This is a genomic window from Stenotrophomonas sp. STEN240 (genome assembly GCF_056756175.1).
In genome coordinates this window covers 57126-114796 of the sequence record NZ_JBRRBO010000011.1, presented here as the reverse complement: position 1 = coordinate 114796, position 57671 = coordinate 57126, and the positions used below count along the sequence as shown (strand labels likewise).

48 protein-coding genes and 1 riboswitch (2 of these 49 cut by a window edge) are annotated in these 57671 nt (G+C 62.9%); of the genes, 31 read left to right on the top strand and 17 right to left on the bottom strand.

Annotated elements, in window-relative coordinates:
* Together ACVOKO_RS07425 and ACVOKO_RS07420 are read right to left on the bottom strand one after the other, a co-directional pair.
* Positions 1-1525, bottom strand: partial view of a TonB-dependent receptor domain-containing protein gene (locus ACVOKO_RS07425; protein ID WP_346498294.1) — the 5' portion only. 1490 nt of this gene lie to the left of the window's left edge; 1525 of the gene's 3015 nt are visible here — the first part of the coding sequence; it begins with the start codon at positions 1523-1525; its stop codon lies beyond the left edge, outside the window.
* 667 nt (positions 1526-2192) lie between these two features.
* Positions 2193-3338, bottom strand: coding sequence for a hypothetical protein (locus ACVOKO_RS07420; RefSeq protein WP_346498293.1), 1146 nt, complete (start codon positions 3336-3338; stop codon positions 2193-2195).
* Between the two features lie 142 nt (positions 3339-3480).
* Between ACVOKO_RS07420 and ACVOKO_RS07415 the strand changes: the two genes are divergently transcribed.
* Positions 3481-4086 (top strand): hypothetical protein, encoded by a 606-nt coding sequence (locus tag ACVOKO_RS07415; protein ID WP_346498292.1) that lies wholly within the window; start codon positions 3481-3483, stop codon positions 4084-4086.
* A 27-nt stretch (positions 4087-4113) separates the two neighbouring features.
* Here the strand turns inward: ACVOKO_RS07415 and ACVOKO_RS07410 are convergent, their stop codons facing one another.
* Positions 4114-4401, bottom strand: coding sequence for a hypothetical protein (locus tag ACVOKO_RS07410; RefSeq protein ID WP_057630609.1), 288 nt, complete (start codon positions 4399-4401; stop codon positions 4114-4116).
* A gap of 118 nt (positions 4402-4519) precedes the next feature.
* Between ACVOKO_RS07410 and ACVOKO_RS07405 the strand changes: the two genes are divergently transcribed.
* The 3 genes from ACVOKO_RS07405 (at position 4520) to ACVOKO_RS07395 (ending at position 6248) form a co-directional block, all read left to right on the top strand.
* Entirely contained in the window at positions 4520-4846 is a 327-nt protein-coding gene (locus ACVOKO_RS07405; protein ID WP_346498291.1) for a hypothetical protein, read from the top strand.
* A gap of 68 nt (positions 4847-4914) precedes the next feature.
* Complete coding sequence (locus ACVOKO_RS07400; protein ID WP_346498290.1) at positions 4915-5847, top strand: CorA family divalent cation transporter; 933 nt, start codon at positions 4915-4917, stop codon at positions 5845-5847.
* A gap of 92 nt (positions 5848-5939) precedes the next feature.
* Positions 5940-6248 carry a DUF3817 domain-containing protein gene (locus ACVOKO_RS07395; protein WP_346498301.1) on the top strand — a complete coding sequence of 103 codons (309 nt, stop codon included), beginning with the start codon at positions 5940-5942 and terminating at the stop codon, positions 6246-6248.
* 130 nt (positions 6249-6378) lie between these two features.
* Here ACVOKO_RS07395 and ACVOKO_RS07390 read toward each other — a convergent pair whose 3' ends face one another.
* The gene (locus ACVOKO_RS07390) at positions 6379-6558 is read right to left on the bottom strand and encodes a CsbD family protein (RefSeq protein WP_282272641.1); all 180 of its coding nucleotides are present in this window, start codon (positions 6556-6558) and stop codon (positions 6379-6381) included.
* Between the two features lie 779 nt (positions 6559-7337).
* Between ACVOKO_RS07390 and mdoH the strand changes: the two genes are divergently transcribed.
* From mdoH to hemC, 4 genes are all read left to right on the top strand, one after another.
* Entirely contained in the window at positions 7338-9251 is a 1914-nt protein-coding gene (gene mdoH / locus ACVOKO_RS07385; RefSeq protein ID WP_346498289.1) for a glucans biosynthesis glucosyltransferase MdoH, read from the top strand.
* Positions 9252-9669: 418 nt separating this feature from the next.
* Complete coding sequence (locus ACVOKO_RS07380; protein ID WP_346498288.1) at positions 9670-10335, top strand: alpha/beta hydrolase; 666 nt, start codon at positions 9670-9672, stop codon at positions 10333-10335.
* A 105-nt stretch (positions 10336-10440) separates the two neighbouring features.
* Positions 10441-11169 carry a LytR/AlgR family response regulator transcription factor gene (locus ACVOKO_RS07375; RefSeq protein ID WP_346498287.1) on the top strand — a complete coding sequence of 243 codons (729 nt, stop codon included), beginning with the start codon at positions 10441-10443 and terminating at the stop codon, positions 11167-11169.
* 31 nt (positions 11170-11200) lie between these two features.
* Positions 11201-12109, top strand: coding sequence for a hydroxymethylbilane synthase (hemC, locus tag ACVOKO_RS07370; RefSeq protein WP_346498286.1), 909 nt, complete (start codon positions 11201-11203; stop codon positions 12107-12109).
* 398 nt (positions 12110-12507) lie between these two features.
* On the opposite strand, the gene ACVOKO_RS07365 is transcribed toward hemC, so the two are convergent.
* Positions 12508-13284, bottom strand: coding sequence for a DUF481 domain-containing protein (locus ACVOKO_RS07365; RefSeq protein ID WP_346498285.1), 777 nt, complete (start codon positions 13282-13284; stop codon positions 12508-12510).
* A 155-nt stretch (positions 13285-13439) separates the two neighbouring features.
* Here ACVOKO_RS07365 and ACVOKO_RS07360 point away from each other — a divergent pair, with 155 nt between their 5' ends.
* Positions 13440-14405 (top strand): helix-turn-helix transcriptional regulator, encoded by a 966-nt coding sequence (locus tag ACVOKO_RS07360; protein WP_062169540.1) that lies wholly within the window; start codon positions 13440-13442, stop codon positions 14403-14405.
* Positions 14406-14503: 98 nt separating this feature from the next.
* Here the strand turns inward: ACVOKO_RS07360 and ACVOKO_RS07355 are convergent, their stop codons facing one another.
* The 3 genes from ACVOKO_RS07355 to fabA form a co-directional block, all read right to left on the bottom strand.
* A complete protein-coding gene (locus ACVOKO_RS07355) occupies positions 14504-15331 on the bottom strand; it encodes a class I SAM-dependent methyltransferase (RefSeq protein WP_346498284.1) in 828 nt (275 codons plus the stop codon).
* 541 nt (positions 15332-15872) lie between these two features.
* Positions 15873-17081 carry a beta-ketoacyl-ACP synthase I gene (fabB, locus tag ACVOKO_RS07350; protein WP_346498283.1) on the bottom strand — a complete coding sequence of 403 codons (1209 nt, stop codon included), beginning with the start codon at positions 17079-17081 and terminating at the stop codon, positions 15873-15875.
* On the bottom strand, positions 17081-17596 hold the full coding sequence (gene fabA, locus ACVOKO_RS07345) for a 3-hydroxyacyl-[acyl-carrier-protein] dehydratase FabA (RefSeq protein WP_346498282.1): 516 nt from the start codon (positions 17594-17596) through the stop codon (positions 17081-17083). The genes fabB and fabA overlap by 1 nt, the downstream gene beginning before the upstream one ends.
* Before the next feature lie 209 nt (positions 17597-17805).
* Here fabA and dinB point away from each other — a divergent pair, with 209 nt between their 5' ends.
* The 4 genes from dinB (at position 17806) to ACVOKO_RS07325 (ending at position 23055) form a co-directional block, all read left to right on the top strand.
* A complete protein-coding gene (gene dinB, locus ACVOKO_RS07340) occupies positions 17806-18891 on the top strand; it encodes a DNA polymerase IV (RefSeq protein WP_346498281.1) in 1086 nt (361 codons plus the stop codon).
* Between the two features lie 64 nt (positions 18892-18955).
* On the top strand, positions 18956-19606 hold the full coding sequence (gene gph / locus ACVOKO_RS07335) for a phosphoglycolate phosphatase (RefSeq protein ID WP_346498280.1): 651 nt from the start codon (positions 18956-18958) through the stop codon (positions 19604-19606).
* Positions 19607-19888: 282 nt separating this feature from the next.
* Positions 19889-22129: a FepA family TonB-dependent siderophore receptor gene (locus tag ACVOKO_RS07330; RefSeq protein WP_346498279.1), complete on the top strand. Its 2241-nt coding sequence runs from the start codon at positions 19889-19891 to the stop codon at positions 22127-22129.
* Entirely contained in the window at positions 22129-23055 is a 927-nt protein-coding gene (locus ACVOKO_RS07325) for an alpha/beta hydrolase (RefSeq protein ID WP_346498278.1), read from the top strand. Before ACVOKO_RS07330 ends, ACVOKO_RS07325 begins: the two co-directional genes overlap by 1 nt.
* Before the next feature lie 58 nt (positions 23056-23113).
* Here the strand turns inward: ACVOKO_RS07325 and ACVOKO_RS07320 are convergent, their stop codons facing one another.
* Complete coding sequence (locus tag ACVOKO_RS07320; RefSeq protein WP_346498277.1) at positions 23114-23824, bottom strand: AraC family transcriptional regulator; 711 nt, start codon at positions 23822-23824, stop codon at positions 23114-23116.
* Between the two features lie 674 nt (positions 23825-24498).
* On the opposite strand from ACVOKO_RS07320, the gene ACVOKO_RS07315 reads away from it, so the two are divergent.
* Positions 24499-27492, top strand: a complete 2994-nt coding sequence (locus tag ACVOKO_RS07315) for a TonB-dependent receptor domain-containing protein (protein WP_346498276.1) — start codon at positions 24499-24501, stop codon at positions 27490-27492.
* Positions 27493-27594: 102 nt separating this feature from the next.
* Here the strand turns inward: ACVOKO_RS07315 and btuB are convergent, their stop codons facing one another.
* Positions 27595-29466 (bottom strand): TonB-dependent vitamin B12 receptor, encoded by a 1872-nt coding sequence (gene btuB / locus ACVOKO_RS07310; protein WP_346498275.1) that lies wholly within the window; start codon positions 29464-29466, stop codon positions 27595-27597.
* Between the two features lie 115 nt (positions 29467-29581).
* Positions 29582-29817: riboswitch (cobalamin riboswitch) on the bottom strand.
* A 271-nt stretch (positions 29818-30088) separates the two neighbouring features.
* On the opposite strand from btuB, the gene cobT reads away from it, so the two are divergent.
* The 3 genes from cobT to cobS are packed head-to-tail and all read left to right on the top strand — an operon-like array spanning position 30089 to position 32480.
* Positions 30089-31159 carry a nicotinate-nucleotide--dimethylbenzimidazole phosphoribosyltransferase gene (gene cobT / locus ACVOKO_RS07305; protein ID WP_346498274.1) on the top strand — a complete coding sequence of 357 codons (1071 nt, stop codon included), beginning with the start codon at positions 30089-30091 and terminating at the stop codon, positions 31157-31159.
* Positions 31156-31743: a histidine phosphatase family protein gene (locus ACVOKO_RS07300; RefSeq protein WP_346498273.1), complete on the top strand. Its 588-nt coding sequence runs from the start codon at positions 31156-31158 to the stop codon at positions 31741-31743. Before cobT ends, ACVOKO_RS07300 begins: the two co-directional genes overlap by 4 nt.
* Complete coding sequence (gene cobS, locus ACVOKO_RS07295) at positions 31740-32480, top strand: adenosylcobinamide-GDP ribazoletransferase (RefSeq protein WP_346498272.1); 741 nt, start codon at positions 31740-31742, stop codon at positions 32478-32480. Before ACVOKO_RS07300 ends, cobS begins: the two co-directional genes overlap by 4 nt.
* A gap of 399 nt (positions 32481-32879) precedes the next feature.
* Here the strand turns inward: cobS and ACVOKO_RS07290 are convergent, their stop codons facing one another.
* From ACVOKO_RS07290 to queD, 4 genes are all read right to left on the bottom strand, one after another.
* A complete protein-coding gene (locus ACVOKO_RS07290) occupies positions 32880-33239 on the bottom strand; it encodes a TfoX/Sxy family protein (protein ID WP_346498271.1) in 360 nt (119 codons plus the stop codon).
* Positions 33236-33718, bottom strand: a complete 483-nt coding sequence (locus ACVOKO_RS07285) for a GAF domain-containing protein (RefSeq protein WP_346498270.1) — start codon at positions 33716-33718, stop codon at positions 33236-33238. The genes ACVOKO_RS07290 and ACVOKO_RS07285 overlap by 4 nt, the downstream gene beginning before the upstream one ends.
* A gap of 172 nt (positions 33719-33890) precedes the next feature.
* A complete protein-coding gene (locus ACVOKO_RS07280; protein ID WP_346498269.1) occupies positions 33891-34253 on the bottom strand; it encodes a phasin family protein in 363 nt (120 codons plus the stop codon).
* 421 nt (positions 34254-34674) lie between these two features.
* Complete coding sequence (queD, locus tag ACVOKO_RS07275) at positions 34675-35040, bottom strand: 6-carboxytetrahydropterin synthase QueD (protein WP_057627955.1); 366 nt, start codon at positions 35038-35040, stop codon at positions 34675-34677.
* 183 nt (positions 35041-35223) lie between these two features.
* On the opposite strand from queD, the gene ACVOKO_RS07270 reads away from it, so the two are divergent.
* Together ACVOKO_RS07270 and ACVOKO_RS07265 are read left to right on the top strand one after the other, a co-directional pair.
* Positions 35224-37854, top strand: coding sequence for a TonB-dependent receptor plug domain-containing protein (locus ACVOKO_RS07270; protein WP_346498268.1), 2631 nt, complete (start codon positions 35224-35226; stop codon positions 37852-37854).
* Positions 37855-38021: 167 nt separating this feature from the next.
* Complete coding sequence (locus ACVOKO_RS07265) at positions 38022-40598, top strand: M14 family zinc carboxypeptidase (protein WP_346498267.1); 2577 nt, start codon at positions 38022-38024, stop codon at positions 40596-40598.
* Between the two features lie 274 nt (positions 40599-40872).
* Here the strand turns inward: ACVOKO_RS07265 and ACVOKO_RS07260 are convergent, their stop codons facing one another.
* Both ACVOKO_RS07260 and ACVOKO_RS07255 read right to left on the bottom strand, forming a co-directional pair.
* The gene (locus ACVOKO_RS07260) at positions 40873-41265 is read right to left on the bottom strand and encodes a hypothetical protein (RefSeq protein ID WP_346498266.1); all 393 of its coding nucleotides are present in this window, start codon (positions 41263-41265) and stop codon (positions 40873-40875) included.
* 91 nt (positions 41266-41356) lie between these two features.
* Positions 41357-42751 carry a DEAD/DEAH box helicase gene (locus ACVOKO_RS07255; protein ID WP_346498265.1) on the bottom strand — a complete coding sequence of 465 codons (1395 nt, stop codon included), beginning with the start codon at positions 42749-42751 and terminating at the stop codon, positions 41357-41359.
* A 15-nt stretch (positions 42752-42766) separates the two neighbouring features.
* Here ACVOKO_RS07255 and ACVOKO_RS07250 point away from each other — a divergent pair, with 15 nt between their 5' ends.
* The 3 genes from ACVOKO_RS07250 (at position 42767) to maiA (ending at position 44864) form a co-directional block, all read left to right on the top strand.
* A complete protein-coding gene (locus tag ACVOKO_RS07250) occupies positions 42767-42895 on the top strand; it encodes a hypothetical protein (RefSeq protein ID WP_346498264.1) in 129 nt (42 codons plus the stop codon).
* Positions 42896-43123: 228 nt separating this feature from the next.
* Positions 43124-44113 carry a fumarylacetoacetate hydrolase family protein gene (locus tag ACVOKO_RS07245; protein WP_346498263.1) on the top strand — a complete coding sequence of 330 codons (990 nt, stop codon included), beginning with the start codon at positions 43124-43126 and terminating at the stop codon, positions 44111-44113.
* A 94-nt stretch (positions 44114-44207) separates the two neighbouring features.
* Complete coding sequence (maiA, locus tag ACVOKO_RS07240; protein ID WP_346498262.1) at positions 44208-44864, top strand: maleylacetoacetate isomerase; 657 nt, start codon at positions 44208-44210, stop codon at positions 44862-44864.
* A gap of 802 nt (positions 44865-45666) precedes the next feature.
* Here maiA and ACVOKO_RS07235 read toward each other — a convergent pair.
* The gene (locus ACVOKO_RS07235) at positions 45667-46797 is read right to left on the bottom strand and encodes a PilT/PilU family type 4a pilus ATPase (RefSeq protein WP_346498261.1); all 1131 of its coding nucleotides are present in this window, start codon (positions 46795-46797) and stop codon (positions 45667-45669) included.
* Between the two features lie 98 nt (positions 46798-46895).
* Between ACVOKO_RS07235 and ACVOKO_RS07230 the strand changes: the two genes are divergently transcribed.
* The 9 genes from ACVOKO_RS07230 to ACVOKO_RS07190 all read left to right on the top strand — a co-directional run.
* On the top strand, positions 46896-47282 hold the full coding sequence (locus ACVOKO_RS07230) for a DUF4398 domain-containing protein (protein WP_346498260.1): 387 nt from the start codon (positions 46896-46898) through the stop codon (positions 47280-47282).
* Entirely contained in the window at positions 47282-48163 is an 882-nt protein-coding gene (locus ACVOKO_RS07225) for an OmpA family protein (protein WP_346498259.1), read from the top strand. The genes ACVOKO_RS07230 and ACVOKO_RS07225 overlap by 1 nt, the downstream gene beginning before the upstream one ends.
* 329 nt (positions 48164-48492) lie before the next feature.
* Positions 48493-48711, top strand: a complete 219-nt coding sequence (locus ACVOKO_RS07220) for an HP1242/YdcH family protein (RefSeq protein ID WP_057627287.1) — start codon at positions 48493-48495, stop codon at positions 48709-48711.
* Between the two features lie 179 nt (positions 48712-48890).
* Positions 48891-50261 (top strand): pyridoxal-phosphate dependent enzyme, encoded by a 1371-nt coding sequence (locus ACVOKO_RS07215; RefSeq protein ID WP_346498258.1) that lies wholly within the window; start codon positions 48891-48893, stop codon positions 50259-50261.
* 85 nt (positions 50262-50346) lie between these two features.
* Positions 50347-51540 (top strand): cystathionine gamma-synthase, encoded by a 1194-nt coding sequence (locus ACVOKO_RS07210; protein ID WP_346498257.1) that lies wholly within the window; start codon positions 50347-50349, stop codon positions 51538-51540.
* A gap of 2 nt (positions 51541-51542) precedes the next feature.
* Positions 51543-52337 (top strand): ABC transporter permease, encoded by a 795-nt coding sequence (locus tag ACVOKO_RS07205; protein WP_346498256.1) that lies wholly within the window; start codon positions 51543-51545, stop codon positions 52335-52337.
* A complete protein-coding gene (locus ACVOKO_RS07200) occupies positions 52327-53682 on the top strand; it encodes an ABC transporter ATP-binding protein (protein WP_346498255.1) in 1356 nt (451 codons plus the stop codon). Before ACVOKO_RS07205 ends, ACVOKO_RS07200 begins: the two co-directional genes overlap by 11 nt.
* The gene (locus tag ACVOKO_RS07195; RefSeq protein ID WP_346498254.1) at positions 53682-57164 is read left to right on the top strand and encodes a glycosyltransferase; all 3483 of its coding nucleotides are present in this window, start codon (positions 53682-53684) and stop codon (positions 57162-57164) included. The genes ACVOKO_RS07200 and ACVOKO_RS07195 overlap by 1 nt, the downstream gene beginning before the upstream one ends.
* Positions 57165-57315: 151 nt before the next feature.
* A protein-coding gene (locus ACVOKO_RS07190; protein ID WP_346498253.1) for a hypothetical protein crosses the window boundary here: on the top strand, positions 57316-57671 show its 5' portion. The gene runs 115 nt beyond the window's last position; the window shows 356 of its 471 coding nt (coding positions 1-356); it begins with the start codon at positions 57316-57318; the stop codon falls past the right edge of the window.

Here is a 57671-nt window from a genome sequence, read left to right as displayed (position 1 = left end):
CGAGGTTCCATTCGTGCGAGCTCTCCGACGGGCGATCCATGGTGAAGCCTATACCGGTCAACCAGCTGTCGGTGCGCTGGAAGAAGCCCTTGCTGGTGTCACGGAAGTTGAACTCGGCGCCGGAATAGCTGCCGCGCAGCACGGCTTCCCAGTCCTCGCCCTTGTACTCCAGCTTGGGCGCGATCAGGTAGGCCGGCGTGCCGGCATAGCGGTGCGAGTACTGCGTGTGCAGGCGGGTATTGGTGCCGTTGGGATTGACCACGATGTGGTTGGGCGTGGAGCCCGGCGCGGCTTCGGACTTGCTGGTGGTGCCGAAGATCAGGTACGTGTACTGATTGAAGTACTCCACGTCGTACATCGAGTATGTGCTGCGCAGGGACGCCACCAGCTCATCGGTGATCTGGTAATCCAGGCTGAGGTTGGCGGCGGTGCGGCTGGTCATCTTCGGGCCTGGGCGCCACATCGCCCGGTAGGGCATGGCGCTGCCATCGGGCTTGTAGGCGTAGTCGGTCTGGATGCGGTCCTGCTGCACATAGTTGGCGTTGTAGCTGGCGTTGAACTCCACGCCGAAGCGCCCGTCCATGAATACATCGCCGAAGCCGAACTGGCCGGACGGGTAGATGGTGTCGTGCTTCCTGTCATCCGGGAAGTACTTGCCCGACCAGTTGGAGTCGGAGGTACCCACCGCACCAAGCTGGAACACGATGTCGCGCTTGGTGCGCTGGAACGCGTACTTGCTGCGCAGGTTGATGTTGCCGCCGGGCGAATCGGCATCCATCGCTGCGGTCAAGGTATTGTTGAGCTCGATGGATTCGATGCCGGTGATCGACATCTGCTCGAACGAGTTCTGCCGGCCCGAATTATTGTTCGAGGTTGCCGTGGCCATACGCGCGCCATCGGTGGTGAAGGTGGAGTACTTCGGATCCAGGCCGCCAATGCGCACTGCGGTGGCATCAACCTCGGTGTAGTCCAGCGACAGGCCCGGCATCGACTTCATGAACTCACCGACATCACCCATGGTCAGTGCGCCGTAATTGTCGGCCGCCACCACGTTCTTGGCATTCATCGCCGCGCGCCGCTCCATGATCGCGCTGGCCTGGCCGTCGCGCGAAGCGGTGACCCTGATTGCGTCCAGGTCGGTTGCATCGCCGCCACCGGCAGCATAGGACGGTGCGTTCAAGGCGACCTCGACGCTGGTGGTCTTGCCGGCATCAATCGAGGCGTTGAGTCGTGCTTCCTGCAGGCCGGTGTACTTCACCAGCACGGTGACATCGCCAGCGGGAATGCCGGTCAGCTGGAAGTGGCCGCCTTCCTGCGAGTAGCTGATATTGCGGCTGCCTTCGATGCGTACCTCGGCGTTGCGCACGTACTCGCCGGTAGCAGTGTTGAGCACGCGGCCACGCAGGCTGCCGCTGCCGATGGTCTGGCTGCTGCCGTCTGTGACTTGCTGCGCCAACAGGTCGGGCGAAACGCAAAGCGCTGCCAGGATGGCGCTGACCAGCGCCGACTTCTTTACTTCGAGCATGGATCTGTTCCGGAGAGTGTGGGAGTACCGCACACAGCTGGGGCTACGCCGTGCAAGCGGCGCCACCTTACGTCCGGACAATTACAGAACCTTTACGTTTGAGTCATGGTTACTGTCGCGAGTGAAACTGTTTTTGCTTTGTTGTGGCTGCGCAGTGGTGTGGAGCGCGATGGGGCAGGCGTTTCCATGCGCGAAGGCTCGGTGCGCAGGCATTTCCGGTTGAGTGTGCGAATGCAGATGTGTGAGCGCGCTCACATGTAGGTTTCGGCACAAACGCCACCAACCCGCCGCCGCGCTGGCCCTTCTTTTTGTAGGAGCGGCGTAAGCCGCGAAGCTAAAGCTGCCAGAAAGTAGCAGCTTCCAGCATTGAGTTGATTGGCTGAAATTGCGTTCGCGCGGAGTTCTGCAGATGTGCCAGCTTCGCGGCTTACGCCGCTCCTACAACAGCCGGTGTCGTCGCGATTCACACGCTTCTTGTAGGAGCGGCGTAAGCCGCGAAGCCACCGCTGCCCGAAACACGCATCGCCGTTGGAACTGCAACAGCAGAATTTCCACTGATTGCGCAGCTTCGAGATTCCCCGCCGATATCAGCTTCGCGGTTTACACCGCTCCCACATGCCGATGATTCCGCGCCCCTCATCACGGCGCATGATTTCCGCGCTACTCATCACGGTGCAATGAACGGCCGCTCTGGATCGCCCGTCCAGCGCAGCAGCTGCAGGTCCGCGCCTTGTTTGCCATCACGCTTGAAGTCGGTGGCCAGGTAGAACAAGCCATCGCCTACGGCCTGCAGGCCAACGTCGGCCTTCTGGTTCCAGCCGCGGATGCCAGTGGCTGGGTCCTTCAAGCCCGCATCGGCCAGCGGCAGCAGCAGGCCTTGTTCCCAGCCGCTTGGCGTATCGCTGGGCACGCCAATCAAATCGCTGCGGTGAGGCGGTGCACCCGCATCAACGGCAAACAGCAGGTAGTTCGGGAATGTCGGCTTCCTCCCTTGGTAGACACCCATCAACCAGCGCTGTTGCCAGGCGTCATAGCTCAGGTTCTGCACGCCATAGTGGGTATTGCCGGTGCGCACGAAGTACTTGCCTTCCAGTTCGCGTGGCCCGCTGTGGTGCGGTGCGGCTTCGACCAAGGGCTGCGCTAGTGCTTGCCAGTTGCCGGTATCGTATTGCAGCAGTACCTGGTGGTCATTGTCGCTGCGCTCGCTATTGCCATAGATGCCATAAGCCACCGTCAGCAGCTGTGGGCCATCGGTGTCGCCAAAGCGCGGGCCAAAGGCGACGCCGTCAATTCCGGAGCAACCATAGCGGTGATCGGGCGAGGCGGTTTCATTGCCGCGGTATTTGCCATCGTCGCCATCGAAGCGACCGTCGCCATTGATGTCGGCGGTGTAGTCGCTGACCACTTCCGGCAGATAGACCGTGCGCAGGATGTCGCCGCCGGCGGCCTGGATGCCAACCCGGTCAATGCGCTGCACATCGATCATCGCGATGTAGAACGCCTGGTCCTGCTTGTACTCCAGCGAGCCGTAAACCTTGCCATCGTCGGGATTGAAATCCAGATCACCAAGATGCCCGGTCCAACCTTCCAGCGTGCCGATCAGACGGCCTTGCAGATCGTAGCGGGCCAGCAGGTTGGTGAACGAGTAATAGATATAGCCGCCCTGCAGATCCACCGCGATGCCCTGCACATGGCCGGAGGTCCAACTGCCGCCATGTTGCTGCAAGGGCAGCTGCGCGGGCGCGGCGGCCTGGGCAGTGGCGCTGGCAGCGATGCAAGCTGCCAGGAGGATCTGAAGCAGGGAACGTTTCATGTTGTTGGTTGATTGCCGGACCAACCACCTAACCTGGCTGCCAACGGTGACGTCGCGATGACAATGGCGCGCCGGCTTCCGCAATTTCGGCGGTGTGTGTTTCAATGCCGCAACGGATGTCGCACTTCAAGGAGAGATGGAAATGCAATTCAAGCAGACAGTTGCCAGTGTCTTGTTGTTGCTGGCGGCAGGCCAGGCCAGCGCACAGTCGCCGAGCGATGAGGCCTCGACATCACGGCTGCGCTTGTTCGGCCAGAACGGCGTCGGCATGGTGCTCTATACCAACACCACGTGCACGGCCGAATATGCGCAGAAGATCCGTGCGTCCGGTTCGCTGGGCAGCGCCTTCGGCTCCATGCTTGGCAAGGTGAAGAATGAAAGCCTGGGCATTGCGGAAACCGATACCAGCCGTGGCTTGAAGCAGCGCGGCATGATCCTGTCCAAGGCCTATTTCAAGGAATACCCGCTTGTGCCAGGGCAGCCTGTGGTGGTGGAGGCCGGTATGGGCTCGCCGACAGGCTGGCGATGTGATCGCCTGATCACTTCGGTATTCACCCCGGAGGCGGGCAAGGACTACGAAGTGGCGCTGGATGTCGATTTTTCCGGCGGGGTATGCACGCTGAAGGTCAATCAGGTTGCCGCTGACGGTGCCCTGCTGCGCCTGCCCGTGCAGCCTGCCAGCAAGCAGTGCGGCGTGCCGGCGGGCCAGTCCGGGCAGGGCCCGGAAGCGGGCCAGCAGCCGACATGATGCCGGCTGCCGGGTAGGGGGAAGGGCTCAGGCCTCTTCTTCCTCCTCCTCTTCTTCGTCTTCTTCTTCCTCGTCTTCGTCTTCTTCCTCATCCTCTTCTTCAAAGGCATCGGCTTCTTCGACACGGACGAAGTTGGGCAGGGTGTCGGCGAAACCGATCTGCTTGCCGTTGGCCAGCATCGGCCGCACAGCGCGCTTGCCGGCTTCTTCCACTACCGCGAAGCACACCAGGCTCTGGGCGCTTTCGTCACCGGCTTCTTCGAACACGGCTACCCAGCCGTCGGCGGGGATGATCTGAATGATGTTGTCTTGCATGGCTGGAGGGGTAGTTGAAGGAAGCCCGAGCTTGCGCGATGGCGGGCGCGCTTTGCAACCGCGCATTGCAACGGGGCCCGGGTGGGATACTGGCCCGGTCTGTCAGCGGGAGCGGCCAATGCCGGAAATGCCACCAAGAACACCCGATGGCCGTTACCTGGTCGTGCGCGGGCGGTTGTGGCGGGCCAGCAATCCGGGTTTGCCGGAGCACGTGCGCAGCGCGCTGGTCCAGGCGTTGATGGCGGCCCGCCGTGAGGTGGGCAGCGCACGCCGCGCCGGTGACCGCGAACGGTTGGCCCAGGCCGGTGCGGCCGTGGATGCCGCCAAGCAGGCCTTGGGCGAGCGCGGGCCGGTGTGGTGGACGGATGGCACGCCGGATTTCAATCGACATCTGGCCAGGAACACGCCTTATGCGGACTGGTATGCGGCGCTGCAGCTGGGCTGAGTGACAGACGCTTTACTCGGCGTGGCATGGCGACGAGGATGGCTGCACTGCCGAAACGGAAGCGCGCCATGTTCCAGTGCCGTACCCTCGCCACCGCTGCCGGCGGCACGGCGCCAGCTTCGCTATGGGTGGACCTGTGCCAACCAACGCCGGAGGAACTGGCGCAAGCCTCGCAACGGGTGGGCTTTGCTATTCCCGACCGCGCCGGTATCAGCGAGATCGAGTTCAGCAGCCGGGTACGGGTGGAAGGTGAGGCTCTGGTGCTGAACCTGCCGCGTTTCCAGTACGAGACCGAGCATGTGGTCGGGCCGCTCGGTTTCGTGGTGGCGCCGCACGCGCTGGTTGTGCAGCGCGAGCATCGCATCGATGCGCTGGAAGGAATGGAGGCCGAATTGGCCAAGCAGCCCTGCCAGGGCTCGGCCGATCTGTTCCTGCGCATGATCGAACACATCGTCGACCGCCTGGCCGATCTGCTGGAGTCGCTGGAAAGCACGATGAGCGAGTTCTCCCGGCAGGCTTTCAACCACCCCAAGGGCAAGCGGGCATCACGCCGGCTGGAACAGATGCTGCACGAAGTGGGCACGATGGGCCGGCGTATCGGCGCGTTTCACAACACCTTGCACGGCATGCTGCGGATGATGAGCTACCTGGATGAAACCACGCCGGAGTGGTTTGGTGCCGACGCGCCGAAGCGGATCAAACTGGTGGTCAAGGACCTGACCTCGTTGAGCGAATTCGAGCAGCAGCTGGGCGAGCGCAACGAGTTCCTGCTGGACAGCGTGCTGGGCCTGATCAACATGGACCAGAACGAAGTGATGAAGGTGATGGCGGTGGCCTCGGTGGTCGGCATCCCACCGACGGTGCTGGTGGGCGTGTGGGGCATGAACTTCGCATCGATGCCGGAGTTGCACTGGCATTATGGCTATGCCATCGCGCTGGCCGCTGTGGGCTTGAGCATCGTGGTGCCGTTGCTGTGGTTCAGACGGCGCGGCTGGATCTGAGTGGCGGGGTGCGGGTGGCGGGATGCGACGCGTTCTCGCCTACAATCCCAGCTCTTTTTGAACGCCCGATGGAATCGATGTCTGCCAAACCAATGAACGCCGCCGGCAAGCTGTTTGCCGCCGCTGCACTGATTGAAGGTGTTACCTGGGCCGGGCTGTTGATCGGCATGCTGCTCAAGTACGGCACCGGCACCACCGAGCTGGGTGTGTGGCTGTTTGGCCGCCTGCATGGGCTGGCTTTTCTGTTCTACGTCGTGGTCAGCCTGTATGCCTGGGTGAAGCTGCGCTGGCCGCTGTGGGCCGTGCTGCTGGCCTTGCTGGCGGCAATGCCGCCGCTGGTGACCGTACCGTTGGAGATGTGGTTCCGCCGCATCGGCTTGTTGTCCGAGCGCAGCGCCTGATTCCGCTCTGACAAGCAATGGCGCGGCCGGCTTCCACACGGTCGCGCCATTGAACCTGCAGTGTGACGCTAGCTAGTACTGGCTCCGACTGATGTATTGGGGAAGCAGTTCTTGCGCGGTGATGCCGTCGTCATGAGTGCCGATGTTTTACCTCGTCAGCTGCCTTGCCCATTGCTTTCTGCGCCTTTCCAGCATTTTTCTCCATGTTGCCGGCCATCTGCTGGGCTTTGTTGCCGGTCATCTTTCCAGCAGCTTCCTTGATGGCACCTTTGATTTCGTGTTTGGTGCCTTCAACACGGTTGCGGTCCACGATTGGTCTCCGGAAACGTCTGCCTCACTGCAGACGCCCTGAGCCTGCGCACCGGCGGGTTTGCTGCAGGTGAGTGCAATGTTGTGATCGTGTTGCCTGCACGCCGATGTTTAGCCTGGGTTGGGGATATGCGTGTTTAGCCAAGGGATGCGGCCGCCGCAACTGCCCGGGTTCAGCACGGTGCGCGTTGTTGCAGCGTGCGGAACTGCGGTTGCCATGCGGGTGGGCGGCGCTGATCCGGGCCCTGTTGGTTGGGGTATCCCTTCCAGTTCAACGGCGAGCTTGCGGGCGCGGCGAGCGATCCATGGTGGCCGGAATCAGCATTGCGGGGGCGCGCGGTGGTCCGGCAGCAGTCAGCCCCGGTGGGACCGCAGGGCAGACAGCAACGTTGCCGTACGCGCCAGCGGTAGGCCACGGCAGGGTCCAGGGCGAACACATAGCGGTCAAACAGCCCGACATCATCGCCAATCTGGCTGGCAAAGGTGTGCCTGCGGTTTTGATGGTGGATAATTCATCGGCCGCCGATGTCCTCTTGGGATTGCTGCGGATGGCCCTGACACGGCCGGGGTGGCGGGATTGCCACCCCCAGCGAGGTGGTTCGAGGGGGCTCCCGCTTCGCGACCGGCAGGGTTCGTTTGCCGCAGGTTTAGGTTGGTTCTACTAGTTTTCCCGGCTGCTCGGCTTCTCCTTCAAGGAATTCAGGTGCAACACGCAAGCAAACAGCGGTACCGCAGGGTGGGCCGCCAGGACTGGCTGCAGATGCCGCAGTGGGGCGATCAATGAGCAACAGTGTCACCACCAACAACGGCCTGGATGCCGGCATTGCGGTGCTGCCAGCCGAGCATCCGTTGCCGATGCCCGAGCAGTCGCTGCGTTCGGGTTCGCTGCACGTGCCGCGGCAGAAGACCGCACCGGCCAATATCGGCCTGCGCCGTCTGTATGTGTTCGGCACGACCGCGCTGGCCACGCTGGCGGCGACCTGGCTGATGGCGCGGGTGCTGTCCAGTGGCGGCATCAACGTGCTGGAAGGCTGCCTGCTGGGCCTGTTCGTGCTGCTGTTTGCGTGGATTGCGATGTCCTTCGTCAGCAGCCTGGCCGGCCTGCAGGCACTGCTGCGTGGCCGCCGCAAGCTCGGCATCTACCCGGATACGCCGCTGCCGCAGCTGCGCAGCCGTACCGCTTTGCTGATGCCGACCTACAACGAAGACCCACGCCGGATGATGGCCGGCCTGCAGGCGATCTACGAGTCGGTCGCGGCCACCGGCCAGCTGGAGCACTTTGATTTCTACGTGCTGAGCGACACCACTCGTGACGCCATCGGCCGCGCCGAGGAGCAGGTGTTCGCGCGTCTGGTGGAAGCCACCGGCGGCGCCGAGCGGCTGTATTACCGCCGCCGTGCCAGCAATGTGGGCCGCAAGGCCGGCAATATCGCCGACTGGGTGCGTCGCTTTGGCGGCGCCTATCCGCACATGCTGATCCTCGACGCCGACAGCCTGATGACCGGCGACGTGATCGTGCGCCTGGTATCGGCGATGGAAAACCATCCCACTGTGGGCCTGATCCAGTCGCTGCCGGCGGTGGTCGGTGGGCGTACCGCGTTTGCCCGCATGCAGCAGTTTGGTGGCCGCGTGTACGGGCCAGTGATGGCCTATGGCGTGGCCTGGTGGCACGGCGCGGAGAGCAATTACTGGGGGCATAACGCGGTGATCCGCACCCAGGCATTCGCCGAGGAAGCGGGTCTGCCGGAACTGCCGGGGCGCAAGCCGTTTGGTGGTCACGTGCTGAGCCACGATTTCGTCGAAGCCGCACTGATACGGCGTGGTGGCTGGGCCGCACACATGGTGCCCTACCTGCACGGCAGCTACGAAGAAGGCCCGCCGACCCTGACCGATCTGCTGATTCGCGATCGTCGCTGGTGCCAGGGCAACCTGCAGCACTCCAAGGTGGTTGCCACGCCGGGCCTGCATTGGGTCAACCGCGTGCATATGTTGATTGGCATCGGCCATTACTTCACCGCGCCGATGTGGGCGATGTTGATGCTGATCGGTATCGCCATTCCTCTGATCCATGGCGGCATCGACCTGGCCCAGGAGCTGCACCTGAAGATCTCGCCGGTGCATTACTGGCGCGAGCTCGACCAGAATGGCGTGTTCTGGGTGTTCCTGGTGACCATGGTGGCGCTGCTGTCGCCCAAGCTGATGGGCTATGTGGCGATGCTCACTTCGCGCAAGGAGCGCATTGGCTGCGGTGGTGCCTTCCGTGCCTTTGTTTCGATGCTGCTGGAGACCTTGCTGGCTGCGTTGATGGCGCCGGTGGTGATGTACGTGCAGTCGCGCGGTGTGGCGGAAGTGCTGGCCGGCAAGGATTCAGGCTGGGACGCACAGCAGCGCGATGACGGCAGCATTTCCGTGCGCGATCTGCTGCGCAGTTACGGTGGCCTGAGTGTGTTCGGCGTGGTGATGGGCGTGGCCGCGTACATGGTGTCACCGTCACTGGCGGCATGGATGGCGCCGGTGGTGATCGGCATGGCGCTGGCGGTGCCGGTGGTGGCCTGGACCTCGTCGCGCAAGGCCGGTGATTGGCTGCGCCGGCACGGCCTGTTGTGCATCCCGGAAGAGAGCGCTCCCCCGGCCGTATTGCTGCGCGCCGCCGAGCTGCGTGCAGCCGCGTTGAAAGAGCCGCTGCAGGACTGAAGCAACGCCGTTCCTACAGGACCCCGGATCTGCGGTGGTTGTGTAGGAGCGGCGTAAGCCGCGAAGCCGGTGACACCGCGGCCGCCATTCAATCAGCAACCTGACCAATGCAGCCGGGCTTGCTTCAACCGGCCACATAGCCAGCTTCGCGGCTTACGCCGCTCCTACAAGAATCCGGATTCAAAATGGTTTTGTGGGAGCGGCGTAAGCAGCGAAGCTGGTAAACACTCCGCCGTCATTCAATCTGCGATCTGACTGATACGGCTCGCCTTGCTTCAATCGGCCGCGCCACCAGCTTCGCGGCTTACACCGCTCCTACAACCAACTTTCCTATTCCACATGGCCCGGCAGCTCCGCATCGCAAGCGATCCAAGCAGCGGGCAGGCATAATCCCGGCTTGTCCTTGGGAGTTGTAGACATGCTGGAAACAGTGGAGCAGCAAACCGGCGCGGTGCCGGAATGGTCGGTGATCTGGTTGCATGGGCTCGGTGCCGACGGCCACGACTTCGCGCCGATCGTGCCGGAGCTGGTGCGCCCGCAGTGGCCTGCCATCCGCTTCGTGTTTCCGCATGCGCCCAAGCGCCCGGTCAGCATCAACAACGGCATGCCGATGCGGGCCTGGTACGACATTGTCAGCATGGATTTCCGCAGCCGCGCCGACGCCACGGGTGTGGCCGAATCGGTGCAGCAGCTTGAAGCGCTGATCGCCCGCGAGCAGGCCCGCGGTATTCCCGCCAACCGCATCGTGCTGGCCGGCTTCTCGCAGGGTGGGGCGATCATCCTGTCGGCCGGGCTCAAGCGCAGCGAACCGGTCGCTGGGCTGGTGGCCTTGTCCACCTATCTGCCGGAAGTGGACGCCGCGCCGGCACAGCTGGTGGAAGGCGCGACCGCGCAGCCGGTATTCATGGCCCACGGCAGCGCCGATCCGGTGATCCCGCTGGCCATCGCCGAGCACAGCGCGCAGGTGCTGACCACGCTGGGCTTTGCCGTCCAGTGGCAGCGTTACCCGATGGCCCACCAGGTCTGTGGCGAGGAAATCCACGCGCTCGGCGACTGGCTGCAGGCCCGCTTCGCACAGGCCTGAGCAGTTTGTGAGCTGCAGCGCAGTTGTCGGTTTGTTGACGGCGGCGTGCAGCGAACCCGGCTACCATGTCGCCACGACTGGGGAGCCGTGAGCGAGGTAGAGGGCGTGAGGGTAGTAATTGCCGATGATGAGCCGTTGGCGCGCGAGCGCCTGCGCGCGCTGTTGGCCGAGCTTGCGCAGGTAAGCGTGGTGGGCGAGGCCGCCAACGGCAATGATGCCTTGCATGTCTGCGCACAGACCCAGCCAGATCTGGTGCTGTTGGATATCGCCATGCCGGGCATAGATGGCCTTGAAGTTGCCCGCCACCTGGCCGGCTTCGAACCGCGCCCGGCCGTGGTGTTCTGCACCGCTTACGACGCCCACGCCCTGTCCGCCTTTGAAGCGGCGGCGATTGACTACCTGATGAAGCCAGTGCGGGCCGAACGCCTGGTCGCAGCAGTGGAACGCGCCCGTACCTTCATCGCCGGCCGCCTTAGCGCCGCGCCGGCTGCGGCCACCTCGGCAAGACGCGTACTGTGCGCGCGCTTGCGTGGCAGCCTGCGGCTGGTGCCGGTGGAGGACATCCTCTACCTGCAGGCCGAGGAGAAGTACGTGGTGGTGCACCATCTGCGTGGCGAGGATCTGATCGAGGAATCGCTGCGTTCGCTGGAAGACGAGTTTTCCGGGCGGTTCATCCGCATCCATCGCAACTGCCTGATTGCCCGCGATCGGCTGCAGGAAGTGCGGCGTACGCCAGCCGGGCAGGTGCAGGCGGTGTTGCGGGATGTCCCGCAGCCGCTGGAAATCAGCCGCCGCTGCGTGGCCGGGCTGAAGACTGAACTGGAACGGCGGTGACCCGGCCGCTGGCAGCGGCGATAATGGCGGCATGAGCATCCTGCGTATCGCCACCCGAAAGAGCCCGCTTGCCCTGTGGCAGAGCGAACACGTTGCCGACCGTCTGCGCCAGGCCCATCCGGGGCTGCAGGTGGAGCTTGTGCCGATGAGCACGCGCGGCGATGAAATCCTTGATCGTTCGCTGGCTGCCATTGGCGGCAAGGGCCTGTTCCTGAAGGAGCTGGAAGTGGCGATGCTGCGCGGCGATGCCGACTGCGCGGTGCATTCGCTCAAGGACGTGCCGATGGAGCTGGAGCCGCCCTTTGCACTGCCGGCGATCCTGACCCGTGCCGACTCCGCCGACGCCTTCGTATCCAATCACTATCCTTCGCTGGAAAGCCTGCCGCAGGGCGCCTGCGTGGGCACCTCGTCGCTGCGTCGTCAGGCCCAGCTGCGCGCGCTGCGCCCGGACCTGCAATCGCGTGACCTGCGCGGCAACGTCAATACGCGGCTGGCCAAACTGGATGCAGGCGAATACGACGCCATCATCCTGGCCTGCGCTGGCCTGGAGCGATTGGAACTGGGCGCGCGTATCCGTGACCGTCTGCGTGCCCCGCAGTGGCTGCCGGCACCGGCACAGGCTGCAGTGGCGATCGAATGCAGGGCGGAAGATACAGCGACCATCAACCTGCTCAAGGCGCTGGATGACGCATCAACGCGCAGCTGCGTGGAAGCCGAGCGGGCCATGAACCGGGCGCTGGATGGCAGCTGCCATGTGCCGGTCGCGGGCCTGGCGCAGTGGCGCGGCGAGGACCTGTGGCTGCAGGGCCTGGTCGGCGGCGTGGCCGATGGCCGCGTGGTACGTGCGCAAGCGCAGGGTCCGGCAAGCAACCCGGAGGCCGTGGGCCGTGAAGTGGCGCGGCAATTGTTGGAAGGCGGCGCTGGCGAGTTGCTGCGCTGAGGGTGGTGGCTGTATTGGCTGTTGTGGCTGTTGTGGGAGCGGCGTAAGCCGCGAAGCCACAAATGCCAGGTAACGCAGAGAGCGCCGGTTGTATAGGCGCGCAAGGCACGTATGGTCAGCTTCGCGGCTTACGCCGCTCCCACAAAACCGATGCCGGGATGCCGGTTGTTCCGGGTTTACCGGTAATGCCCCTGCCGAGCATGGCTCGGCACTACCGATGTCGGTTGTTCCGGGTTTGCCGGTAAGGCCCCTGCCGAGCATGGCTCGGCACTACGGTGCTGGACCTTGCCGGGAGCCGAGCCCTCCCTTTGCCGCAGGCAAGGGGAGGGTTGGGAGGGGTGCTGTGGGTTTTTGGCTGTGCCAGGCGGCTTGCGCAACCCCCACAAACAACGCCGGAATCACTTGAAGCTGTAAACCACGTTCATGGTGGTCAGGGTGTCGGTCTTGCGCTTGTCTTCAGCGACGTCGCTGTTGTGACGGGCCTGCCAGCCTGCCTTCAGGGCGAAGTGCTTGTTCATGCTTACCGATACGCCGAAGTCATTCTGCGCGAAGGTGTTGTATGAGCCCGATTCCACCAGCAGCGAGTTGACCAGTTCGGTGTTCTCGGTGAGGGAGTACTTGAGGTCGAACAGGCCGCGGCCGATCAGGCCGGTGCGGTCTTCGTCGGTGTCGGCGTTGTGCGAGCGACGCACACCGGGGCCGATCTGCGTATCCAGGATCAGGCGTTCCCCATCGATCAGCCGGGTACCGTAGCCCAGACCGAAGCTGGCCTGGCGGTCATAGGTGGCGAAGTCATCGCTTTCGTAGCGCACCGTGGCGGTGAGCTGGCGGTGCTCGCCCAGCTGCAGGGCGCTGCCGGCGCTGCCGGTGTAACGGTTGGCGGTGGTCTGGCGCTTGCGGGTGGTGCTGCCGTCATCGGCGGTTTCGGTGTACTCGGCGCTGGAGCGCAGGCCGAACAGGTCCATGGTGTGGATCCAGTCATCATCGGTGTAGCGAAGCTTTAGACGGCCGTTGAAGCTTTCGGTGGTGCTGTTGCCGTGGGCCGAGGCAAAGCCCAGCTCACCGCCGCTGCCGCTCCAGGGGGAGGTCATGGCGGCAAGCTCGGAAGCGTCGTCGGCCCAGGCCAGCGGGGCGGCCAGCAGCAACGGCAGCAGTAGGGAAACACGCAGGGACATCAGGGGGATCTCCATGGGAGAGACGGGAATGATTGGCGATTGGATGATACCGGATGGTCCCTGACCCTCAGGCTGACGGGGGCTGGGGCTTCATTCGCTGTTATGCGGGGCGCCGGTCTGCTCCATTGCAGCCCCGAGTCGGACATAATCCGGGCATGGACCGCTATGAACGCATCAACGCGCTGCATCGTCTGCTCAAGTCCGCCCGCTACCCGGTCACGGTGATGCGGTTGCAGGAGGAGTTGAGCTGTTCCCGTGCCACGGTCTACCGCGACCTGGCCTTCCTGCGTGACGCGCTGATGGCGCCGGTGGAGGGCGATGGCGAGGCCGGGTTCCGCTACCAGAGCGGTGAAAGCGACCGTTTCGAGCTGCCTGGTTTGTGGCTGAGCTCGGAGGAGCTGCATGCCTTGCTGGCATCGCAGCACCTGTTGTCGCGTACCGGCGGCGGAGTCTTGTCGTCGATGCTGGCACCGCTGCAGCAGCGCATCGAGGGTTTGCTGGCTGCCCAGGCTGGTGCCTCGCATTGGCCGGTGGAGCGGGTACGGGTGATTCCGCACCGTGGCCGCAAGCTGGACGAAGCCAGTTTCCGCACGGTGGCCTCGGGGGTGCTGGAGCGCAAGCAGCTGTCGTTCGAGTACCGCGCGCGCTCCACGGATGAGGCGACCCGGCGCACGGTGTCGCCGCAACGCATTACCCATTACCGCGACAACTGGTATCTGGACGCCTGGGATCACAATCGCGAGGCGGTGCGCAGCTTTGCGGTCGACCGCATCCATCAGGCGCGCTTGCTGGACCAGCCGGCGCGTGATGTTGCCGACAGCGAGCTGGATGAGCAGCTGGCGGCCAGCTACGGCATTTTTTCGGGTGCCCCCAAGGGCTGGGCAACTATTGTGTTCAGTGCCAAAGCCGCGCGTTGGGTGGCTGATGAACATTGGCATTCCAAGCAGCAGGGGCGTTTCCTTGCGGACGGACGCTATGAGTTGAAGCTGCCTTACAGCGTTTCGCGTGAGCTGCTGATGGACGTACTGCATTACGGCTCTGATGCGGAGATTGTGGAACCGCAGTCTTTGCGCGAGCAGGCCAAGGCGCTGTTGTCGTTGGCGTTGAGCAATTACGACTGAGCAGTGCCGCTCTGGCGCCTTAGCTATCGCTTTTCCCCCACTTCCTCTTCCGCCAAGGTGAAGGAAGTGGGGCATTCACGTGTGGCGTCTTTTCGGTGTCAGCGTGCGCTCGCCACCACCAAACAGCTCGCACCGAAGGACATGGTTCTGCCGTGGCTGATGTTCCGGATTTCTCTCTCTAACAAACCGTCCATCAGTGCAGCGCCGATGCCGGCCTTGTGGTCGTTAGCAGCTTCTTGGTTTGGAGTCCGCTTAACGCCAAGGCGGTGTGGCAACGAGCGAAGCAAGAAGATAGGGGCGGGAAGCGGGCGAAAAAAATACGTTGCGTAGTCTATCTTCAGGCCAGCTCCTTCGATCACAGAGCAAATGGAATCGCGTGTATACCTGCGGAAATGACCTGCAAGTTCGTCTTCTTCGGACCACAGCATGGAGTAAGTCGGCACGGTGGCATAGAGGCGTCCGTTGGGCTTGAGGAGATTCCTTATCGAAGTTAGAAAGTTATGATCCTCTTCTATGTGTTCGATGACATCGAAAAGGCCCACTCCATCCAGAGTCGAGTTCTTGAATCCCGCGTCAGTCGTTGTGGCGCAGATCACGGTAGGGATGCCTCGCGATTTTCCGTTTGCTGCACCGGATGGACCTGGTTCAACCAGTACTGTTTCAAATCCAGCTTTGATTAGCCCACAGCTAACGAAGCCATTCCCTCCCCCGATATCAAATATTGGTCCATTGTTGGCCGGTGGAAACACCGTCGCCGCCATCGTGATGCACGCATTGCGGTGCTTGAACCAGAACGATGATTCCTCCAGTTCAAAGCATGCTTGGTTGCCTTCTTCCGGGTATGAGATAGCTTCGGTCGATGCCGCGGACCAGATTCCGGTCTTGTCGAGTCTTAGGTTTGGCGCAATCTCGGAAATGCTTGGCATTGAAATCCCTTGATGCTAGGTGTAGTAAGTCGGATGATCCATACACGGCTTCAGTTGCGGAATTTACAGGCTTGTGGCTTACAAGTAATTGATAGTTGTTGAGAAATTCCATTAATGCATTCGTGGCCAGTTTCGTAAGCCGTCGGTCTGCTTATTTATTATTCTTTGCTTGACTACAGTTTTGCTAATCATGACTTGTGGAATGGGAGGCAATGCTGGCCTAACTGGCCTAAGATGTAGCAGTACGGGAGCTAATGCAACTCGGTACCCAAGGTGTTTTTGAATTGGGTATATAGGGTTGTTGCATAAATGCAGGCGAATTTCAGTGAAGGGCACTATCGAGGCTGCCTTGACCGAAATTATTACGGTTTAAAATGGATGCCTGAATCTGGTAGATATGGTTTGGCCATGCTTTGCCTTTGCGCTTGTTTCGCTCCCCTTCTTTGTGAGCGGAGAGGGGTGTTGGCTGCAAAAATCCACAAAAAAACAGCCGCTTTCGCGGCTGTTTTTTTAAATCACTGCGCTATCAAACTTTCCGCCATCAAACCCGGCCGAAGATCAACGTCGCATTGGTGCCGCCAAAGCCGAAGCTGTTCGACATCACCGTATCCAGCTTCGCTTCCTGCGTCTTGCGCAGGATCGGGAAGCCTTCGACGCGCTCGTCCAGCGTTTCAATATTGGCCGAGCCGGCCATGAAGCCATCGCGCATCATCAGCAGGCAGTAGATCGCCTCGTGCACGCTGGCTGCGCCCAACGAATGGCCCGACAGCGCCTTGGTCGAAGACAGCGGCGGCACCGCATCACCAAACACCTGGCGAACTGCGCCCAGCTCGGTCACGTCGCCCAGCGGGGTCGAGGTGCCGTGAGTGTTCAGATAGTCGATCGGTCGGTCCAGGCCTTCCATCGCCATCTTCATGCAGCGCACGGCGCCTTCGCCGGACGGGGCAACCATGTCGGCACCGTCGGAGGTCACACCATAGCCAACCAGCTCGGCATAGATGCGCGCGCCACGAGCCACGGCGTGGTCGTAGTCTTCCAGCACCAGCATGCCGGCGCCGCCAGCGATGACGAAGCCGTCGCGGTTGGCGTCGTAAGGACGCGATGCGGTGCTCGGGGTTTCGTTGAAGCTGGTGGACAGTGCGCCCATGGCGTCGAACATCACGCTCATCGACCAGTGCAGGTCTTCACCGCCGCCGGCAAACATCACGTCCTGTGCGCCGTGACGGATCAGGTCGGCAGCTGCGCCGATGCAATGTGCCGAGGTGGCGCAGGCCGCCGACAGCGAGTAGCTCAGGCCCTTGATGCTGAAAGCGGTGGCCAGGTTGGCCGACACGGTCGAGCACATCGTGCGCGGCACCATGTACGGGCCTACCTTGCGCACGCCACGGTTGCGCAGCAGATCGGCCGCTTCCACCTGCCATTCGCTGGAACCGCCGCCGGAGCCGGCGATCAGGCCGCTACGCACGTTGCTGACCTGGCTTTCGTTCAGGCCGGCATCGGCGATGGCGTCACGCATGGCGACGTAGCTGAAGGCGGCCGCATCGCTCATGAAACGCTTGAGCTTGCGGTCCACCTGGGCGTCCAGGTCGATATCGACCTTGCCGCCAACCTGGCTGCGCAGGCCGGCTTCGGCATGGTCGGGCAGGGCGACGATGCCAGGGCGGCTGTCACGCAGGGCGCTGGAGACGGTGTCCAGATCGTTGCCAAGGCAGGACGTGATGCCCATGCCGGTAATGACGACACGACGCATCAGAAGCTCTCGGTTGAGGTGAACAGACCTACGCGCAGGTCCTTGGCGGAATAGATCTCGCGGCCGTCGACCAGCATGCGGGCGTCGGTCTGTGCCATCACCAGCTTGCGGTTGATCACACGCGAGACATCGATTTCGTATTGCACCAGCTTGGCGCTGGGCAGCACCTGGCCGGTGAACTTGACCTCGCCACAGCCCAGCGCACGGCCGCGGCCTTCGGCGCCCAGCCAGGTGAGATAGAAGCCGGTCAGCTGCCACATGGCATCCAGGCCCAGGCAGCCCGGCATCACCGGGTCGCCAATGAAGTGGCAGCCGAAGAACCACAGGTCAGGACGGATATCCAGTTCTGCCCGGATCAGGCCCTTGCCGTGGGCGCCACCGTCCTCGCGGATCTCGGTGATGCGGTCGAACATCAGCATCGGGTCGTTGGGCAGGCGGCCCTTGTTGGGGCCGAAAAGTTCGCCACGCGCGCTGGCCAGCAGCTGGTCGCGCGTGAAAGCATGCAGACGGGTCATCCGGGGTAATCCAAAGCCTTTGCGAGCCGCCGAGCATGCTGCAGCATTGCCGTTCAATCAAATGTTTTAACTGGACGGTTGCGTATGTTAGCTGCAGATAAGCGCCGTTCGCGGGCTGTTACGGGAGGTATGAATAAGTACATTTGTGAGGACAAGTGTGCATTTAGCGACAACAGCTATCATGTTGACGACCTTTTCGGACTGTTGCCTTGAGCCCACAACGCAAGATCATCCATGTCGACATGGACGCCTTCTACGCGTCCGTGGAGCAGCGTGATGACCCCGGTTTGCGCGGACGGCCGGTGGTGGTGGCCTGGCGCGGGGCGCGTTCGGTGGTGTGCGCGGCGTCCTATGAGGCGCGCAAGTTCGGAATACGCTCGGCGATGCCGGCGTTGCGCGCCGAGCGGCTGTGCCCGGATGCGGTGTTCGTGCCGCCGGACTTTGCCCGCTACAAGGCGGTATCACGGCAGATCCGCGAGATCTTCCTGGGTCACACCCCGCTGGTGGAGCCGCTGTCGCTGGATGAGGCCTATCTGGATGTAAGTGATTCGCCCAGTTGCGGTGGCATCGCCACCGAGATTGCCCGCACCATCCGCGCACAGATCCGCGAGACCACCGGCCTGACCGCCTCGGCCGGTATTGCGCCCAACAAATTCCTGGCCAAGGTGGCCTCGGACTGGCGCAAGCCGGATGGCCAGTTCGTGGTGCCACCGTCGCGGGTCGAGCAGTTCCTGACGCCCTTGCCGGTCAAGCGGGTGCCGGGTGTGGGCAAGGTGATGGAGGGCAAGCTGTCGGCGCTGGGCATCGTGACCGTGGGTGATCTGCGTGCGCTGCCACTTGAGCAGTTGCAGGCCTTGTTCGGCAGTTTCGGCGGCGGCCTGTACCGGCGCGCACGCGGCATCGATGATCGGCCGGTGGAGCCGGACCAGCCAGTGCAGTCGATTTCCTCGGAAGACACGTTTGCCGAAGATCTGCACATGGGCGAGTTCGACGAGGCGATCACCCAGTTGGCCGAGCGCACCTGGCGTGCCACCGGGCGCACCGAGCGCATCGGCCATACCGTCGTGCTGAAATTGAAGACGGCGCAGTTCCGCCTTCTTACCCGCAGCTATACACCGGATACGCCGCCGGGCTCGGTCGAGGAACTGCGTGACATCGCATTGGCGCTGTGCCAGCGCGTGCAGCTGCCGGCGGATACGCGTTATCGGCTGGTGGGCGTGGGTTTGTCGGGCTTCCGTGACCGTGACGAAGTCGTAGTGCAGGGTGATCTGTTCCGCAACATAGCGTTGGAATGAGCACATTCTTTGCGCGGGCCTGCGCCGTTACAATCGATGACTCATTGTCTGGGAGTGTGGATGCGTGGCGATCAAAGCCTTGGTGTTCGATTTGGATGGCACGCTGGTAGACAGCGCGGGTGATATCGCCGAGGCAGTGAACCTCACCTTGGAAGAGCTGGCGTTGCCGCGCGTATCGGAGGCAACGGTACGCAGCTGGATAGGCGAGGGCGTACGCAAGTTGATGACTACCGCGTTGGCGCATGCCGGCAGTGCATTGGAGCTGGATGCGGCGATGCCGGTTTTCATGCGGCATTACACAGCGTGCCTGCTGCGCAGCCCGCGCCTGTATGACGGTGTCGGCGAAGCCCTGAGCGCACTGCAGGCACGCGGCCTGCCGATGGCCATCTGCACCAACAAGCCGGCAGCGCTGGTACCGCCGTTGTTGCAGCATCTGGGCATTGCCGGATTCTTTGCCCACATCATCGGTGGCGATTCACTGCCGCAGCGCAAGCCGCACGCGGAGCCGTTGTTGCATGTGGCCGAGTTGTTGCAGCAGCCGGTAGCGAACTGTCTGATGGTGGGGGATTCGGGCACCGATCTGGGCGCGGCAAACAACGCCCGCATGCCGATCGTGCTGGTGCGCTATGGCTATTCGCGTGACCTGGACCTGGACGCAGCCGATGCAGTGGCGGTGATCGACGATATGCGCGAGTTGCTGACGATCGTCGCGTAGCTGGGCTTTTGTAGGAGCGGCGTAAGTCGCGAAGCTGATGGACTATCCGAATGCGGATAATCCTGCGACTTCATTGGTGTCAGCTTCGCGGCTTATGCCGCTCCTACAAATCAGGGGCCACAGCCTCATTTCCGACAGTTATCAATAATCATTCTCATTTGATGTAGAATGCAGCCATCAGCAGCGTGCCTGGCGTTTGATTCCGGCAGCTGCATTCGATATCCGTCGTTCCTCAAGCTGTTCGCCAGGGGGGCGCATCCCCACTGTCGAGAGGCTTCCCCCATGTCCCGTCGTTCTTCGTCGCGGTTGTCCGCGCGTGCTCCTTTGTCCCGTCGTCCGCTGGCCGCTGCGCTTGCCCTGTCGGCATTGATTGCCGGGCCGGCAATGGCTGACGCTGCAGCCGATGCCACCGACATCGACACCGTGCACGTCACCGCCGAGCAGATCGCCAAGCAGGCCTTGGGCAGCTCGGTGATCACCGCGGTGGACCTGGAGCGCCTGCCGCCGGCCAATGACTTGTCTGAAGTCATCCGCCGCATGCCCGGCATCAATCTGACCGGCAATACCGCGTCCGGTTCCTACGGCAACTTCCGCCAGATCGACATCCGCGGCATGGGTCCGGAGAACACCTTGATCCTGATCGACGGCCGCCCGGTCAGCTCGCGTGACTCGGTGCGCATGGGCCGCAGCGGTGAACGCAACAGCCGCGGCGACAGCAACTGGGTGCCGGCCGAAGCGGTGGAACGCATCGAAGTGCTGCGCGGCCCGGCAGCAGCACGTTACGGCTCCGGCGCTTCCGGCGGTGTGGTCAACATCATCACCAAGAAGCCGACCGGTGATCTCACCGGCTCGCTGACCTTGTATGGCAGCCAGGCCGAGCACAGCGAGGAAGGCGACAGCGAACGCGTGGGCTTCCAGTTGTCCGGCCCGTTGAGCGAGCAGCTCTCGTTCCGTCTGTTCGGCAACGTCAACAAGACCGAGCCGGATTCGCTGTATCTCAACAAGGATTTCGCTACCGGTGTAACTCCACCGGCGGGCCGCGAAGGCGTGCGCAACCGTGATGTCAGCGGCCTGCTGCGTTACGACATCAATGACAACCATGTGCTGGAACTGGATGCCAGCGTCAGCCGCCAGGGCAATATCTATTCGGGCGAACGCGGCGTCAGCGGGGATGGTTTCGAGCGTTTGAATGCACTGTACGGTGCCGAGACCAACGTCATGCTGCGCCGCTCGTTCGGCCTCACCCATCGTGGCAGCTATGACTGGGGCAGCTCGCGTATCACCGCGGCCTACGACGACACCGACAATACCCGCCTCAACGAAGGTCTGGCCGGCGGCCCGGAAGGATCAATCACTGAAGGTGCGAGCTTCTCCACCTCCGAGCTCACTTCCGCGCGCGTGGATGGCGAGATCAACGTGCCCTTGAACTGGGGAGGTATCGAGCAGGTCGCTACGCTGGGCTTCGAATACCGCGACATGAAGTTGGATGACCCTTACTCGGTCACCCAGAGTTCGAGCAGCGGTGGCGGTATCCCCGGCTATGAAGGTGTGCGCACCGGCAAGAGTGACCAGCAGTTCGCGGCGGTTTTCGTCGAGGACAATCTGTACATCGGTGAACGCTGGACGCTGACGCCGGGCCTGCGTTTCGACCACCATTCGCAGTTCGGCAACAACCTCAGCCCTAGCCTCAACGTGCAGTTCAAGCTGGCGCAGGACTGGGCTATCAAGGGCGGCATCGCGCGTGCGTTCAAGGCGCCAAATCTCTATCAGGCCAACCCGGATTACCTCTACTACACACGCGGCAATGGCTGCCCGGTGTTGAACCCGAACCTGGGCTCGGGCTGCTACGTGATGGGCAACGCGGACCTGGATCCGGAAACCAGCATCAACAAGGAAATCGGCATTGAATGGGCGCCGGACAACGGCTGGCATGCCTCGGTGACGTATTTCCACAACGACTACAAGGACAAGATCGTTGCCGGCCAGAACCGTATCGGCATCACCAATGACACCAAGGGCCAGGTGTTCCAGTGGACCAATGCACCGGAAGCCATCATCCGTGGTGTCGAAGGCAACGTGAAGGTGCCGCTGCTCGGTGGCGGTGATGTGCTGTCGTGGAATACCAATGTGACCTGGATGATCGAGAACGTCGACAAGACCACCGACCAGCCGCTGTCCATCATTCCCGAGTACACCGTCAACACCTTCCTGGATTGGCAGGTCAATGCGCAGTTGTCGTTCATGCTGACCGGCACCTTCTACGGCAAGCAGGAATCGGCTACGCAATCCAACACCACCGGTGCGCTGCTGCCGCGCGATACCCGTGCGGCCTATGACCTGTGGAGCCTGGGCGGCCAGTACCGCATCACGCCCAAGGTGCGGCTGGGTGGCGGCATCAACAACCTGTTCGACAAGCGCCTGTTCCGCGAAGGCACCACCAGCACCAGTGCCACCGGCGCAGGTGCCGATACCTACAACGAACCCGGCCGCAGCTACTGGGTGAACCTGAGCGTCGGCTTCTGATGCGTACCTTCAGGCTTGCAGCGGCGGCCGTCGTGTTGACGGTCGCCGCCATGGGGATGCCGTTGGCATCGGCGCAACCTGACCCGACCGCGCGGGTCGGCGTCACGGTGGCCGATGCCACGCTGCAGGGCTATCGCTTCGAGCAGCTGCGGATCAGTTCCGCCGATGGCCAGCGTCATTACCGGGTGCATTTGGCGCTACCGCGTGCGTCAGCTCCCGCGCAGGGATTCCCGGTTGCCTATCTGCTGGACGGCAATGCGGCACTGATGGAGCTGGATGCGGCGTTGTTGCAGCGGCTGGCGGCGCAGCCGCGGCCACCGGTGCTGGCGCTGATTGCCCACGACAATGATCTGCGCATCGATGGAACGGCGCGCAGCTTCGACTACACCCCGCGGCGAACGCCGGGTAAGGCCGAGGAGTTCGACGTAATGAACGTGCAGCGGCGCAGTGGCGGTGCCGACGCCTTCCTCGATCTGATCGAAAGCCGGATCAAGCCTGCCGTGGCCGCAAAGGCGAACCTCGACCCTGCGCGGCAGATGTTGTGGGGCCACTCCTATGGCGGGCTCTTCGTGTTGCACGCGTTGGCGCGGCGGCCCGCTGCGTTCAGTGACTATGTCGCAGTGGATCCTTCGCTGTGGTGGGCAGACGGTTTCATCGTCGATGAGCTCGAACATCACGCCGTTCCGTTGGCGGCGCCGGCCAAGCTGTTGCTGATCCAGGGCAGGCCTGCCGCTGGCAAGCCGGCGCAGCGCAGTACCGACCATGCGGCACGTGCTGCAGGCAACGCGCAGGCAGCTGCACGCTTGGATGCCGCGTTGCGTGAGATGCATGGCTTGGATGTTGAAAAGCAGGGTTTGCCGGGACTCAGTCACGGCCAGACACTGGGGGCGGCAATCGCGCCGGCACTGCTGTCGCTGTCGCGTTGAGTGCGGTGCAATACGCTGTTGATGACGCTGGCTGCTGCATGCAGCCAGCGTGTCCCGGCTAGCGCGGCGTCTGCGCCAGTGCGCGGTAGTCGCGAGGGGTCATACCCACGGTGTTCTTGAACTGACGCGAGAAGGCGCTCTGATCGGAAAACCCACAGGCCTGGCCGACGCCGGCAATGCTGGATCCGGTGAACAACATGCGCGTGGCTGCGTCGATCCGGAACTTGGTGAGCAGCTGCTGCGGGGTGAGCTGGAATACTTTCTTGAACAACCGTTCCAGCTGCGCCACCGACACTCCGCTCTTGCCGGCCAGCGTGCGCACCCGCAGCGGTTCGTGGAAGTGCGCCTGCATGTATTCAACTGCTTCGAGCAGCCGCTGGAACGAGGAATGCTCGCGGTCAGGCTGGCCCAGATCGCGGGAAATGCCGATCAGGCCGACGATGCGGTTGTCTTCCACCAAGGGTTGCTTCAGCGTCAGGCACCAGCCGGGGCTGCGGTTGGCATACAGCTGCAGCTCGAGCAGATCCTCGATGACCTCACCACCGAGCACACGCTGATCCTGCTGGATATAGCGTGCGGCCAGATGCGCCGGGTACAACTGCAACACGCTCTTGCCGACGATTTCCTCGCGGCTCTTCTTGGCAAGCCGCTGCATCAAGGTCTGGTTGACGTGGGTATACCGGCACTCGGTGTCCTTGATGAAAAAAACCACGTCGGGTAATGGATCAAACATGCGCACCAGCACCTGGGGCGACAGGGTGACAGCCATGGTGGTGCTCTCCGTTGCAGAGCGCACACCCTGCCATTTCGAAGGCGGCCTCTCAAGCAAAACGATTGTGCTCAAATCCGCATCGCCAAGGCGAACATACACCTAGCGTGGTACAGCCGGACCGGTAGATGATTGCTCCCGAAATGTACGGTCAATCATTTCTTTCGATTTGGTTTGACTATGCAAATCAATTGGTTGCATGTGAGATTTGTCCGGCCTGAGTCATGACTGGCACAGGGGGAACTGCGCGGGGGTGTAGTGCGGGTGCCGCGGCTGCATGCGGCATTCGGCGGATTTCAATGTAGCGGTTGAAGCAGGGCGCGGTCAGCCGGTGCAGCGGAATGCAGTCGCTCCGGCACTGCTGCCAGTCTTCAATGAGGCGTGCGTTGGACTGTGGTCCAGCAGCCGCCGGCGCCGGGCGCCGATGCGCCCCGCTGCAGGGATAGAGAAAGGTTCATCGCGCTGGCATTGGCCGGCGGCGCAAGTGTGCGCTGCGTGCTGCCCTGGGGAGGGCGCAACAGTGGCAGCCCCGCGTTCGGTGGCCTGCACGGCGTTGCATCCGGCTGTTGCGCGGTGACGTTGCGTTGCCGCTGACTGCAGCGGGCTCAGTGGTGTTCAACCGAAGTTTCCTTGGCGTCGTTTGTCATTGTTTTCGCACTTGTGAGGGGAAGGAAATGCCTATCAACAATCGTGTCAGCGGCCTGCCGCTGCGTCGCCGGGGGGCTTTGGCGGTTGCCGTTGCCCTTGCCCTGTTTTCCAGTGGTACGGGCATCGCCCTTGCCCAGGATGCCGAACCGCAACAGGACAAGGCCAAGGCTGCCTCCAGTCATGGCGAGAGCCCGACGGCCAAGGACCTGGACACCGTCATCGTGACCGGCTCGCGCATCCGTCGCGAGCCGGGTTTCGAGGGCCCTGCGCCGGTGACCGCCATCAGTGCGGAAAAGATCCAGGCCTCCGGTTACACCCAGATCGCCGATCTGGTGAACCAGCTGCCAAGTTTTGCCGCAACCCAGACCACGCAGACCGCCAACCAGACCGGCGATGTCGGTGTCAGTGCGTTGGATCTGCGCGGCATGGGCGTGCAACGCACGCTGACCCTGGTGGACGGCCGTCGCCAGGTTGCCTCCATTCCCGGCACCGCCGGTGTGGATGTCAGCGCGCTGCCTGCCAGCATGATCGAACGCGTGGACGTGGTGACCGGCGGTGCCTCCGCGTTATATGGCGCCGATGCCGTCAACGGCGTGGTCAACTTCATCCTCAAACGGGATTACGAGGGCCTGGAATCGAGCCTGCGCTATGGCGATTCCTCGCGCGGCGACATGCCCACCTATACCGGTGACGTGTTGTTCGGCAAAAACTTCGCCGACAACCGCGGCAACTTCACGCTGTATGGTTTCTGGGAGAAGAACTCCGGTACCGTGCGCGGCCAGGACCGTCCGTGGACCGCCAACGGCTACCCTTACTATTCGCGTGCCAGCAGCGCCGATCCGTATCAGATCCTGGACAACAGCCGTAACGTCTACAACTCGCCCAACGCGACGGTATCGCTGGGCGACTGCACCGCGGCCAATGCCGCCAGCTGTCTGTATACCTTCAATCCGGATGGCTCGCTGCGGCACTCGCAGCTCGGTCCGGGTGGGCTGACCAACCTCAATTCGAGTTTCAACGTGCTGCAGCAGGGCACCACCGATGGTGGTGAATTCGGCGGCCGCTATGACTCCTGGTACCTGGTGACGCCGTCGGACCGGCAGACGGTGCGTTCGACGCTTGATTTCGATGTAACCGATTCGCTGCGTCTGGTCGGTACGGTCAATTATTCGCAGAGCCAGTCCGAGGCTTCATGGCGTTCGCTCAGCACCTATGGCTCCGGTGGCAGCGAGGTGGTGCCGTACTACAGCCCCTTCATCACCCAGGAGATGATCGACGCCAACGGTGGTGACTTCACCGATGGCATTGCGTTCGGCCGTCACTTTGACGAAGAGCTGGGCCATATGCGCCAGCAGACCGACCGCAAGCTGCTGCAGGCCACGGTAGGTATCGAGGGCTATTTCGATTTCATCGGCCGCAGCTGGAATTACGAGGCCTACTATTCCTACGGCCGTAGCCGCCAGCGCACACGCGAACTCAATGCCGGTTCCTATGACCGCCTGTTGGCCGGCCTGGACTCCTATGTGGATGACGCCGGCAACCCGATCTGCTGGGATGGCCCGGCCGGTTGCGTGGCGATCAACCCGTTCAAGCGGTTGACCCCGGACATGGTCGATTGGCTGACCTACAACACCGATTGGTCCTCGACCACGTTGACGCAGAAGGTGGCCTCGGCCTATGTCTCTGGCGGCCTGTTCGACCTGCCCGGAGGTGAAGCCAAGATCGTGCTGGGTGCGGAGTACCGCAAAGAGCGCAACGAGATTGGCAGCATCGCCCAGTACGACCCGACCAATCCGGCCTACGACCCCAGCCTGGGCACCACCCAGGATCGCTTGAACGGCGAGTTCAGTGTCAAGGAGATCTTCAGCGAGCTTAGCCTGCCGCTGTTGTCCGATGTTGCCGGCGCCAAGCGTTTGTCGCTGGAGCTGGCAGGGCGTCTGTCCAACTACAGCACCGCCGGCCGCACCACCACCACCAAGCTCGGGCTGGAGTGGGCGCCGATCGATGACATCACCTTGCGCGGCACCTACGGCAAGGCCATCCGTGCACCGAACATCGGTGAGCTCTACACGGCGGGCAGTGTCTCGGCTGCGTGGATCTACGACCCCTGCAATGACTATGCGTTGGCCAACCGCACCAGTACCACCAGCTACACGGCGGGCAACTGCGCGACCATCAGCCCCAGCGATACCAGCGTCGGCAACTACTGGCAGTGGAAGGACATCGTCTATTCGGGCAACAAGAGCCTGAAGCCTGAAACGGCCAAGACCACGACGTTTGGCGTGGTGCTGCGGCCGCGTTTCATTTCCAACCTGACGGTGTCGGCCGACTATTACAAGATCGACCTGCGCGGGGTGATCTCTTCGCTGAACTACCAGACCATCCTCAACCGCTGTGTCGACCAGGCCAGTCTGGACAACGTCTTCTGCGATCTGGTCACGCGCGACGGAGCCGGCGATATCGTCCAGGTGGGCGTGCAGCAGTTGAACCTGTCGCAAAGCATCGCCCGCGGCGTGGATATCAACGCCAACTGGTACTACGACCTCGGCGAAACGGCTGAGTCCGACGCCGGCCGCGTCATCCTGGACCTGACCTATGGCCGGACACTGGAGCGCAAGTTCGTCGCCGACCCGGCCAACCCGGATGATGCCTGGGATTACCTCACCTTGTGGGGTACGCCGAAGTGGAAGGGTACCGTGCGTACCGGCTGGTCCAACCCGACGATGAGCTTCTACTGGACGCTGCGTCATGTCTCCAAGATGCGTGGCAGCAATACTTCGACTGCAACCTATGAGCGGCAGTGGGCGGGCAATACGTTCTACAGCGATTTCTACGCCAGCTACCAGCTCACGCCGAAGGTCAGCGTATTCGGTGGCATGAACAACGCATTTGATCGTGCGCCGCCGCGCGTGCCGGGTGCTGAAGCCGGTGGTGCGGGCTTCAACCAGAGCGGTTACCAGGCAGCGGTATATGACGTGCTGGGCCGTACCTTCAATCTGGGTGTACGCGTGAAGCTGTAACGCGCAATAGTCCTCGCAAACGCACAGGGCCGACGGGATGACCGTCGGCCCTGCTTGTTTTCACGCTGTCCAAAGCCCCAGTTGGGCTGCGGCTTGCTTGGCTCAGTTGGCCTTGCTGTTGTAACGCAGGGTCAGCTGGTACTCGCGGCCCGGCTGGTTGTACCAGGCAACGGTTTCGTACTCGCGGTCGAACACATTGGCGGCCTTGGCCTGCAGGCTCCATGCATCGTTGATGGCGTATTCAACGCGCACGTCCATGGTGCCGTAGCCGGCCAGGCGAACGGTGTTGGCGGCGTTGTCGAAGCGGTGGCCGCTGCCTGCAGCGGTGACGCCAAGACGCAGCGGGCCGAAGCTCTTGTCCACGTCGATGCGGCCGCTGGTGCGCGCGCGGCGTGCCAGCAGGTTGTCGTAGCTGGCGGCACCGGAGGTGTGGTCGCGCGGGTCGGTGAAGCTGGCCTGGGCGTTGATGTCGAAACCAGCCAGCGAAACAAAGCCGGTCAGCTCGGCGCCACGGATGCGCGCTTCGGCAACGTTGACCAGGTCGAAGTTGCTGTCGTAGCCGATCAGCTGGTCAACGCGGGTTTCGTAGGCGTTGAAGGTCCAGTTCCAGTTGTCGGCGTACTGCGCGATGCCCAGGTTCAGGCTCTTGGATTCTTCCGGCTTCAGGTTCGGGTTGCTGAAGCCCGGGTAGTACAGATCATTGAAGGTCGGCGCCTTGAAGCCGGTGCCGGCGCTGGCGGTCAGACGCAGGCCATTGCCGAAGGCAAAGCCATAACCCAGGCTACCGGTGGTGTGGTTGCCGAACTGCTCGTTGTCGTCATTGCGCACGCTGGCCTGCAGCGTATGCGCGCCGAACTGGCCCTGGTACTCGGCAAACACGCCCAGGTTGTCGCGCTGGTCGATATCAAATGCGGTTGAGCTGGTGACTTCGTCATTCTGCCAATCGGCACCGGCAGTGATCTGCTGGCCTTCGGCAAAGCTGAAGTCGCCCTGCACGCTGGCGGTGTCGCGGCGGGTGTCGAAGGCGCTGGCGAAGCTGCGGGTGCCGGCATCGGCATCGGCGAAGTAGTTGTCCGCTTCGTCGCGGTTGCGGCCAACCTGGGCAGTCAGGCGGAAGGCATCCGAGGCGGTCCAGGCGAGCTTGGCGCCGATTACCTGTTGGCGGTTGTCGGCTTCGTTGCCGCCGAAGATGCTGCCGTCGTATTCGTTGAAGCTGTCGGCGTTGAGCACATGGCCTTCCAGGCTCAGCGTGTCGGTCAGGGCGTAGCCGCCGCGCACGTTGATCGAGGTATTGCGGTAGCCATCGCGGTCCGGCTCATCGGCGAAGCAGCCAGCGCCCCAGCCAGCGGCAGTGCCACGGCAGGCGTTGATGCCGTCGGTCTCCTGGTAGCCACCCTGTGCCGAGATCCAGCCACGCTCGCCACGGTTGCTGAAGCCGGCGCTGACCTGGCGCAGGTTGTTGCTGCCGGCGGTGATGGCCAGGTTCTGCTGCAGGCCCTTGCCGGCGTTGCGGGTGAAGATCTGGATCACGCCACCAATGGCCTCGGAGCCGTACAGGCTCGAACGCGGGCCGCGCACGATTTCCACCCGCTCAATCTGGTCAACCGGCAGATCCTGCAGTGCGGCCATGCCATTGGTGGCAGAGGCCACGCGCACGCCGTCCACCAGCACCAGCACCTGGTTGGAGTTGCTGCCACGCAGGAACAGCGAGGTGATCTTGCCGGTACCGCCCTGGTTGGCGAAATCCAGGCCAGCGCGGCCGCGCAGCAGGTCCTGCAGCGAGTTGGCCTGGCTGTGGTCGATCTGTGCACGGTCGATGACCTGCACCGGCACCACGCTGTTCTCGATGGAGATGGGGGTACGGGTGGCGGTAACGGTGACGTCGTCCAGCTCGGTCGGTGCGTTCTGCGCAGCGGCGACGCCCGGCAATGCCAGGGCAAGGGCGAGGGACAGGGTGTGGTAAGACAGTTTCATGGAAGCTCCTGGGCCTGCACGCTCCCGCGCAGGCGGATGGGGAAGGCTGCCAGAGGAGGGAGAAGACGGAGGCGGCGCACACGGCGCTACAGCCGCCGCCATGCCCTCCGCATCGCAACCAGTCGGCTTTCGGGCCGGTCTCCGGACTCGCAGGCGAAGCAGCCTTGCTGCTTCCGTCCAGACGCCTTCCCGTGCCGTGCACAGTGGCGCCATGTCTGGACTTGTCCTGCTTACCGTTGCGGGGGCAGCGCCGGAATGGCGACGTGCTGGAGATCCAGCAGTGCGCGGCACCGGCTTCCCGTTTCAACCGGCCGGCAATGCCGGACGGTCACCCGAAAGTGCGCGCATTCTATGCCATTGCCGCCAGCGCTGCCGGAATGGGGCGTTCATGCCGTTGTGGCACCAAGCCTCCATGAGCCAACGTAGCCCGGGTACGCGCAGCGCACCCGGGAGTGCAGGTTGCGGCGGTTTGCAACAACGTTGCACACCGATCCCCCGGGTGCGCCGCGCTTACCGGGGCTGCGTTCCATGCGTGCCTGTAGCGCCAGCCGCCAACACCAATCGGCGGTAATGCACGGCGAATGGCTAGAATGCGTGCTGCAAACGCAGTATCGGAAGTGTCGTGACAGAAACATGGTACGGGCAGGCCTGCGGGCAGCCTTCGCAGGAATACCGGCAGCGCGCCCTGGCCCGCCAGCGCCAGCTGACCAAACCCGAAGGTGCGCTGGGCCGGCTGGAAGCCTTGGCGGTTGAACTGGCCGCGCTGCAGGGCGTGGATCAGCCGGTGGCGCAGCAGGTACCGGTGGTGGTGTTCGCTGGCGATCACGGCGTCACCGCGCAGGGCGTATCGGCCTATCCGGCGGAAGTGACGGTGCAGATGCTGCACAACTTTGCCGGCGGTGGTGCTGCCATCGCCGTGCTGGCGCGTGAGCTGGGCCTGCCATTGCACGTATGGGATGTGGGCAGCCGCGCCACCTCGGCCATTGCCGGTGTGGTCAGTGCCAAGACGCGTCATGGCACGGATGATTTCAGTACCGGCCCGGCGATGTCCGCCGCCGATCTGGACGCTGCATTGGACGCTGGCCGCCGGGCAGTGGAAACCGCCTGTGCCGATGGTGCCGACCTGCTGGTGTTCGGCGAGATGGGCATCGGCAATACCACCGCTGCCAGCGCCTTGGCTGCCGCACTTGGGCCGTTGCCGCTGGACGAGCTGGTAGGCGCCGGTACCGGCCTGGATGCGGTGCGCATGGTGCAGAAGAAGAACCTGATCGCCCGCGCGCTGAGCTTGCATGGGGAGGCGATCACTGCCGCGCAATCGCCGGGGCTGGAGGCATTGCAGCGTGTGGGTGGACTGGAGATCGCTGCGATCAGCGCGGCGATGATTGCCGCCGCGCAACGCCGGATTCCGGTGCTGGTGGATGGTTTCATCGTGTCTGCCGCTGCATTGGCGGCGGTGCGCATCAACCCGGGCCTGCGGCCGTGGCTGCTGTTCTCGCATCAATCGGCCGAGCGCGGTCATATCCGCCTGCTTGAGGCGCTGCAGGCACAGCCGCTGCTGTCGTTGGACCTGCGGCTTGGTGAAGGCTCGGGCGCTGCCCTGGCATTGCCGCTGGTGCGCATGGCCTGCGCCCTGCAAAACAGCATGGCGACGTTTGCCGAAGCGGCCGTGGCCGATCGCGGTGGCAGCGCATGATTCTTGATCTGCTGCGGCATGCCTCCACCGGGCGCGCCGGACATCTGGACGGGCGTACCGATCCACCTCTGATCGACGGCGCGATGGATGCGTTGTACCGCTGCCATGCCGGTATCGGCTGGAGCCGGGTGATCAGCTCACCGCGCCGGCGCGCGCTGGATACCGCGCATGCGCTGGTGGCCGGCAGCAATCAGTTCTGCGAGATCCACCCGGATTGGGCCGAGCTCGATTTCGGCGATTGGGACGGCCTGCATTTCGATGAACTTCCTACCGAGCAGTTGGCCGGTTTCTACAGCGAACCGCATGATGTGGTGCCGCCCAATGGCGAATCCTGGCAGCAGTTCCAGGCGCGTGTGGAAGAACAACTGCACCGCCTGGTGGACGAAGATGACGGCGATGGCCAGCCGGTATTGGTGGTCAGCCACGCCGGCGTGTTGCGGCTGGTGGTGTCGCGCGTTTGTGGCATGGCGTTGTCGTCGTTGTGGGCGATGCGCATTGATTACGGTACCCGCGTGCGCCTGCGCGTGGAGCGTGGCGAAGACGGCCTGCTGTGGGGCGAACTGCTGGAGTTGCGACAGCCATGAGCGTGCGCCGCCTGATCCTTGCAATCCAGTTCCTGACCCGGCTGCCGACACCGCAGGTGCGCGATTTCCGCCAGGAAGATCTGAGCAGGTCGGCGGTGTATTACCCCTTGGTGGGCGCCATCATCGGCGTGTTGCTGGCGCTGCCGCTGTATGGGTTGGCTGACCGGCCGTGGTTGGCCGGTGCCTTGACCCTGTTGATGTGGGTTTGGGTGACCGGCGCCTTGCATCTGGATGGGCTGGGCGATGTGGCCGATGCCTTCGGTGCGGCGCATCGCAACCCGCAGCGCTTCCTTGAGGTGCTCAAGGACCCGCATATGGGCGTGTTCGGCGTGGTCACGCTGATCATGCAGCTGCTGCTCAAGTTCGTACTGCTGACCGAGCTGGCGGTAAGCCCTTTGTGGTTCGGGATCGTGCTGGTGCCGGCCTGGGCGCGCTGGGGCACCTTGTGGTGGAGCCAACGGATACCGTCGCTGCATGGCGATGGTCTGGGCGAGCGCTTTTCCTGGCAGCTGCAGCCTGCGGCGATGTGGTTGTGGGCGCTGTTGTTGGCGGCCATCAGCGTGTTTTTCGCCTGGTCTTTGCTGCTGGCGCTGTTGCTGGTGCCGCTGGTGGCGCTGTGGTGGAAGCGCAAGCTCGGAGGCATCTCCGGCGATGGCCTGGGCGCCAGCGTCGAGGTCGCTGAAACGCTGTTGTTGCTGGCCCTGGTGATAGCAGCCGATGTTGTAGGAGCGGCATAAGCCGCGAAGCCACAGTTGCTGCCGGCATCACTTATGGCGAACTACCCGCAGCAACTACCGTGCGCTCTGAGGGATGGCCAGCTTCGCGGCTGACGCCGCTCCTACAAAAGAACAGCCGGTAGTTGTGGGAGCGGCATAAGCCGCGAAACCAAAGTTTCTGCCGGCGTCACCTATGGCGAACAACCCGCAGCAACTACTGTGCGCTCTGAGGGATGATCAGCTTCGCTGCTGACGCCGCTCCCACAAAAGAACACCCGATAGTTGTGGGAGCGGTGTAAGCCGCGAAGCCACAGTTGCTGCCGGCGTCACCTATGGCCAACTACCCGCAGCAACTACTGTGCGCTCTGATGGATGGCCAGCTTCGCGGCTGACGCCGCTCCCACAAACGCTTGTGGGGCTTCACTCTTCGAAGCGGATCTCGCCGGTTTCTTCTTCGTCGGCTTCGGGCTGCATATGTGTTTCTAGCACCGGCCCGGCCAGTTGCCCCGCGCGTGCGGTCGGCAATCCGGCAACGGCGATCTCGTATTCGGCGACCAACTGCTGGCGGCGTGCTTCAGGTATTTCCTGCCAATGGCAGCCAAGCAGTGCGCCTTCCAGCGAATACAGCAGGTTGAGGCTGGGCTTGAAGCCGGCGCGGCGAACCTTCATGAACGCCGCAACCGGGCCGATCGCACTCAGATCCTGCTCGCTGCGCAGACCGACCTGACGCAGCCAGGCTGCACTCTTGGGGCCGATATTGCGCAGCTTGGGCGCGCTCATTGCAGCGCCTCGACAAACACCTGGGCGATGGCTTCCAGGCCGAGCTGATCATCGGCGTCGAAGCGCGCGATCACCGGGCTGTCGATATCCAGCACGCCGATCAGTTGGCCGTTGTGCACCAGTGGTACCACCAGTTCAGAACGCGAGGCCGAGTCGCAGGCGATGTGCCCCGGGAAGGCATCCACATCCTCGATGCGCAGGGTCTGGCGGCTGCTGGCGGCAGCACCGCACACGCCCTTGGACAGGGGAATGCGCACGCAGGCCGGCAAGCCCTGGAATGGGCCGACCACCAGTTCCTTGCCGTCGTAGAAATAGAACCCAGCCCAGTTGAGCTGCGGCAGTGCGTGGTAGATCAATGCCGACAGATTGGCGGCATTGGCGATGCGGTCGGCTTCGCCGTAAACCAGTGCGCGGGCCTGGGCCAGCAGCTGGGCGTACTGTTCCGGCTTGCTGCCGGTAAGCGTGTCGGTACTGAACATCGTGAGAGTCTAGCCGCTGCGTGACCCGCGATTTTGCCAGCCGCTGCCGGCAAACGCAGCCATCGCCGATGGAATGCTGGATCGCAGGCAAAAAAAGACCCGGCAGCGGGAGGGAGCTACCGGGTCCGGGATTGCGCGGGGGAGGGGCCGCGCAAATGCTGTTGTAGGGGTATCAGCGGGTTTTGCCGGCCGCCTTGGCAGGCTTCGCGGCGAACGGCTGGCGCACCAGTGCGCCCAGTGCTTCGCTGGTTTTCAGGCTGAGCCCGAGCACTTCCTGGTTGGCGCTGGCCAGCCGTTCCATGCTGTCGCGCGCCAACTGCAGGCCCTTGGGCAGCAGCGCCTGCAGATCCGCCTGCGCGCCGGCTTGGGAAAGTTCGCCGAAAAAGCCGGCTGCCGCGCTGCTGTTGCGCTCGAACGCACGCAGCTGCACGCCAAACACGCTTTCAGCGTTTTCCAGCGCGAGCCGGTTGGCGCGGTTGGCGGCAGCGGCAAACTGCTGGGTGTAGCTGCTGAAATCGTTGGGCTGTGCGGACATCGGTGCAATCCAGCTGGGCGTGTTGCGTTGCAGCATAGCGCGGATTTTGCGCGGCGCAACATTAACCCGTGAATGATTCAGTATCGACCTCCTGTAGAGCCGAGCCATGCTCGGCTAGGGCCTTACCGGTAAAGCAGATTCTGTAGAGCCGAGCCATGCTCGGCTGGAGCTTTACCGGGAAAGCAGATTCTGTAGAGCCGAGCCATGCTCGGCTGGGGCCTTACCGGTAAAGCCTCTGCCGAGCATGGCTCGGCACTACCGTTTTTGCTCCCTCCCTTTGCCGCAGGCAAGGGGAGGGCTGGGGAGGGGTTGGCTTTTGGGCCTTTCAAGCATTACCAGCTTCGCGGCTTACGCCGCTCCTACAAAACCGCAGTGCGTCGGTAAGGCCTTTGCCGAGCATGGCTCGGCACTACTGCCTGCGTCAGGCAGCTTTGTCGCCCTTGTAGCTGCAGCCGGAAGTGCAGGTCTCGTGCACCACCACTTCGCTGAGCAGCGGCAGCGCGGGCTTCAGCTTTTCCCAGATCCACATTGCCAGGCGTTCGCTGGTGGGGTTTTCCAGGCCGGGGATGTCGTTGAGGTAGTTGTGGTCAAGCTGGTCGTACAAGGGCTGGAAGGCCGCCTTGAGTTCGCTGAAATCCATGATCCAGCCGGTCTCTGGGCCGGGCTCGCCGCTGACCCGCAGCTCGACGCGGAACGAGTGACCGTGCAGGCGCGAGCATTTGTGGCCTACCGGGACGTTGGGCAGCCGGTGTGCGGCCTCCAGGGTGAAAACCTTGAAAATATCCATGGGCACAATTGTAGGGCGGCGCCGCCGTTGCGCGTATCCACCCGTGATGCCAGTCATATTTTCATATCCATCAAGATGGAGCGATGTAACGGTTGGTTATGTGCGAATGCAACAAAGTGATTGGCCGGACATTTGCGTGTCATGAGGTACTGACCGGGTTGTCATTCACCTCCTCCGGATTCCATGCCTACTCGTTCCCTGCTCGCCTTCGCGGTGGCCGCCGCTGTCGCTGCTCCCTCCCTCGCCCTGGCTGAAACGGCTGCCGATGGCAGCAAGACCCTCGATGCGGTGCGTGTCACCGGTTCCAACATCAAGCGTACCGATACCGAAACCGCCAACCCGGTGCAGGTGATTGAACGCCAGCAGCTGGAGCAGACCGGCAAGGCCAGTGTGGCTGACCTGCTGCGTTCGATCTCCGCCAATACCGGCAATGCCAGCAACGAAACCAGTAACAGTGGCTGGGCTTCCGGTTCGGCCGGCATCGGCCTGCGCGGCTTGTCGCAGAAGAACACGCTGGTGCTGCTCAACGGCCGCCGCCTGGCCAACTACGGTTTCCCGGCTGGCGGCCTGTTGGACACCTTCGTTGATCTCAACGCATTGCCGCTGGTCGCCGTTGAACGTATTGAAGTGCTCAAGGATGGCGCCTCGGCCGTATATGGCTCTGACGCGGTGGCGGGCGTGGTCAACATCATCACCCGGCAGAATTTCGAAGGTGCCGAAGTCGGCGTCAGCGGCGGTACCTCCGATGCCGGCGGGCTGGACCAGCAGAACCTCAAGTTCGTCGGCGGCATCGGTGATCTGCAGAACGATGGCTACAACATCCTGGTGTCGCTGGAAGGCTATAACCGCGACCGGCTGGACCAGGACCAGCGCGAGCTGACCCGTTCGGGCATCTACACCGACAAGGCGGGCGGGCGCTGGAACGGCTGGTCCGCCAAGGGCGCACGCTACCTGATCAGCGGCAAGTCGGTTCCGATGCTCGATGCCGCCGGCAATTGCCCGGAAGGCACGGTGCTCACCGCCAGCGCGCCGATCGATGGCCTGGCCGGCGACACGTGCGCTTTCAACCAGGCGCCGTACACCACGCTGATCCCTTCCACCAAGCGCTGGCAGGCCTACGTCAACGGCACGCTGCGCATCAATGACTCGGTGGAAGCCTTCGCCGATGTGATCTACAGCGATATCAAGGGTGTGTCCTGGTTCGGTTCCAGCCCGTTTTTCACCCTGGAAAGCGGGCGCTTCGCGCTCAACGCCGACACCGGCCTGGCCGAGCCGGTGCGCTCGACCCTGCCGGCCTCCAATCCGTACAACCCGTATGGCGTGGACGTACCGATCGAGTACACCTTCTTCAACCTGGGCGGCACCATCAAGACCAACCGTTCGCGCTCCTATCGCGGCGTGCTTGGCCTGCGCGGGCAGGGTGAGAAGTGGGACTGGGAACTGGGCGCGTTCCAGGCCGCCAGCAAGCAGAGGGAAACCGTCTCCGGTGGCTTTGCCAACCGCTGGTCGCTATATGACGCCTTGGCCACGGGCAGTTACAACCTGCTCAATCCGTCGGCCACCGATCCTTCGGTGCTGGCGGCCATCGGCCTGAGCACCTTGCGTCCGGCTGACTCGGTGCTCAAGGGCGTGGACGCCAAGGTCTCCGGCACGTTGGGCGAGACCTGGGCCGGCCAGATCGGGTTTGCCGCCGGTGCCGAGTGGCGGCAGGAGAAGCTCGACTCCGACAACCCATGGCAGATCGATGCCGGCCTGCAGGTGCGCCCGGCCATTGCCGAAGTGCACGGCCAGCGCCAGGTAAGCGCGGCCTATGCCGAAGTAAGCGTGCCGCTGCACAGCACGCTGGAGTTGCAGGCCGCCGCGCGCGCTGATCACTACAGTGATTTCGGCAATGCCTTCTCGCCCAAGCTGGGCCTGCGCTGGCAGCCGCTGGACTGGTTGCTGGTACGTGCTGCGGCCTCGCGCGGTTTCCGTGCGCCGTCGTTGTCGGAGAACTCGGCATCCACCAGCATCGCCTACGGTTCGGTGGTGGATCCGCATGACCCTGACGTGGCCGGTTCGCGACAGAATCCAACCTTCTTCACCGTCGGCAACACCGGGCTCGACCCGGAGCGCACCCGCAGTTTCAACGCAGGCTTCGTGCTGTCGCCGTGGCAGAACACCAACCTCAGCGTGGACTACTACCGCATCAAGCTGGACAACCTGATCGGCAGCGGCAATACCACCACGCTGGTGGAGGAGAACGATCCAGCCAATGTGTTGCGTGACTCGCGCGGCAAGCTGTTGGCGGTCTACAACCGCTACCAGAACCTGAGCGAGCTGGAGACGTCGGGCATCGATGTGGAGCTGCGCCAGCGTTGGCAGACGGCGGCTGCGGGTGATTTCGGTTTGTCCTCGGCGTTGACCTACGTGATCGACTACAAGCGCCCGCAGGTGATTGGGGGCCCGCTGGTGGATTACGCCGGCTCCAACCTCGGCCCCTCGCTGCCCGACACCAAGGCCACCACCACGCTGGACTGGGCGCTGGGTGATTGGCGCACCGCACTGACCTGGTATTACACCAGCAGCTACGACCAGCAAGGCAGCGCTGCCGCCAAGGCGGTGCAGAAGCAGGTGGCCAGCTACAGCCAGTTCGACCTCTACCTGGGTTACACCGGCATCGAGAAACTGACCGTCTACGCCAAGGTGCAGAACATCGGTGACCGCCAGCCGCCGTATGACGCCACCTTCCCGGGTGTGCGCGCGCCTTACGACTTCAGCCAATACGACCTGCGTGGCCGCTATTACACGCTGGGCTTTGATTACCGGTTTTGATTGAAAGCCCCTCTCCTGCGCGCGCGGGAGGGCAGCTTTGTAGAGCCGAGCCATGCTCGGCTGAGGCTTTACCGGGAATGCCTCTGCCGAGCATGGCTCGGCACTACATGCATCGATTTTTCCGAAATTTCGCAACAAGGTTCATGCAATAGGGGAGTGCAACATCCATGTCGTTCCGCTTTTCACGCCTGCTGCCAGTGCTGTTGCTGGCAACGCTCATCAGTCTGTCGCCGGCCTACGCCCAGAACAGCTACTACTTCCCCGCCGCGCAGCAGTTCGACGCAAAGGTGCCATCACCGCAGCAATTCCTTGGCTACGAGATCGGCAGCCACTACACACGTCACGACCAGTTGGTTGCCTACTTCAACGAACTGGCGCGGGTTTCGGACAAGGTCAAGGTCGAGGTGATCGGCCAGAGTTATGAGCAGCGGCCGCTGCTGTTGGTGACCATTGCCTCGTCGCGCAACCATGCGCGCAGTGCCGAGATCGCCGCGCAGCGGCAGGCATTGATCGATCCCGCACAGCCGCTACCGGACGCCGATGCACCGGCGGTTGCCTGGCTGGGTTACAGCGTGCACGGCAACGAAACTTCCAGCGGTGAGGCAGCAATGCTGACCGCCTATTACCTGGCCGCCAACCAGGATGCGGAAACCGCGCGCTGGCTGGATCATGCCGTGGTGGTGATTGATCCGGCGCAGAACCCGGATGGCCGCGACCGCGCTGCAAACTGGCACAACGCCTGGGGCTCGCAGCCGCCATCGGCCGACCCTGCAGACAAGGAGCACGTGGAGCCTTTCCCCAGCGGCCGCGTCAACCACTACTTCACCGATCTCAATCGCGATTGGTTGGCGTTGTCCCAGACCGACAGCTGGCCCAAGGTTGCCGCGTTCCATCGCTGGTATCCGAACATCCAGATCGACTTCCACGAGATGGGCAAGGACAGCACGTATTACTTCGAGCCCTCGCCGAAGAGCATGGAGAGCCCTTTGCTGCCCAAATCCTCCTACGAGGCCAACAAGTGGCTGGCACGCTTCCACGCACAGGCGCTGGATGCGCTGGGTTCGCTGTATTACACCGGCGAGAATTTCGATAATTTCTCGCCGATCTACGGCTCGACCTATCCAGATTTTCATGGTGCGGTAGGTGTGACCGTGGAGCAGGCCAGCTCGCGTGGTCTGGTGCAGGAGTCGGTCAATGGTCCGCTGCATTTCAACTTCACCATCCGCAACCAGGTGGCGACCGGCCTGGCCAGCGTGCGCGGAGTGGTTGAGGACAGGGATCGCCTGTTTGCCCTGCAGAAAGAGTTCTTCCGCAGCGCGCTGAAGCAGGCAGCCGCCTATCCGGTGCATGACTGGGTGTTCGGTGATACCGCCGATGCGACGCTGACCCGCAAACTGCTGGCGGTGCTGTTGCAGCATCGTATCGAAGTGCATGCCTTGGCCCGTGATGTCGAGGTCGATGGCAAGCGCTTCGTGGCCGGTTCGGCCTATGTGGTGCCGGCGCGGCAGCCGCAGTTTCGCCTGGCCCATGCCATTTTCGAGTTCACTCCGGCGGTGAAGGGTGATGTGTTCTACAGCGGCACCTCGTATGCGGTGGCACCAGCGTATGGCCTGCGTTACGCGGGCAGCCGCGGTGCATTGCCGGGTGGCGCGCGGGTGGAAGAGGTGCCCACGCAGCAAGGCGGTATCAATGGTGGCCGGGCGGGTTTTGCCTATGTCGCCGATGCACGTGATTTTGGCAGCTACCGTTTGTTGGGTGCATTGCTGGGCGACGAGGTGCGCGTGCGCACTGCGCACCAGCCGTTCACTGCCGCTACCGCGACGGGCGATGTTGCGTTCGGGCAGGGAGCGGTGGTGATTCCAGTGGCGGGGCAGCGCCTGGATGGCGAGGCGCTGCAGGCCAAGGTGTTGGCCGCTGCGCAGGCGGCAGGTATCACCGTACATGCGCTGGCCAGCGGCCGCACTGCCAGCGGCATCGATCTGGGCAGTGACAGTGTGCGCGTGCTGCGCAAGCCGAGCATCGCGCTGGTAATGGGCGAGGGCGTATCCGCCACCGAGATCGGCTCGACCTGGTTTGCGCTGGATACGGCGCTCGGCCTGCCTTCGAGCAAGATCGACCCGGTGCAGCTGGGTAGTGCGGATCTGTCGCGCTACACCTCGATCGTGCTGTCCGGTGGCACCTACACCACGGTCAGCGATGCCGGTGTGGCGGCGCTCAAGCGCTGGATTGCGGCGGGTGGTTCGCTGGTGGTCTATGGCAGCGGCGCGCGCTGGGCCATCGACAAGGGGCTGGCGGAGGCCAAGCTGCGCGATGGTGACAAGAAGGAAGATGCCGAGCGTCTGGATTTCGGTACGGTGCGGGATGTGTTCGCGCTGGGCCGGGTCAGCGGCAATATCCTGAGTGCCGATATCGATCCAACCCATCCGCTGGGCTTTGGTGTGCAGCAGCGCCGCATCTGGGTCAACAAGGAAGGCGGGCAGGTGTTTGAGCCGGCGAAGAATGCCTTCCTCAATGTGGTGAATATCGATCGCGAGCCGGTGGTGAATGGCTATCTGTCCGATGCCAACCGTGCGCGTGTTGCCGGGTCGAGTTATCTGCAGGTGGTGCCGACCGGTAGCGGCAACGTGGTGCTGTTTGCCGATGACCCTGCGCACCGCAAATACTGGTATGGCACGGAGCGTTTGCTGCTCAATGCCTTGTTGCAGGCGAATTATCTGAGCACGCCGCGCCAGCGCGGGGAGTAGGATTTAGTCCCTCTCCCGTTTACGGGAGAAGGGAATCGAGGCAGGGCCAAGCATCATCTGTAGTGCCGAGCCATGCTCGGCAGGGGCTTTACCGCAAAGCCAAAGCTCCCCCTCATCCGCCCCTGCGGGGCACCTTCTCCCGCAAGCGGGAGAAGGGACAAGCTCAAAGCCAAAGCTCAAAGCCAAAGCTCAAAGCCAAAGCTCAAAGCCAAAGCTCAAAGCCAAAGCTCAAAGCCAAAGCTCAAAGCTCAAAGCCAAAGCTCAAAGCCAAAGCTCAAAGCTCAAAGCCAAAGGCAAAGGCAAAGGCAAAGCCAAAGGCAAAGCCAAAGGCAAAGCCAAAGGCAAAGCCAAAGGCAAAGCCAAAGGCAAAGCCAAAGGCAAAGCCAAAGGCAAAGCCAAAGGCAAAGCCAAAGGCAAGGCAAAGGCAAGGCAAAGGCAAGGCAAAGGCAAGGCAAAGGCAAGGCAAAGGCAAGGCAAAGGCAAGGCAAAGGCAAAGGCAAGGCAAAGGCAAGGCAAAGGCAAAGGCAAGGCAAAGGCAAAGGCAAAGGCCAGAGGGGCAAGCGCGGTGCCCGGTTCTCGACGTGGCAATGACTAGCGTTCCCTTCTCCCGCTTGCGGGAGAAGGTGCCCCGCAGGGGCGGATGAGGGGAGCCTTTGATCTTGCACAACTGGATCCCACAGCGCCCACAAACCAGAAAGGCCGACGCAATGCGTCGGCCTTTCCTTTGCAACTCATCTCATCCCAACAACAAGCTGGAATCAGGCGCTGGTACGGCTCTGGCCACGGCCGCCACGACGCTGACCACCACCCGGGTGCGCATCACGACGCTGCTGGCCATTGCCGGCATTGCGCTGGCCGCCCGGCTTCTGCGGCTGGCCGCCACGGCCACCGCGCGGTGCATCGCCGGTCGGGCGACGTGCGGCATGGCCGCCGTTGCCGCGACGCGGGGCCTTCTGGCCGCCCGGATGCTCAGCCTTGCCCGGCGCGCTGTTGCCCCAACGGATCGGGGTATGCGGCTCGAAGCCCGGCACATCGCGGATGTCCATGTCGCGGTCGAGCAGGCGCACGATCTGACGCAGCAGCTTGGCTTCGTCCTGTGCAACCAGCGAGACAGCCTCACCGGTCGAGCCGTTGCGGCCGGTACGACCGATACGATGCACGTAGTCTTCCGGCACCATCGGCAGGTCGTAGTTGATGACCTTCGGCAGCTCGTTGATATCGATGCCGCGAGCGGCGATATCGGTGGCCACCAGCACGGTCACGCGGCCGGCCTTGAAGTCTGCCAGTGCGCGCAGGCGCTGGCCCTGGCTCTTGTTGCCGTGGATGGCCGCAGTCTTGATGCCGGACTTTTCCAGGAACAGCGCCAGCTTGTCGCAGCCATGCTTGGTGCGGCCGAACACCAGCGTCTGCACGCGGGAATCTTCAGCCAGCAGGTGCAGCAGCAGCTCACGCTTGCGCGCGCCATCAACCGGGTGCACGCGGTGGGTGATGGTCTCGGCAACGGTGTTCTTCGGCGTAACCTGGATCTGCTCCGGGTTGTGCATGAACTCCAGCGCCAACTGCTTGATGCTCTCTTCGAAGGTCGCAGAGAACAGCAGGGTCTGGCGGTTCTGGCGCGGCAGCTTGGCCAGGATGCGCTTGATCGAGGGCAGGAAGCCCATGTCGAGCATGCGGTCGGCTTCGTCCAGCACCAGGATCTCGACGCCGGACAGGTCGACGCTGCGACGCTCCAGGTGGTCGATCAGGCGGCCCGGGCAGGCGACCAGCAGGTCCACGCCACGGCGCAGGATGTCCAGCTGGTTGCCCATGCCGACGCCGCCGTAGATGCAGGCGCTGGGAATGCGCAGGTACTTGCTGTAACCACGCAGGCTGTCATGCACCTGGGTGGCGAGCTCGCGGGTAGGGGCCAGCACCAGGGCGCGCGGGCGGCGCGGGCCGTTGCCCACGCTCTGCGGCGAGGTGGCCAGGTGCTGCAGCAGCGGCAGGCCAAACGCGGCGGTCTTGCCGGTACCGGTCTGGGCGCCGGCCAGCAGATCGCGGCCGTCCAGCGCAAGCGGAATGGCCTGCTCCTGGATCGGGGTCGGGTTTTCGTAACCCTGCTCGGCGAGCGCGCGCAGCAGGAAGGGCGCAAGGCCCAGGTTTTCAAACGACATGGAGTGCTCCGAAACATGAATAACGCGCGCCCGAAGGGGCTGGCGTTGCTGATCATTGAAGATCAGCTGATCTCGGAGCGTTCCCGTAAACCGCGCTGCAAGATCTGGATGCAACCAACGCGGTGCGCTGGCTGGAATGCGTGACGATAGGCGTCGGAGTGGGGGCGGGCGGGCGGATGGGCCAGATGGCCGCTGATCCTGCACCGCCGGCGGTCCCTGAGGGAAACGGACGGCCGCTGGCAGACCGCGCTAGTCTAAGGGATTGTTGGCGCCGGTACAAAAACCCCTGTTCAGCATTCCTCCGGGAAGGCTGGTCGTGGCTGGCATATTCATTACAATTGAAACTTATTTCTACGCAGACTGGACACTCCCATGAAGCTTGGTTCCCTGAAGGAAGGCGGCCGCGACGGCACCCTGATCGTGGTTTCGCGCGACCTGACCCGCGCCGTGCGGGCCACTGGCATTGCCGCCACCCTGCAGCAGGCGCTGGAGGACTGGTCCAACCTGGCGCCGCGGCTGAACGCCCTGTCCGAGCAGCTCAACGCCGGTAGCGTGGAAGGCGAGTTCGCCGTGGACATGCAGGCGCTGGCCGCGCCGTTGCCGCGCGCCTATGAGTTTGTCGATGGCAGCGCCTACCTGCCGCACGTGGCACGGGTGCGCAAGGCGCGCGGTGCCGAGGTGCCGGAGAGCTTCTACACCGACCCGTTGATGTACCAGGCCACCAGCGCCGGCTTCTACGGCCCGCGCGATGCGGTCAAGGTGATCAGCGAGGACTACGGCATCGACCTGGAAGCCGAGATCGTGGTGATCACCGACGACGTGCCGATGGCGGTGACCCCGGCGCAGGCTGCCGGTCATATCCAGCTGGTGGGCCTGGTCAACGATGTCAGCCTGCGCAACCTGATCCCGGGCGAGCTGGCCAAGGGCTTCGGCTTCCTGCAATCCAAGCCGCGCTCGGCGCTGAGCCCGGTGTTCGTGACCCCGGACGAACTGGGCGCCGCTTGGCAGGACAGCAAGGTGCACCTGCCGCTGCTTACCCATATCAACGGCAAGTGGTTCGGCGCACCGGAAGCCGGCGTCGACATGCAGTTCAATTTCGCCCAGCTGGTGGCGCATGCCGCCAAGACCCGTCCGCTGTCGGCCGGCGCCATTGTCGGCTCGGGCACCATCGCCAATGAGGACACCAGCCTGGGGGCTTCCTGCTTCGCCGAGCAGCGCACCGTCGAGGCGCTGCGTGATGGCAAGCCGTCCACCCCGTTCATGAGTTTTGGTGACGTGGTGCGCATCGAGATGCTGGACCGTGACGGCGTCAGCATTTTTGGTGCGATCGAACAGCAGATCGAGCAGGCATCGCGCCCCTGAGGCGGTATACAAGGTGTTGGCATTGCGTTGGTGGTGAAGGAATCCTCACCACCAACGGGTATTGTTGTGGCGCATGGAAAGGGGGAAATCCGACATGGAAGCAGGGCTGACGCTCTACAGTTACTGGCGCTCAAGCGCCGCGTACCGCGTGCGTATCGGTTTGAATCTGAAAGGTCTGGCGTATGCCGTCACCCCGGTCCATCTGGTACGTGATGGTGGCCAGCAACACGCGGCGGACTACGCCGCGTTGAACCCGCAGGAACTGGTGCCGACGTTGCGCCATGGTGAGCGCGTACTGACCCAGTCGCTGGCCATTCTTGAATACCTGGATGAAGTCTTCCCGGAGCCGACGCTGTTGCCGGCCGATGCCGGCGGGCGTGCCCGCGTGCGCGCGCTGGCGCAGCAGGTGGCCTGCGACATCCATCCGCTGAACAACCTGCGGGTGATGCAGTTCTTCGATCGCGAATGGAACGTGCCGCAGCCCGAGCGCGACGAATGGACGCTGCACTGGATGCGCAAGGGTTTCACCGCGTTGGAGGCGATGGTGGCGGGCTCGTTCGACACCGGTCGTTATTGCCATGGCGCCGAACCGGGGCTGGCCGATTGCTGCCTGGTCCCGCAGTTGTACAACGCCCGTCGTTTCCACCTGGACCTGGCCCCGTACCCAACCCTGCAGCGGATCGAAGAAGCCTGTCTGGCCCTGCCCGCATTCGACGCCGCCCGCCCGGAAAACCAGATCGACGCGATCTAAGCAGCTGCAGAAATCACCGCCCAAACTGTTGTGCGGGAGCGGCAAGCCGCGAAGCCAGCATTGCATTTGTGGGAGCGGCGTAAGCCGCGAAGCCGGCATTGCTTCTGTAGGAGCGGCGTAAGCCGCGAAGCTGACATCCCCTCCGAAGCAGCAGCTGAACCTTATGCGCGCCGAAGCAGGCCCTCAGCTCGGAGCCAGCAGTGGCTTCGCGGCTGACTCCCCTCCCACAAAAAACCATAGCCGTTTCCCCGCTGCTCGGAATGTCGGACCGATACAACTGGGCTGGCCAAGCTGTTGTAGGAGCGGCGTAAGCCGCGAAGCCGGTATTGCATTTGTGGGAGCGGCGTCAGCCGCGAAACCGGCATCCCAACCGAAGCAGCAGATCAACCTGACGCTCGCCGAAGCAGACCTGCAGCTGGGAGCCAGCAGTAGCTTCGCGGCTGACGCCGCTCCCACAAAAATCGTTGCCGTTTCCCCGCTGCTCGGAATGTCAGGCCGATACAACTGGGCTGGCCAAGCTGTTTTAGGAGCGGCGTACCCCGCGAAGCCGGTATTGCATTTGTAGGAGCGGCGTGAGCCGCGAAACCGGCATCCCAACCGAAGCAGCAGCTCAACCTTATGCGCGCCGAAGCAGACCTGCAGCACGGAGCCAGCAGTGGCTTCGCGGCTTACGCCGCTCCTACAAGAGCTCCTGCCACAGCTCCTACAAGAGCTCCTACAAGAAGGGCTTGCCGCAGGCTTGAATCACCCCAAACAACAAAGCCCCGCATCGCGGGGCTTTGTTGTGGGCTATGCCGCAGGCTCAGAAGCCGTGCGTGATTGCCGCTGGTGCTGCCACCGCGAAATCCGCATACGGATCATGCTCGCCGCTGCCGCCTTCGGACAGGCGGAACTTCAAGGCCAGGCCATCGCGCGAGTCGGCGGCGCGCAGCGCCTCCTCCTGCTCGATGATGCCGTCCTTGGCCATGCGGAACAGGCATTGGTCGAAGCTCTGCATGCCTTCTTCCAGCGACTCTTCCATGGCCTGCTTGATCGTGTGAACTTCGCCCCGGCGCAGCAGGTCGCGGATCATCGGCGTATTGAGCAGCACCTCGGTGGCGGGGCGGCGACGGCCGTCCTTGCCCTTGACCAGACGCTGCGAAACCACCGCGCGCAGGTTCAACGAGAGGTTCATCAGTACGTTCTTGTGCGCGCTCTCGGGGAAGAAGTTGAGGATGCGCTCGATGGTCTGGTCGGCGTTGTTGGAGTGCAGCGTGGCCAGGCACAGGTGGCCGGTTTCGGCGAAGGCGATGGCCGCTTCCATGGTTTCGGCGTCCAGGATCTCGCCGATCAGGATCACGTCCGGCGCCTCACGCATCGCGTTCTTCAGCGCGTTGTGGAAGGCATGGGTGTCCAGGCCCACCTCGCGCTGGTTGACGATGGACTGCTTGTGCTTGTGCAGGAACTCGATCGGGTCCTCGATGGTGAGGATGTGCCCGGTCGAGGTGCTGTTGCGGTGGTCGATCATCGACGCCAGCGAGGTCGACTTGCCGGAGCCGGTCGAGCCAACCACCAGCACCAGCCCGCGCGGGGTCATGATCACGTCCTTCAGCACCTGCGGGAGGTTGAGCTCCTCGATGCTGGGGATGCGGCTCTTGATCGCACGGATGACCATGCCCACTTCGCCGCGCTGCTTGAACACGTTGACGCGGAAACGCCCGGCGTCGGCCAGGGCGATGGCCATGTTCAGCTCCAGGTCGCGCTCGAACTGCGGCACCTGGCCCTCGTCCATCAGCGAATAGGCGATTTTCTTGACCATTCCCGGCGGCAGGCCGGTATTGCCCAACGGGTACAACTTGCCTTCAATCTTGATGTAAACCGGCGCTCCGGTCGTCAAAAACATGTCCGAAGCGTTTTTTTCGGTCATCAGCTTCAGGAAATAGCCGATATCCATGCGAAATTTTTCCCCAACAAACGGCGGCCTGCCGTTGCAAGCACGCCTCTGGCTTGACCACAATGGCCGCGCTCAGTCTCCCAAGCCACGGCTCCCCAATGAAACCTAGCTTCGCACAATTAAGAAGATTCCTGTGTGTCACCGCCTGCATATTCGTGCTAAGCGGCAGCGCTCTGGCACAGGATCCGGGCGCAATGGAACTGCTCACCGCACAACAGGCCGTGGAAAAGGCCGACCGCGCCGACGCCGACCAATACGCGCCGGACACGATGGCCATGGCGCGCCAGCAACTGGGCCAGGCCCAGCAGGCCGCAGGCGACCGCCGGCTGCGCAAGCAGGCGCCGGTGCTGGCGCTGCGTGCGGCGGCCGATGCCGATCTGGCGCGGGCGCAGAGTGAAGAGGCCGTCGCGCAGGCCCAGCTGGCCCAGCGCAAGGCCGAGGTTGCACAGCTGCAACGCCAGTTGGCGACAGGGGAGGGACGTTGATGCGGATCAGGAATCTGGTGGTCGTGGGCCTGCTGGCCATGCCGATGCTGGCGCTGGCAGCCGAAGACCCAGCCGTGGGCGCCTTGAACCAGCGGCTGCTGATGCTGCAGGCGGACATGGCCACGGCCGACGTGGCGCCGTTTGAAAAGCTGCAGGCGCAACAGGCCATCGCCGCGCTGGCCAAGGCCAAACGCAAGGACCTGGACGACGCGCGTTATCTGGCCGAGCGCCGGGTTGCCATTGCCGAGGCGGCCAGCCGCACCGCGCTGGCACGGCGCGAAATCGATCAGCTCGAGCGCACCCGCAGCGAGCTGCTGATCGAGGCCAGCCGGCGCGATGCGGCTCGCGCCCGCCAGGAAGCGGAGCAACTGCGCGTGCAGACCCAGATCCAGGCCGAGGAAGCTGAACGCCTGCGTCTGGCCGCCGAAGCCGAGACCCTGGCGCGCCAGGACGCCGAAACCGCGCTTACCAGCGTTGCCGGCCGTCAGCAGCAGCGCCTGAGTGCAGCCCAGCAGAACGCGGCCAAGCTGGCTCGCGAAGAGGCTGAGCTGGTCTCCGGGCAGAAGTTGCCTGCGTCGAAGTTTGACGGACGTGGTGAGGTCTATACCTTCGCTGGCGATGCCTTCGCGGCCGGTCAGGCAGCGCTGTCCGGCGGTGCCCGCAACCAGACCAAGGCCTTGGCCGAGTACCTGAACATCGGCAAGAAGGGCCGGGTCACGATCGAGGCCTACGACAGTGCCAACGGGGTGGGCCAACGCCGCGCGCAGGCGCTCAAGGACGCGCTTGTCGAGGCCGGGGTGGCCGCCAGCCGCATCCAGGTGAGCGGCAAGAAAGCGGCTTCGACACGGGCCCGTTCAGCTGAAGTGATTATTGCCCCGTAACAAACTTAAATGGCTGAACTTGTTAGGTTTTTGTCATTCGGCGATGGCTGAATGTGGTCGAGTTCGGATATTCAGGAAACGTTCCCGCAGAACGCTTGCCGGAACCTTTTTGCAGGCGTAGGGTCAATTGTCCGGGCGGCAACTCCGTCGCCCGGACAACGGAGGGCCGAGCCGGTGCAAGCATGGCGCGAACCAGTAACCGATAGCTTCTGGCAGGTTGGCCAGGGCGCGGTGGGTGGTGCCGGCTTGGGCGGTCCCGGCTTTCCAATCCAGCAACGCCCCGTGCCACCCGGCCGGGGCGTTCTTGTTTCTGCATGAAGGAGGTAGTCATGTTCGAAGGGCAGCCGCAGAGTGAAATCGACGCATTGGCCAAGGCCAACCCGGAGTTCAAGCAGCTCTACCAACAGCATAAGAAGCTGAACAAGAAATGCATGGACGCGGAGCTGGGTGTGCTCCCGATTGATGGGGTCACCCTGGGACAGATGAAACGGGAAAAACTGCTGGCCAAGCAGAAGCTCCTGCGGATTTACGAAAACAGCCTCAACTAAACCTTCCCCACGCTTCACCGCTTATGTCGCGGACGGTGGCGGCCTCCTCGTCGGCCGTCATTGTCCGCGCCACTTGCCAGGGTGGATCCGGTGCCGGAAAGCGTCATTAACTGACTTTCCTTCACAACCATCGGATAATCATCGGTCCGGCCGCTTGCGGCGCGATCTGAACCAAACCGATGCCCATCCATTCCTCCATCCTCGAACTCATCGGCAATACGCCCATCATCAAGGCCCAGCGCCTGGATGTCGGCGTGTGCGAGCTGTACCTCAAGATGGAGAGCGCCAACCCGGGCGGGTCGATCAAGGACCGCATCGGGCTGTCGATGATCGAGGCGGCCGAAAAGCGCGGGGATCTCAAGCCGGGCGCGACGCTGGTCGAGGGCACTGCCGGCAATACCGGCCTGGGCCTGGCGCTGGTGGCGCAGCAGAAAGGCTACAAGCTGATCCTCGTGGTTCCCGACAAGATGAGCCGGGAAAAGATCTTCAACCTGAAGGCCATGGGCGCCGAAGTGGTGCTGACCCGTTCGGACGTGGCCAAGGGCCACCCGGAGTACTACCAGGACCTGGCCAAGACCGTCGCCGACCGTACCCCCGGCGCCTATTTCATCAACCAGTTCGGCAACCCCGACAACCCGGCTGCGCACGAGTTCGGTACCGGCCCGGAAATCATCGAGCAGATGGGCGGCGACCTGGACGCGATCGTGTTCGGCTGCGGCAGCTCCGGCACCATGACCGGCCTGTCGCGCGCCTTCGCCAAGCTCTCGCCCAAGACCGAGCTGGTGCTGGCCGACCCGGTCGGCTCGATCCTGGCCGAGTACATCAACGAGGGCACGCTGAACGAAAAGTCCGGCAGCTGGCTGGTGGAAGGCATCGGCGAGGATTTCCTGCCGGATATCGCCGATTTCAGCCGGGTCAAGAAGGCTTATGCCATCACTGATGCCGAGAGCTTCCACACCGCGCGCGAGCTGCTGGGCAAGGAAGGCATCCTTGGTGGTTCCTCGACCGGCACCCTGTTGGCTGCCGCGTTGAAGTACTGCCGTGAGCAGACCATGCCGAAGAAGGTGCTGGTGCTGGTGCCGGATACCGGCAACAAGTACCTGTCCAAGATGTACAACGATTACTGGATGCTGGACAACGGTTTCCTGGAGCGCCCGCAGTTCGGCGACCTGCGCGACCTGATCCTGCGCCCGTACAGCCAGCGCGATACCGTGGTGGTGGGCCCGAAGGACCTGCTGACCACCGCCTACCAGCGCATGAAGCTGTACGACGTGTCGCAGCTGCCGGTGATGGAAGGCAATCAGCTGGTCGGCATCATCGATGAAAGCGATGTGCTGCTGCACGTTTATGGCGACGAAGCCCGTTTCCGCGACCCGGTGTCGGTGGCCATGGTCAGCAAGCTGGACAGCTTGGACGTCAAATCGCCGATCGAGGCCCTGCTGCCGGTGTTCGACCGCGGCCAGGTGGCGATCATCACCGATGGTGACGCATTCCTCGGTTTGATCACCCGCATCGACCTGCTGAACTACCTGCGTCGCCGCGTTCAGTAAACCTGGCTGGTCCCCTCCGTAAGAGGGGGCCACGGTAGATTCAGACAGCACTGATAGAATTTCGCCCCTTTAGCTGGAAGCCCTTATGACGGATCAGCATTCACGCAGCCAGGACGGCGAGCGCGCCTTGTCGCTTGCCACGTTGGCCATCCACGGCGGGCAGTCGCCTGACCCCAGCACCGGCGCAGTCATGCCGCCGATCTACGCGACCTCGACCTATGCGCAGTCCAGCCCGGGCGAGCATCAGGGTTTTGAGTACTCGCGTACGCACAACCCGACCCGCTTCGCCTACGAGCGTTGTGTGGCCTCGCTGGAAGGCGGCACGCGCGGCTTTGCCTTTGCGTCGGGCATGGCGGCCAGCTCCACCGTGATCGAACTGCTGGATGCCGGCAGCCACGTGGTGGCGATGGATGACATCTACGGCGGCAGTTTCCGCCTGTTCGAGCGGGTGCGTCGCCGCACCGCCGCGCTGGATTTCAGCTTCGTCGACCTGACCGACCTGGCCGCGTTCGAGGCTGCGATCACGCCCAAGACGAAGATGCTGTGGATCGAAACGCCGACCAACCCGATGCTGAAGATCGTGGACATCGCTGCGGTGGCCGCAATCGCCAAGCGTCACGGTCTGATCGTGGTGGTGGACAACACCTTCGCCTCGCCGATGCTGCAGCGTCCGCTGGAACTTGGCGCTGACCTGGTGCTGCATTCGGCCACCAAGTACCTCAATGGCCATTCCGACATGGTCGGCGGCATGGTGGTGGTGGGTGACAACGCCGAGCTGGCCGAGCAGATGGCTTTCCTGCAGAACTCCATCGGTGGCGTGCAGGGCCCGTTCGACAGCTTCCTGGCCCTACGCGGCCTGAAGACCCTGCCGCTGCGCATGAAGGCGCATTGCGCCAATGCGATGGACCTGGCCACCTGGCTGGAAACCCATCCGGCAGTGGAAAAGGTGATCTACCCGGGCCTGGCCTCGCACCCGCAGCATGAACTGGCGGGCAAGCAGATGGCCGGCTACGGTGGCATCGTCTCGATCGTGCTCAAGGGCGGATTCGAAGCGGCCAAGCGCTTCTGCGAACGCACCGAACTGTTCACCCTGGCCGAGTCCCTCGGCGGCGTGGAAAGCCTGGTCAACCACCCGGCAGTGATGACCCATGCCTCGATTCCTGTGGCTCGCCGCGAACAGCTGGGCATCAGTGATGCGCTGGTGAGGCTGAGCGTGGGGGTTGAGGATGTTGAGGATTTGCGGGTGGATCTGGAAAGGGCGTTGGGTGGGAACCGCTGAGCATGGGAATCCTCTCGGTTTTCGGTAAGCATCGTTCGCTTACCTTTGAGCTTACCCAGCGCGAGGTGCTTGGTCGTTACCGTGGCGCAAGCTTTGGTTTGTTGTGGTCGCTGATCAGTCCGTTCCTGATGCTGGTGGTCTACACCATGGCCTTCGGCTTCATCATGAAGGGGCGTTGGCCGGGATCGACCGGGTCCACCACCGATTTTGCGCTGATCCTGTTCGCGGGCCTTACCGTGCACGGGTTCTTCGCCGAGTGTTTCACCCGTGCACCGCAGCTTATCGTCAGCAACACCGGCTACGTCAAACGCGTGGTGTTTCCTCTGGATATCCTAGTGTGGAGCATGACTCTTTCGGCCTTGTTCCATCTGCTGATGAACATGGTGGTGCTGCTTTTGATGTACTTGTGTGTGAAAGGCAGCATCCATGCTACCGCCCTGCTACTGCCGGTGGTGGTTCTGCCACTGGTCATCCTGACGGTCGGCATCGGTTGGATCACTTCTGCGCTTGGTGTGTACCTGCGCGATATCGGCCAGATAGCTGGCGTCATTGCCGCAGCCATGCTGTTCTTGTCCTCGGCAATCATTCCGGTCGAGTCGGTGCCAGCCAGCTACCGCGTCGTGTTCGAGCTCAACCCGCTGACATTCATCATCAACCAGGTTCGCGAAGTGGTGATCTGGGGTCGCCTGCCGGATTGGGCGGGCCTAGGCCTCTACACCCTGATCGCCTGCGTGGTTGCCTTCATTGGCCACCGTCTGTTCAACAAGTTGCGCGTGGGGTTTGCCGATGTCCTCTGAAGTCGGCGTGGCCGAGACCGTTATCGAGGTCAAAGGAGTCGGTAAGTCCTACCATATGTACGAGCGTCCTTCGCATCGCCTGTGGCAGGCACTGGCCGGCAAGCGGAAGTCGTTCTACAAGGATTTCTGGGCGCTGCGGGATGTGAGCATCTCGATTCGCCGAGGCCAGACGGTGGGCATAGTCGGTCGCAATGGGTCGGGCAAGTCGACTCTGCTGCAGATGATTGCTGGCACCTTGAACCCAACCGAGGGCAGCATCAAGGTAAAGGGCCGCGTGGCCGCACTGCTGGAGCTGGGTAGCGGTTTCAATCCGGAGTTCACCGGTCGCGAGAACGTCTACCTAAACGCCGCAATCCTGGGCCTGTCGCGTGCGCAGATCGACCAACGCCTGGACAGCATTCTGGCGTTCGCCGACATCGGTGAGTTCATCGACCAGCCAGTGCGCAGTTATTCCAGCGGCATGTCGGTACGCTTGGCGTTTGCAGTGATTGCTCATGTCGATGCCGATATCTTGATCATTGATGAGGCACTGGCGGTCGGTGATGCGTTCTTCTCACAGAAGTGCATGCGATTCCTGCGGGAGTTCCAGAAGCACGGTACGCTGCTGTTCGTCAGCCATGATGCAGCTGCCGTAACCAACCTGTGCGAGAACGCCGTGTGGTTGCAGGACGGCCGCATGCGTCTGTCCGGCACCTCGCAGGAGGTGGTCGAGGCCTACATGACCGAGCAGCACCTAGTGGGTCGGCGCGAGGTGGGCGTGGACGACATAGTGGTCGAGGGGAAGCAGCGGCGGCGTGTTGCTGACGCCCCGGACTTCCGACAGCAGGCATTGCTGGAGGCCGGCGTCACAAACCGCATCGCGCTGTTCCAGTTCGACCCTGACAATGTTGGGCAGGAATTCGGTGCTCAGGGCGCGCGTATCATGGATGTCACGCTCACGGACGAGCACGGCGCGCCGCTGGGGCTGGCCGAAGGCGGTGAGCTGGTACGCCTGCGTATCCGGGTCGAGCTGGTGCAGGCGCTGGACAACGTTATCGTCGGCTTCTACGTCAAGGATCGCCTGGGCCAGCGCCTGTTCGGCGACAACAGTTACTTCGCTTGCAAAGATGCGCCGGTAGGCGGCATGCCAGGGGAGTCCATTGCGGCGTCTTTTCTGTTCCGCATGCCGGTGATGCCTTCCGGCTCTTACATGATCGATGCAGCGGTGGCTTCCGGCGACCAGCACGACCATACCCAACAGCACTGGATCCATGACGCGTTGGAGTTTCGCGCGATCGACGAGACCATGCGGTTTGGCCTAGTGGGCTTGCCCATGCTAGCCATCGATGTCAACAAGGAACCCTGATGATCGAGTTCACCGGCGAACGTTTCGTCCCAACCGAGTACGGCGTGATACGCCAAGAGCATCTGCATCGATACGCCTGGTGCCTGCCGCTGGTCGCGGGCAAGGACGTGCTCGACGTGGCTAGCGGCGAAGGCTATGGCAGTGCGATGCTGGCTGGTCGTGCACAGTCGGTGTGCGGCGTGGATATTTCGCCCGAGGCTGTGGCCCATGCGGCGCAGCGTTACACCAATCTGCACAATCTGCGTTACCTGCAAGGCTCGGCTGCGGCCATCCCATTGCCCGACGACAGCGTGGACGTTGTGGTGTCTTTCGAGACGATCGAACATCTATACGAGCAGGAAGAGATGATGTCCGAGATCCGCCGAGTGCTGCGGCCGGGTGGCGTGATGGTCATGTCTTCGCCGAACAAAGAGGTGTACTCCGACCGTGCTGGTTACCACAACGAGTACCACGTGAAGGAGCTTTACCTAGAGGAATTCCAGGCACTGGTGGCACGACACTTTCCTGCTTCGCGCCTGTGTGGCCACCGGATGTCGGTTTGTTCGACGATCACGTCGCTGGATGGCGGTCCGGACCAACAGGTCTACCAGGCTCTGACCGATACCGGTGAAGGGGTGGTGGAACGCGCAGCGCTGATTCCCGATGCGGTTTATTTCGTGATAGTCGCTGCGGCCGAGCCATCGCTGCTGCCGCAACTGCCGGCGTCCGTGCTGTATGCCGAAACAGAGGATCTCTACGCACACCACCATGAGGTTGCCCGCTGGGCGCAGGCTCAGGATGCGGAGATCGGTGAATTGCGCGGCCATGTCGTGCGTGAGCAGTCGGTTGTGGCTGGATTGCACAGGCAACTTGAGGCAATGCGAGTACAAGAGGGTAGCCAACGCGCGCTTGCCGACTCGCTTCACGGTGAACTTTCGACCGAGAGGGCCAAGGCTGATTCGCTTCATAACGAACTGTCCACCGAGAAGGCCAAGGCTGATTCGCTTCATAACGAACTGTCCACCGAGAAGGCTAAGGTCAAACAGCTCGAAACAGCCATGGCCGAGATCTGGGAAGCACGCGGTGGGCTTCAGCAGAGGCTCAATGCAGTGATCGGCTTGACCGATACCGCACGTCATGCGCTACAGCTGCACCACCAGCAGATCCAGCACTTGATGGAGCGCTCCGGAGTGAGTCGTGAGGACGCCGCGGTAGGGCTGGAGGGTGTAGCAGATGCAGACGAAGTATCTGCAGTGCTGACATCCTACCGGGCCGAACTCCAGGCGCTGCAGAAACTCGCTACATCGTTGATTAACTCGCGTTCCTGGCGCGTCACCAAGCCGTTGCGCTTCGCCGGTCGCGTGTTGCGCGGCGAATGGCGCACAGTGCTTCAGTCGCTGCGCGCCTCCGGAGTAGCTCAGCATCCGTTGCTCAAGCCGATGGTGCCGATGGCCAAGCGTATGCTGTTGCGGCAGGATGCCTCCGTGTTGGCGGCGCTAGATGGATTATTGCTGGACGACGTCAAGCGCGATCCGCAGGCGGTCCAGAAGGGGATTCGCTTTGCGGAGGTCCAGGATCCGATCGTCAGCATCGTGGTTCCCACGTACGGTAACTACGAGCAGAGCCTCGCGTGCGTGGCATCCATTGCTCGTGTCGGGGCGAAGGTTTCCTTCGAAGTACTGATACTGGAGGATGCCTCCGGAGATCCCCAGATCGATGCTTTGTCAACCATTCCTGGTCTTCGCTACCACGTCAACCCAAAGAATCTGGGCTTTTTGCGCTCCTGTAATCAGTCGCTGAGGCTGGCCAAGGGGCGGTATGTTTGCCTGCTCAACAATGACACCGAAGTCCGTCCGGGATGGCTGGATGCCATGGTCGATGTGTTCGACAGCCATCCCGATGCCGGCTTGGTTGGTTCCAAATTGGTGTATCCAGACGGACGGCTGCAGGAAGCTGGCGGCATAGTCTGGTCTGATGGCAGCGCATGGAATTATGGCCGCCTGCAGGATCCGTCGCATCCGGAGTACAACTACCTGAAGGAAGTCGACTACGCGTCCGGGGCATCAATCATGCTGCCGATGGCTCTTTTCCAAGAGCTCGGCGGTTTCGATGACCATTTTGCACCGGCTTACTACGAAGACACGGATATTGCTTTTCGGGTGCGTGCGCGTGGACTGAAGGTCTATATGCAGCCAGCATCGGTGGTGGTGCACTATGAAGGTGTATCCAGTGGCACTGATGAAGGTTGCGGCGTCAAAGCATGGCAGGCGATCAATCGCGATAAGTTTTTTGCGCGCTGGAAGGCCGCGCTTGAACAGGGGCAGTTCGCCAACGGCGAACACGTCTTCCTTGCGCGTGATCGCTCGCGCAGCAAGCGTCATGTATTGGTGGTCGATCACTACATTCCGCAGCCGGATCGCGATGCTGGTTCACGTGCGACCTGCCAAGTGATGCATACGCTGCTGCGCGAGGGGTGCCAGGTAACTTTCTGGCCAGCAAATGCCTACTTCGATGCGGCCTATGCCCCACCGCTACAGCGTGCTGGCATCGAGGTGATGCACGGTGCGGATTGTGTCGGCGTGGCTGGGTTTGAGGCATGGATGGCCAGCAACGGGCGCTACTTGGACGCGGTCATCCTCAACCGACCCCACGTGTCGGCCGAATTGGTTGCCAGCGTTCGCCAGCACAGCAAGGCGGCCTTGGTTTATTACGGTCACGACATACATCATCTGCGAATGCAGCAACAATTGCAGTTGCAGCCAGATGCTGCGCTGGCAAGCGAGGTCGAGCGTTTTCGTGATTTCGAGCATGCGCTATGGCAGGAGACCGATGTGGTCCTGTATCCGTCGAACGACGAGACTGCTCACGTCCGCAATTGGCTAGCGAGCAATGCGCCGAACGCGACCGGTCGTGCAGAAACCATTCCTCTCTACGCCTTTGAGCCGGTTGCCGATGCCGATGTGCCGGAAGCGAAGGAGCGGCGGGATATCCTGTTCGTTGCTGGTTTCGCACATGCGCCGAACGTGGATGCCGCGCAATGGTTCGTTGAAAAGGTCTTGCCATTGGTGCAGGCGCAGCTGCCGACAGTGCGTATGAGTCTGGTGGGATCCAATCCGCGCCCGGAAATCCTGGCCATGGCCTCGGATAGTATCGACGTTACCGGATATGTGAGTGACGAGGTACTGGAGGGTTGGTACCGCAGGGCTCGCATCTCAGTGGCACCGCTGCGCTTCGGAGGTGGCGTCAAGGGAAAGGTGTTGGAGAGCCTTCGGCACGGCCTACCTTGCGTGACTACATCGGTCGGCATGCAGGGGTTGGGCGAGGCGGCTGCGTTCATGCCTGTCGCCGATGATGCCGACGGCATGGCGGCGCATATAGTGATGCTGTTGCAGGACGATGCACGTTGGCAGCAGGTTTCGGCCGACAGCCGCGGATTCATCGCACGTCACTACTCGGATGATGCCCTGCGGCGTATTCTGTCGAAGGCCATTGTGGCTGGTTGAGGACTCGGGTCCATATCCTGTGCCGGCTGCGTATGTCGCCGCCATCCAGGTGATGGTTTGTGGGGCATGAACGCGGGCTTTACGCTGCTGTTCGCATGCGTAAGAATGCGGCGTCTTCGCCTCTATTGCCGGCGAACTCTAGGGATATTTCATGTGGACTCAATCGCGTGCGCTGTTGGTTTGTGCATTGGTGCTGACATTGGTTGGCTGTTGTGATGAAGCCGGACGGCGCCGGGCTGGCGCCGTCGGAACCGCCCCCGAGCTGCCTGGCATGCAGGCGGCGGTAACGGAAGCATCCGTTGTCGGAATGAGCCTGGTCCACGCAAGTGTCGAAGGTATGGTGGTTGAACCGAAGATACTCAAGCTTGATTGCAACGGTGCGGCCGGATCATCCGCCGAAGTGCAGGTTGTCTGGAGATCAGAGGTCGCTGGTGCGTCTTTCGTGAAGATCACGGTGGGAAGTCTGACTCAGACACCAAAGCTCTGGGTGGAAGGGGGCGCAGCGGG

Bases quoted from the DNA above. Each gene is read 5' to 3' on its own strand.
- ACVOKO_RS07420 (WP_346498293.1), bottom strand. From the start codon at position 3,338: ATGAAACGTTCCCTGCTTCAGATCCTCCTGGCAGCTTGCATCGCTGCC.
- ACVOKO_RS07415 (WP_346498292.1), top strand. From the start codon at position 3,481: ATGCAATTCAAGCAGACAGTTGCCAGTGTCTTGTTGTTGCTGGCGGCA.
- ACVOKO_RS07410 (WP_057630609.1), bottom strand. From the start codon at position 4,401: ATGCAAGACAACATCATTCAGATCATCCCCGCCGACGGCTGGGTAGCC.
- ACVOKO_RS07405 (WP_346498291.1), top strand. From the start codon at position 4,520: ATGCCGGAAATGCCACCAAGAACACCCGATGGCCGTTACCTGGTCGTG.
- ACVOKO_RS07400 (WP_346498290.1), top strand. From the start codon at position 4,915: ATGTTCCAGTGCCGTACCCTCGCCACCGCTGCCGGCGGCACGGCGCCA.
- ACVOKO_RS07395 (WP_346498301.1), top strand. From the start codon at position 5,940: ATGAACGCCGCCGGCAAGCTGTTTGCCGCCGCTGCACTGATTGAAGGT.
- mdoH (WP_346498289.1), top strand. From the start codon at position 7,338: ATGAGCAACAGTGTCACCACCAACAACGGCCTGGATGCCGGCATTGCG.
- ACVOKO_RS07380 (WP_346498288.1), top strand. From the start codon at position 9,670: ATGCTGGAAACAGTGGAGCAGCAAACCGGCGCGGTGCCGGAATGGTCG.
- hemC (WP_346498286.1), top strand. From the start codon at position 11,201: ATGAGCATCCTGCGTATCGCCACCCGAAAGAGCCCGCTTGCCCTGTGG.
- ACVOKO_RS07365 (WP_346498285.1), bottom strand. From the start codon at position 13,284: ATGTCCCTGCGTGTTTCCCTACTGCTGCCGTTGCTGCTGGCCGCCCCG.
- ACVOKO_RS07360 (WP_062169540.1), top strand. From the start codon at position 13,440: ATGGACCGCTATGAACGCATCAACGCGCTGCATCGTCTGCTCAAGTCC.
- ACVOKO_RS07355 (WP_346498284.1), bottom strand. From the start codon at position 15,331: ATGCCAAGCATTTCCGAGATTGCGCCAAACCTAAGACTCGACAAGACC.
- fabB (WP_346498283.1), bottom strand. From the start codon at position 17,081: ATGCGTCGTGTCGTCATTACCGGCATGGGCATCACGTCCTGCCTTGGC.
- fabA (WP_346498282.1), bottom strand. From the start codon at position 17,596: ATGACCCGTCTGCATGCTTTCACGCGCGACCAGCTGCTGGCCAGCGCG.
- ACVOKO_RS07330 (WP_346498279.1), top strand. From the start codon at position 19,889: ATGTCCCGTCGTTCTTCGTCGCGGTTGTCCGCGCGTGCTCCTTTGTCC.
- ACVOKO_RS07325 (WP_346498278.1), top strand. From the start codon at position 22,129: ATGCGTACCTTCAGGCTTGCAGCGGCGGCCGTCGTGTTGACGGTCGCC.
- ACVOKO_RS07320 (WP_346498277.1), bottom strand. From the start codon at position 23,824: ATGGCTGTCACCCTGTCGCCCCAGGTGCTGGTGCGCATGTTTGATCCA.
- ACVOKO_RS07315 (WP_346498276.1), top strand. From the start codon at position 24,499: ATGCCTATCAACAATCGTGTCAGCGGCCTGCCGCTGCGTCGCCGGGGG.
- btuB (WP_346498275.1), bottom strand. From the start codon at position 29,466: ATGAAACTGTCTTACCACACCCTGTCCCTCGCCCTTGCCCTGGCATTG.
- ACVOKO_RS07300 (WP_346498273.1), top strand. From the start codon at position 31,156: ATGATTCTTGATCTGCTGCGGCATGCCTCCACCGGGCGCGCCGGACAT.
- cobS (WP_346498272.1), top strand. From the start codon at position 31,740: ATGAGCGTGCGCCGCCTGATCCTTGCAATCCAGTTCCTGACCCGGCTG.
- ACVOKO_RS07290 (WP_346498271.1), bottom strand. From the start codon at position 33,239: ATGAGCGCGCCCAAGCTGCGCAATATCGGCCCCAAGAGTGCAGCCTGG.
- ACVOKO_RS07285 (WP_346498270.1), bottom strand. From the start codon at position 33,718: ATGTTCAGTACCGACACGCTTACCGGCAGCAAGCCGGAACAGTACGCC.
- ACVOKO_RS07280 (WP_346498269.1), bottom strand. From the start codon at position 34,253: ATGTCCGCACAGCCCAACGATTTCAGCAGCTACACCCAGCAGTTTGCC.
- queD (WP_057627955.1), bottom strand. From the start codon at position 35,040: ATGGATATTTTCAAGGTTTTCACCCTGGAGGCCGCACACCGGCTGCCC.
- ACVOKO_RS07270 (WP_346498268.1), top strand. From the start codon at position 35,224: ATGCCTACTCGTTCCCTGCTCGCCTTCGCGGTGGCCGCCGCTGTCGCT.
- ACVOKO_RS07265 (WP_346498267.1), top strand. From the start codon at position 38,022: ATGTCGTTCCGCTTTTCACGCCTGCTGCCAGTGCTGTTGCTGGCAACG.
- ACVOKO_RS07255 (WP_346498265.1), bottom strand. From the start codon at position 42,751: ATGTCGTTTGAAAACCTGGGCCTTGCGCCCTTCCTGCTGCGCGCGCTC.
- ACVOKO_RS07250 (WP_346498264.1), top strand. From the start codon at position 42,767: ATGAATAACGCGCGCCCGAAGGGGCTGGCGTTGCTGATCATTGAAGAT.
- ACVOKO_RS07245 (WP_346498263.1), top strand. From the start codon at position 43,124: ATGAAGCTTGGTTCCCTGAAGGAAGGCGGCCGCGACGGCACCCTGATC.
- maiA (WP_346498262.1), top strand. From the start codon at position 44,208: ATGGAAGCAGGGCTGACGCTCTACAGTTACTGGCGCTCAAGCGCCGCG.
- ACVOKO_RS07235 (WP_346498261.1), bottom strand. From the start codon at position 46,797: ATGGATATCGGCTATTTCCTGAAGCTGATGACCGAAAAAAACGCTTCG.
- ACVOKO_RS07230 (WP_346498260.1), top strand. From the start codon at position 46,896: ATGAAACCTAGCTTCGCACAATTAAGAAGATTCCTGTGTGTCACCGCC.
- ACVOKO_RS07225 (WP_346498259.1), top strand. From the start codon at position 47,282: ATGCGGATCAGGAATCTGGTGGTCGTGGGCCTGCTGGCCATGCCGATG.
- ACVOKO_RS07220 (WP_057627287.1), top strand. From the start codon at position 48,493: ATGTTCGAAGGGCAGCCGCAGAGTGAAATCGACGCATTGGCCAAGGCC.
- ACVOKO_RS07215 (WP_346498258.1), top strand. From the start codon at position 48,891: ATGCCCATCCATTCCTCCATCCTCGAACTCATCGGCAATACGCCCATC.
- ACVOKO_RS07210 (WP_346498257.1), top strand. From the start codon at position 50,347: ATGACGGATCAGCATTCACGCAGCCAGGACGGCGAGCGCGCCTTGTCG.
- ACVOKO_RS07205 (WP_346498256.1), top strand. From the start codon at position 51,543: ATGGGAATCCTCTCGGTTTTCGGTAAGCATCGTTCGCTTACCTTTGAG.
- ACVOKO_RS07200 (WP_346498255.1), top strand. From the start codon at position 52,327: ATGTCCTCTGAAGTCGGCGTGGCCGAGACCGTTATCGAGGTCAAAGGA.
- ACVOKO_RS07195 (WP_346498254.1), top strand. From the start codon at position 53,682: ATGATCGAGTTCACCGGCGAACGTTTCGTCCCAACCGAGTACGGCGTG.